The following is a 55,338-nucleotide window of genomic DNA, read 5'->3' as shown; positions in this document are numbered from 1 at the left end:
GAAAAACGAAGTTACTGAGTTCTATGATCAGATGACCAGCGCCGCCGCCGGTATCTGAGTTTTCCCCCCTCGCTTTTTAAAAAAGGCAGACCCCTTCCCGGGTCTGCCTTTTTTATTGCCACCCATCCCCCTCTTTCGGCATATAATTGAGACAAGAGGAGGACACCATGCATCCTTGGAGACAACAGCATCTGCCCCAGCAGCTCCTCGCCCTTGTGGCGCTGCTCCTGGTCGTTGCCGCCTGCGGCCGGCCCACCTACACTTTCCATGAGGATCTCCGCATCAACGAGGCCTTGGAATCGTATCACCCCTTGCCGGGCTACACCTACTACTACAGCGGCCCGGAGGCTTTCCCCTTGGCCATCCTGGGGATCAGGCCGGAATACCGCCTGAAGAAAGAGTTTTGGATACCGGTGGAGCTGACGGAAAAGAAGCTGCAAGGCTGGATGGAGATCATCGACAACCCCCATCGCAACCTGCAGACCAGATATCACGGCAAGGTGATCCGCACCCCGGAAGGGGAGGAGATCGGCATCTGGTATTCGCCCCAGGAATGGAGCACGGTACGGCTGGGGGCAGATCGGGAGGTCACCATCTACACCCCGTTCAACACCCTGTACAATAAAGTCACCGGCAACGAGGGCGGTTTTCCTTGAGCAACTGGCGGGAATAGGCAACCATGACCAACAGCGGAATTCAATTAACGGAAGAGGATATCACCGGGATCAAGGCGGATGCCATCGTGAACGCGGCCAACAATTCCCTGCTGGGAGGAGGCGGAGTGGACGGCGCCATCCACCGGGCTGCCGGGCCGGAACTGCTGGCGGAATGCAAGGGCCTTGGCGGCTGTCCGACGGGGGAGGCTCGGATCACCAAGGGCTACACCCTGCCAGCCGACTGGGTCATCCACACGGTGGGGCCGGTCTGGCACGGCGGCAGCCAAGGAGAACCCGAGCTGCTGGCCCGCTGTTACAGAAGCTGTTTTGCCCTTGCCCGCGAATATGGCCTGCGGACCATCGCCTTTCCCGCGATCAGCACCGGGGTCTACGGCTATCCCAAGGAAGAGGCGGCCCGCATTGCCGTGCGGGAGGCACGGCGAGCCCTGGCAGAAAACGCAGATCTCGCCAGCATCCTCTTTATTTGCTTTAACAGCGCCACACGACTGGCGTACGAGAAGGCCCTGGCAGAATCCTAATCTCCCGCCTTCACAACAATCTCCAAGACCTCCCCGCCAAACTCCACCAGATCTCCGGGCACCAGCTGACGGCCTCGCCGGGTTTCCACCTCGCCGTTGACCTTTGCCTCGCCCTCCTGGATCCGGAGCTTGGCCTCGCCGCCGGTCTCAACCACGCCGGCCAGTTTGAGAAACTGCCCCAGCCGGATAACCTCGTCGCGCACTGCCACCTGCTGTCTGCCCATGCTGTGTGTTCCTTATTTTAAAACGGCGGCGCGATGGTCACCAGAATCCGCAGATCGGTATGCGCTCGGACGCCGTGGGGTTCGCTGATATCGCAGAGCAGCAAATCGCCTGCCTGCGCCGGGATGGCCTGCTCATCCTTGCCGAGAAATTCCCCTGTTCCCTCCAGCACCTGAATGGAGAGCTGGCCTTCCGTATCATGGGAATGCACCGGAAAAACCTGCCCGGCGCTGAGATTAAAATTCAGAATCCGAAACCAGGGAGAATCGTGAATCAAGACCTTTTTCATGCTCCGGCTGTCAAAAATCCTGGTCTCGGCAAGGCTCTTTTTCTCCATCATCGCAGCACCTCCTGTGGGCAGATTGAATGTACTCTTTGCTCCCCAGCATACAAGACCCGCGCTTTTTTTCCTTGACCTGAATCAAAAACCTCACGATGCATCACAAAAAAAAACCGCCATGCGAATCTCGGATGGCGGCGAGCAAACACAGAAATCTTGGCGGCTGATTACTTGCCAGCAACACCCTTCTTTTTGGCCGGAACTGGAGAGGCTGCCTCTTTCATCCGCAACTCCCAATCCTCTTCCGTAGCAGACGAGCCGGGCACCAGCCGCAATTCCTGACTCCGGGATTTGATTTCCCCGTTGAGCACAGCGCCGGACTCCACCGCCAGATCCATGGTCTCGACCTTGCCCTCGATAAAGCCGCTTTTCACCACATACAGCTTCTGGACATTGACCGTGCCCTCAACCCGTCCCGAACAAACAAAGGTGCTGACCACGATGTCCCCGGAGATGGTCCCGGTTTCCCCAAGGATAAGATACTCCCCGCGGATGGTTCCTTCGGCCTTGCCGTCGAGCCGCAGCTTACCCTTGAACGAGATATCACCGGTCAGCTGCATATCCGCGCCGATTACGCTGGTGATCATCTCCGACTTTGTCTCTCCGATGCCCTGCCTGTTAAAAAAACCCATGCCTATCACCTGCTGCGGATTTTTCAGGAGCCTTTAACAGCAACGGAAAGCGTAAACGGCGCTGCTGCTGTTTTGCCATCAAGTGGAAGCCATATTTCCAACGGCTTAAAAAATTTCACTCCGGACGAGAGTTCCGGGCTGCATCCCTATTGTTGGGCCGACACTGCAGCGGCGCGGGGATTTACCTGGATAAATTTGACCGGGTCGATCAACTTGTCCCGGTATTTGATTTCATAATGCAGATGAGCCCCCGTGCTCCTCCCCGAGTTGCCCACCAACCCGATGACCTGTCCCCTGGCCACGGTTTCCCCCGGCTTGACAAAATCCTTCTGCAGGTGGAGATAGCTGGTCTGGAATCTGTTGCCGTGATCTATGGCGACAAAATTGCCATGGCCGTTGTCATAGCCCTTGGCAACGACAACGCCATCCGCCGGGGCAATGATTTTGGTGCCGGGATTGTTTTTGATATCGACCCCACTGTGGAAGGCGGGTTCCCCATTGATTGGATCAAGCCGCCCACCAAACCGGGAGGTAATGGTTCCCCGGACAGGCGCGCCCAGGGGCACGGACTGGATAGTCTCCAGGTAGTGGTCCACCTTCAGGGTGAGGCCTTCGTAAGAATCCTGCGGCAACCGGGTAAAAGGTCCGCCCGCGCCTTTCTTGCTCTCACGGACCTCAAGATTCACCCCCACCGAGGCGAGGATCGATTCGATAACCTGACTCTTGTGTTGCAGGTCGGTCAGGGCGTTGTTCAGCAGGGCTTGCTGCTCCTGCTCCTGCTTGGCGGTTCGCGCCTGTAGGTTTGTGTTCGAGGCGACGGTGACCGCCAGATCCTTTTGCATTGTCGCAATCCGCTCGCGCAGGACGAGGTTCTCTCCGGAAGAAAACCAGCCAACCCCGCTGCCAAGGACGAGAAAACAACAGACCCCGGACACAAGCTTCAGGGTCTGTCTGGATACAGCAAACGAACGGATTTGCCCCCGTTCGCTGGTCACAATAAAATGTATCTGTTTATCCATGCGGCAGAAGCCCCTTTCGTTTGCGGTCCGGCGGTAAAACTTTACCCGCGCCCGCCTAAAACCCACCCAGGCGCGGAAAACTATCTCCTCGGAAAAGGAGGGAAATTCGTTGAGACTTCCAAAAAGAGTAACAGGAATGCCACAGGCAAACCAGATTTTTTTTGCCCTTTTCAAGGGGGATACCCACAACCCTTTATGCCCCAGGCTTTTACCGGGCTATTTTTTTGCCTCTTGTCTCTTCCCAAGAAAAACGCTATGCATATTTGGGTGCAGGCATTGCTTTCATCCTTACCCCCTATTCCCCTTGCAAAAACCCATGCCCAAACAAAAACGCCCCCTACGGCAATCAGACCCCGCCCCCAACCCCCCAAGGGGCAAAACGGGAAAAAAGTCCATCCGCAAATTGACGGCCAGCGATGATCTGGGCGTCCTCTTTTCCCGTGACCAGGAAGACGCCCTCCCGGACAGCTTTGCCGACGCGCTGGCACACACCATTCCCGCCACAACCCTGGCCGAGATTCTTACGGAAAAAGAAGAGCTGCCAACCCCTGCCCAGTCGCTGCAGGCCGCGATCAGAAACTCTCCCCCTCCCCAGGACCGCATCGATCTCCATGGCTGCACCGCAGCCGAGGCGGAGACAAAAACGGAGAATTTTCTCTCCCGGGCCTTCCGCAATCACCTGAAAACCGTCACGATCATAACCGGCAAGGGCCTCCATTCTCCGGAAGGCTCGGTACTCAAAGATGTCATTGAAGCCCGGCTCAAGATCATGAAAAGCGAGGGCACGATCCTCGCCTATCTCTGGGAAAAAAAGGACCGGGAAAAAAGCGGGGCTCTGCTCGTCTACCTGCCCTAATACCCCCAACCAAAAGGACCCTTGCCATGCCCCTCCATCAGGTCTCTGTTTTCACCCCCTTTTCCTTTGTCATCGGCCAGAGAATTCACATTGCCGGGGGTCCGCGCAGCGGAGACTGGCAGGTGATCGGCCTGAGCGAACGCAAGGTCCAGCTCCGATGCCCGGTTTCCGGCCGGGAAGTGGAGTGGGACCGGTTCTGTTATCTTGCCGAGGCCCGCGAACAGGAATGGCCCCTGCCGCGCTGAGATTTTCTAAGCCAGAGACCCTTGACTTGGATGCAGCTCGAATTATATTCCCTGACAACCTCCGGGCCTTGGGCCCGGCTGAACATACCCACAATGCGCAACGAAGATCGCCACATGGGAAATACCGTAAAAACAGGGATGCTGATGGCTGCCTTGACCGCCCTCTTCATGGTGGCCGGCCAGGCCATGGGCGGCCAGAGCGGGATGACCGTGGCCCTGCTCCTGGCACTGGCCATGAATTTTTTCGCCTACTGGTTCAGCGACAAGCTGGCCCTGAAAATGGGCGGGGCCCGGGAGGTGGAGCAGAGCGAGGCGCCGGTCCTGCATGCCCTGGTCGCCGGGCTTGCCGCGCGGGCCGGACTCCCCAAGCCCCGCGTCTATATCATTGACAGCGACACCCCCAACGCCTTTGCCACGGGGAGAAACCCCGCCCATGCGGCGGTGGCCGTTACGCGAGGGCTGATGGCTATTCTCAGTCGCGATGAGTTGGAAGGCGTTCTGGCCCATGAACTGGCCCATATCAAGAACCGGGACATCCTGATCAGCTCCATGGCCGCGGTCATGGCCGGGGCCATCAGCTCCCTGGCCACCATGACCCAATGGGCCATGCTCTTCGGCATGGGCCGCAGCTCGGATGACGAGGAGAGCGGCGGCGGAATGATCGGTGCCATCCTGATGATGATCATCGCCCCCATTGCTGCGGCCCTGATCCAGATGGCCATCTCCCGCAGCCGCGAATACCTGGCCGACGCCACCGGCGCCCAAATCTGCGGCCACCCGGCCTCCCTGGCCAGCGCCCTTAAGCGCCTGGAAGACGCGAACCATCACCACCCCCTGGAGGTCAACCCGGCCACGGCCCAGATGTACATCGTCAACCCGCTCTCCGCCGGAGCCATGGCCAACCTGTTCAGCACCCACCCGCCCATGCAGGAAAGGATCCGGCGGCTTCTCGCCGCCGGTTGAGCCATGCCCCGCACCTCCGCCATCACCACCATCCTCTTCGACTATGGCGGAGTCCTGGCCGAAGAGGGTTTCACCCTGGGGCTTGGGGTCATCGCCAGGGAAAACGGTCTTGACCCGGCTTCTTTTTTCCATACCGCCGCCGAAGCCATCTACGGTTGCGGCTATGTAACGGGCAAATCCACGGAGCACGCGTACTGGCAGCTGCTCCGCAGCCAAACCGGCATCAAGGGCGAAGACCGGGCGCTGACCGAGACCATCCTCAGCCGCTTTACCCTGCGCCCCAGAATGCTTGGCGCGGTCCGTGCTCTCAGGGAGCAGGGGGTGAACCCGGTCATTCTCAGCGACCAGACCGACTGGCTCGACCGCCTCAATAAGCGGCAGCCCTTTTTTCAGGAATTCAGCCGGGTCTTCAACAGCTATTATCTCGGGAAAAGCAAACGCGAACCAAGCCTGTTCACCGACATCCTCGCAACCCTCAAGATCGAAGCCCGAGACACCCTCTTTGTGGATGACAACCCGGGCCATATTGAACGGGCGGCAGCCCTTGGCCTTAAAACCCATCTGTTCCAGAGTGAGGAACTGTTTTTTACAGACCTTGCCCGGCGCGGCCTTGCCTGAAGCCAACCGGAGCAACATCTGACCTGAGGAGAAGGGCGCCGTGCTGGATCATAAAAAACTCGCCGTCATCCATATTGTCAAAAAGGAACTGGGGGTCAGCGACCAGAAATACCGCGACACCCTGGAAAAGGTGGCAGGGGTCCGCTCGGCCAAGGATCTGGACGACGTAGGCTTTCAAAGGCTCATGCGCTATTTCGCCCGAAGCGGGCATTATCGCGCCAGCCGGGAAGGCATCACCTTCCGGCAAAGGATGTACATCAAACATCTTGTGGAGGATCTTGCCTGGGATGCGACGCATTACGCCAATTTTCTAAAGAAATACTACAAAGCCGCAGAGACAGGGACTCTTTCCAAAAAAGAGGCCAGCAAGGTGATCGAATCCCTAAAGCATATCCTGGCGGGACGATGAAAATGGGAAGAAAAGGAGAACAATGACGGCATTCAAGGATGAATGGGACCTGGGTATGGCGCTTGAGGTTCTGCACAGCGAAAATGTGGACGGCAAGGTCTGGGCCGAGGCGGTGAAATGGCTGTTTCTTTTTGGCCCGCCGGCGATCCGGGAGATGATCAGCCAGGCCTCCAGCATGGCGACCGGCGAGTTTTTCCCGGAACTTACCCCCATCGGGTACACCGATCAGGGAGAGCCCCTGTACGACATCAAGAAACTTGCGAAAACCTTAGGGATGAGCGAGGAGGAAGCCTTGGCCAAGATGGCGGAACTGGAAACGGAGCATGAGGTCCAGAGCCTGTATGACGCGCCGAAGGCGCATAAGATCCAGTAAACGCAATCAGAGCGTAATCCCGCCCCGCCGTCTATCCCTGGCGAGCACCCGATCCAGGGAGAACATGCCACCGCCCCGCAAAACAAGGGCCAGGGCAATCCCCAGCACCAGAATATGGTACTCATACCCCTCCCCCTGCTGCTGCCCGAACCAGTTCATGAAAAAACCATGCTGCAGATGATTCATCTTCAGACAGATGGCGATGGCCGTGCCGATGGCCAGGGCCCAGACCCTGGTAAAAAGGCCGAGCACCAGCAACAGCGAACCGCATACCTCGGAGACCATCAAGAGAATAATGGCCCAGAAGGGAAAGCCCAGGGCGGAAAACGCCGTGACCGTTGCGCCATAGCCAGGCCCGCCGAACCAGCCGAAAACCTTTTGCGCGCCGTGGGGAAAGATCACCACCCCCAAGGCCAGGCGGATCATGAATTGAGCAGGGCTGTTGTCTGTCGTTGCCAGGGTTTTCACCATCGGGAAACCTCTTCTAAAAACCAGTTGCAAGGGTAATACTCCATCTGCCTTCGGGAGAACATTTCCCGCTCACGATTCCAGACAATGGCGCAATTTTCCCTTATATCAATTCAAGAACGGAATTTCCAGTTGAAAAACAATTACTCGTCTCGACAAACAAGGTTTTTCACACAATGGGCATGGCGTTTTGTTTTTTTTTCAGGTACTAATTAACGATGTGTCCAAGAGGACCGCAAACGCAACAGATGGCAGGATCGCCAGCGCCATGCCACCCACTTTCCGGGGCGTGGATATGGCCGCGTTTCCGCAAAAGGAAAAATTTTGCCGGCCAGCCCGTTGCCGTATTCCAAATGATGATGCTGTTAAACACGAGGAGAGACCATTGAACGCCCAATTCCGTTATTCTTTCTTGCTCTTGACCATGCTTCTTTTTCTCGTAGCCGGTTGCGGCACGAAAGAAACGAAAGATGCCCTGGAAAAAGCCCCCTCAGGGGCGGGAACCAGAATCACCGGGGCGGAACTGATTGAAATCCTCTCCGACAACACCATTTCCATTTATGAATATGGCGAGACCGCGGTCATCGAGATGTACGGCAATGGCAAAATGTACGCCGTAAAAAGCAAGACGGAGAAAAACGAGGGGGTATGGTCAACGGAAAATGACAGACTCTGCCTGCAATTCAGACGCTGGGGCTTTGGCGAACAGATATGTTACACGGTGTTTCGCAAGGGCGAAGAGTATAACCTCTACACATCCACCGGCATAAAATCGAGTTATTTCACCGTTACCAAGGGTGTCAAACGCGGGCAAGCAGGCAAAAACACGACAAGCGCCCAAAAACAACCGGCCAAACAGGCTAGCGCCACAGCCTCTCCCGATGTGGTGATCGAAGAACCGGCGGCCGCGCCGCCGGTATCAACCCCCACAATCCAAGAGACCAACCAAGCCGCCAACCCGCAGGCAGCCAGCCGGGATCTGGGCATGATCTACCGCGGTATGAGCCAGAACTGCCCGGGCTGCAACCTGCCGGGCGCCAATCTGGCCGAAGCCAGCCTGATGCGGGCCAACCTGGCCGGAGCCAACCTGAGCAATGCCAACATGGTCAAGGCCAACCTCAAATGGGCAAACCTCAAAGGCGCCAATCTGACGGCTGCGGACCTCTCCGGGGCCAACCTGGCCGGAGCCGACTTGGCCGGGGCCAATCTTGAGCGGGCCGACCTGACCGGAGCCAACCTCGAACAGGCCAATCTCCGGGGGGCCATAATCACCGGCGCCATCGGTCTCGATCTGAAAAAGGCCATCCGGTAAGCCGTCGCCGCTTACAAGGAGCCGTAACGAAGCAAGGTAAATGCCGATCACCAGGAAAGCAGAAATATTCCGTAACAGCTCCTAAAAACCCGCCCAGCGTTTGTCGGAGCCGAGCCTGACACAGGTTCGGCTCCGACCCTTCACTTTACCCGACGCACCGCCCTGGTCATGGCTGGCCACTGCCGTGGCGCCAGACAGAGAAAGGGGTAGAGTAACCAGCGCATCTTGCCCAGGCGGGCAACGGTCACATCTTTGCACCGGCAGCAATCACAGGAGGCGGCAAGATCTTTTTCCTCGCCGAGCCATTGATGCTGGTACAGCAAAAACACATGGGAATTGGCCTTGGCGCAGTCCTCGCACAGCCATTGAACGGTTCCGTTTATCTGCCACTTCTGCATCGACGATTCCCTTTTTTGATTCTTGGTCGCTTACGCTCATTTTCGCTCAACACCGACACCACAACTATCGGTATTCTCTCTTTTTTTCTTTAACCGTTATTCAAAGATAGCAGTATTAACCACGACGCAAAATCATTTAAAGATCGTGCCCGGCACAACGGGAGCCGGGTCAACCATCCTTGTCCAGATAGGTCCGTGCCCCCACGTAGCACCCGCCAAAATAGCCGTTGCGCAGCGAACTCTGCCGAATGGCATCGCCTTTTTTGGGCGCATGGATGAATTTCCCATTTCCGGTATAGATCCCCACATGGGACACCGCCGAATCCCCGTTGGTGGCAAAAAACACCAGATCCCCCGGCGCCAGATCTTCCCGGCGCACCGGGCTTCCCGTCTGGAACTGCGCCAGGGAATTACGCGGCAGATTGAGACCGTTGAGCTTGTAGATGGTCATGGCCAATCCGCTGCAATCAAACCCCGTTTCCGCCGACTCCCCGCCCCATTCATAGGGGATACCGAGAAAACCCTCCGCGGTGCTCACCAGCATCTTCCGCAAGGCCCCGTCTTGATGGTGCCGGAACCGGGATGCGGCAAATTCTCCCGGCGCAACCAGATAAAATGCCTCAATCACCCCGGCTTTCCGCAGCTGCACGGCCCGGGCCTCCGCTTCTTTCCGCGACGGATAATTCCCGAAGCGCACCTTATACAACCCGCTGGCATGGCGATAATAATAGGCGTCAAGCCCCAGGGCATCAAGTTTCTGCATGAGGCGAACCGCATTGTCCAGTTTGGCAAAGGCCCCGACCTGGATGGTATGTCCCAGCAGGGCCAATTCTTTGCCCGAGGCTGTCTTCGGCAGGCCCGCATCTTCCTGCCGGAGCCCGCCACAGCCGGAAATCCCCCCCAGAACAAACACGAGCAGAATCCACCCCGCCAGGGGAAGAGCATGGGCCACAACCCCTTGCCCTGCCATACTCACGATTTGCCCCCGATCTTATCCCTGCCGTAATCAGCCAGCGCGGCGGCAAGCTCCTTGTGCACCGAAACGACCAATTCCTTGGGGGCAAGGGCCTTTGCCCCGCTTCCCCAGGAGAGGATCCAACGCCTGACCTCATAGAGATGGAGGGCCGGGAAACCGAGCACCACGCTGCCGTCTTTTTTCCGAACCACGGTCTGCTGGGGATGCCATTCCCGCTCCAAAACATAGGGGCCATGCTCCCTGGAAAACCAAATCTTCACCAAGACTTCGCGCTCCCCGCTGAAAATACCGAACTGGCTCCCGCCATAGCGCGCATGGTCAAAATCCTCGGGCACGGAAAATCTTTTCTCAAGCAGCAGGACCGTTTCGATTCTGGACATGGCGAAGGTCACAATCGCATCCCGCCGATGGCAATGGCCGATGAGGTACCACTCCCCCTGGTAACGCACGAGATGGTAGGGATCAACCCGCCGCTCCGTGCTCTCCTGCCCCCCGGGTTTGCGGTAGGAAATGGCCAGCGTCTGGTTTTTGCTCAGGCCCGCCGACACGGCTTCCCACACCTCCGGCTCCAGCTTGGTTTGCCGCTCCGGGATCACCGAGAGCTTGTCTTCCACCCAGGCCGGGTGGATGGAAACCTTCTCCGGCAGGGACTCCTCTATTTTCCGAAACACCTTCTGGAGCTTGCGGTAGATGGGCGTATCTTCATGCATCCGTAGGGCTTTTTCCGCAATGCAGATGGCGAACAGATCGCTCTCGTTGAGGGAAATGGCGGGCAGGGCGTAATTTTCCTCGGTGTAATAATAGCCTCGGACCGTGGCGTCGTAGGCAATGGGGGCATCGCGCTGACTCCGCAAATAGTCGATATCCCGCAGGATACTCTTGGGGCTCACCTCGTATTCGGCGGCCATGGAGCTGCAGTTCGCCATGATTCCGGTGCGCATCCCCTCGCGGATCTTGCGGTCTATGAACAGCAATCGTAAAAGCTGGGTCTTGTCTTTTGCCATATCTTTATTTTAAAAAAAGTTTCACGGGTGGGACATCATTTGTCCTACCCGCCATGATAGGCTCACTTCAGAAGAAAACACAACCCAACATTTCATCTGGAGGAAAACAATGTCTTACAAAAATCATGGCTTCACCCACGGATTTCTCATCGCCCTCAACCGGTGTGTCGCAACCTCTTTCTTCACTGTGCCGCAGGGGAGAGGGCAAGGCGAAAAAAAATCCCCGCTCTGCGAAATAGCCCCCAGAATGCCGAGGAACCTTGCCCAGGAAAAATATCTCGCCATCCCCACCTTTATCCGGCAAGGCAAAATCCTGGGCCTGTAAAAAGGGGGCCGAGACCATCCGGCCTCCTCATTTTGCCTTGGGCGTGGACGCAACCTTCTTGCTCCCCGCTGGGCCTTGGCGTATATTGATGGGAGTGGAGCCATTCATCTGCCCTGAAATCATAACGCCAATGCCGTCAGGTCGAGCGCCATCATGATCAAGAAGGTCCCCCTCGAAGAAGTCCAGCCCGGTATGCATATCGAGCGTTTTGATTGCAGCTGGCTGCACCACCCCTTTATCTTCAACAGCAAAATGGTCAAGAGCCACGGCGAGATAGAACGCCTCAAAACCTGGGGCGTCACCCACGTCTACATCGAAATCGGCCACAACCCTGATCCCGCCCCAGTCAGACTGGAAAGGCCCCCGCCGCCCGTGGAATTCGAGCGCATTGTCACCCCGCAAACAGCGCGGGTTGACCGCGAGCTCAAGCATATCCCGATCCGCCATGAGCTTGTCCGGGCCGAAAAAGTACGGCAGCGGGCCAGCCAGGCCGCGCAAAACATCCTTGCCGCCGTGCAGACCGGGAAAAAGGTCCAGACCAGGGAGGCCAAAGCGGCGGTGGGTGAGCTGGACAACTCCATCTGCCACAACAAGGACGCGCTCTTTCTGCTCATGCGGTTGCGCAAGAAGGATGAATACACCTTCGACCATTCGGTCAGCGTGGGCGTGTTGCTCCTGGCTTTCTGCCGAGCCATGGGCTTTGACCAGGAGACCACTCGGGCCATCGGTCTTGGCGGACTATTGCACGACGTGGGTAAGATGGCCGTGCCCCTCGCCATCCTCAATAAACCCAGCGCCCTCAACGATGAGGAATTTAAGAAAATCCAGCAGCACGTCATCCATTGCCAAGAAATTCTGGCCACCAGCCACAACATTCCCGTGCCTGCGGCCCAGATAGCCATGGAGCACCATGAACGGTTCGACGGCACCGGCTATCCCCACGGCCTTGCCGCTGACGCTATCAGCCTGGGCGGACAGATGGCCTCCATTGCCGATGTCTTCGACGCCCTGACCTCGGACCGCTGTTACCGCAACGGCATCGACCAGGTCGAGGTGCTGCGCAAACTCTATGGCTGGAGCCGCAGCCATTTCAACGAAGGGTTGGTGCACCGCTTTATCCGCTGCATCGGCGTCTATCCGGCCGGCACCCTGGTTCAGCTGGAAAGCGGCATGCTCGGAGTGGTGGTGGAATCGACCGACAACCTGCTGCGCCCCGTGGTTCGCCTCATTTATGACACCAAGCACGACTGGGCGGTCAGCCAGAAAGACATCGATCTCTCCAAACCCAATGGCAAGGGCGGCGGCGACCGCATCATCAGCTATGAATCCGCCAAACGCTGGCGGATCAACCCTCTCAAGGTTCTCGGCATCACCTGATCCCCCGGTCCAATACCGACCTTCCCCCACTGCGGTTTACCGACTTCCCCCCATATATTTCCCTTTCCCGCTCGGGTACAGTGCCAGTATTAAGCCCCACGCGCCCTGGCGGGCGTTCCTGGCATTGGCAAAGAAAGGGGAACCCATATGGTCTGTAATTTTATAAAACAGTGCGGTTTTTTCGCTGTGCACGACGAGGGGAAAGAGATACGCGAATATTTGGCAGGACTTTATTGCGCTGGAGACTTTCGCGCTTGCGCGCGTTACCGGGCCGCGCTGGAGATGGGACAAGAACTGGTTCCCGACGATCTGTTCCCAAACGAAGATGATTTCCTCAGCCTGTTTGCCAGGTCCGTGAACCAGCGGGAAAGCGCGATCAGCAAGGCCTGTCGCATTCGCTGCCCTGGCCGGCAACCCGGTTCCCCGCCAAAAAAGACTGCAGCATCAGCCGATCCCCTTCCGTCAACCCGTCAAACTCGCAGCCAACACTGACATTGCTCACCATCGGGAGATCCAGCACCCAGCGCACCGTGAGCGGCATGGCCCTGTCGCAGAAAACCTCCTCCCCGTTGCTGAGCCGGGCAAGAACGAGCTGGCGCCCAAGCTCCAAGGAATTCCACTCCTCCCGTTTCACGGTAAAGTGCACTCCCCCCAGACTCAAATCAAGAACCAAGGCGGAAAAGGAAAACTGCCCGAAATCAGGAAAAACGAAGACCCCACAAATATTTTCTCCCGGAGAAAAATACACCCGCGATTCTCTTCTTTTCTCATGAAACCCGCCAGTCATCATCTTCCCCCTTGTGGCCCAGGCAGGCCTGCCAATCTGCGACCGTGATTGCCGAATCATCCCCTTGCTTCCATTTTTATATCTGGGGATATTTCTTTTAGCAAGCCCTACCTCAACCCCCTGGTCTTAGGAATTGACAAAGAGAGAGCCCACGGCTATCTGTTAACAACAGCCATTCCATGAACATTGACCAAGGAAATCCCCATGCCCATCACCATTGAAAAGCTCTCCCCCAAAAAACGCGCGGCCCTGCGCCTGGACCAATGGCCGATCTGGCAGTGCGAGCCCTCGGCCTTTCCCTGGCATTACGACCAGGAAGAATCCTGCTATATCCTGGAAGGCGAGATCACCGTAACCACTGCGGACCAGACCGCGCACATCGTTCCCGGCGATTACGTGACCTTTCCCAAGGGCTTGGATTGCCAGTGGCAGGTGCATACCGCGGTGCGCAAGCACTACCTGTTCCGCTGAAACGGACTTCCCCCGTGACCGATCCTGCCGCCATCGCCCGCCAGTTCGCCTTTCCCGGCGAGGTACTCTCCGTGGACGAGTACGGCTCCGGCAATGTGAACGACACCTATCTGGTCCGGGTTGCAGGCGGTCAGAGCACCTTGGACTTTATCCTGCAACGCCTCAATCCCGCAGTGTTCCCGCAACCAGAACAGATCATGCACAACCTGCGGGCTCTTGACAACCATGTCCGCCCCAAACTGCTGGCGCACCCCGAGCATCGCTGGGAACTGCCGAGCATCATCCCCAGCCTAAGCGGCGCTGATTATTGCCGAGATGAGGACGGGGCCTTATGGCGGACCCAAACCTTTATCGCCGACACCCAGACCTTCGACACTATCAAAAGTGAGTCCCAGGCCGAAGAAGCGGGCCGGGCACTGGGCTTTTTCCATGCCCTGATCCACGACCTGCCCGCGCATCTGCTGCACGACACCCTGCCGGGCTTCCATGTCACCCCCGGATATCTGGCGGCATACGAGGCTCTGGCCGCCTCCCCTCCCCGGCCGGACCAATCGGAGCAAGCGCTTTTCTGCCACCGCTTTATTGCCGAAAGAAAAGAAGCGTCCGAGGTGCTCGAAGCCGCACGCCTGCGGGGAGAGCTGCACCCCTGCCCGATCCACGGCGATCCCAAGCTGGCCAACATCCTCTTTAGCCGCGATACCGGTGAGGCCATCAGCCTCATCGATCTGGACACCGTCAAACCCGGCCTGCTCCACTACGACATCGGCGATTGCCTCCGCTCCTGCTGCAATGGGGCTGGCGAAGAGGCTCCCCTGGCCGAGGTCTCGTTCAACCTCGCCTACTGCGGTGCCATCCTGCGGGGATACCTGCCCCAGGTCGCCCCGTTTTTTTCCGTTGCCGATTATCGCTACATCTACGACGCCGTCCGGCTCATCGCCTTCGAGTTGGGGTTGCGCTTCTTTTCCGACCATCTGGCCGGGGATGTGTATTTCCGGATCAGAAGGCCGGGCCAGAACCTGCACCGGGCCATGGTTCAGTTCGCCCTCTGCCAGAGCATCGAGGCGCAGGAGGCGGAGATCAAAAATATCGTCCGGGATTGCCAAAAACCATGACCGCCTTCCGCCTGCAACCCTTTCCCGGCCAGGATTCCGGCGGCGTAAGCATCGAGGGCAGTATCGAGCGTACGCCCAAGACCATTGTGCTATCCTTTCTCCTGCAAGGGAATCTGGACGATCTTGTCCTCCCGGCCGCTACTGAGTGGGCACGGGGCGACAACCTGTGGCAATCAACCTGCCTGGAGATGTTCTGGGCTGAAGAAGGAGAAAAAAACTACTGGGAATTGAACCTTGCCCCGACCGGGGCCTGGAATGTTTACGCCTTTACTGATTACCGGACTGGAATGCGCCAGGAAGAGCGGATTGCCGAACCACATATCGAAACAACCCGCACACCGGTCAGTTTCTCTCTAACCGCCGAGCTTACGGTTGGCAACCTCCATGAAGACAAGGCCCCCCTCCGGGTTGGGGTCAGCGGAGTTCTCCAGCACCGGGATTCCCGGCTGAGCTACTGGGCCATCGCCCACCCGAAAGAGAGGCCCGACTTCCACGCGCCCCAGAGCTTTCTTCTCCGGGTGTGATCCCAGCTTGGTGCAGGATGGCGGTGAGTCGGCCCACCGCTAGTCAACGAATCAACAACGTCCCCTTTGATCTCAATCGAATGCAGCGACAAGCTATCGGTCTACACACTTGTTCGCCTCGACTTTCTCACAAGTATCAATAGGCATTAGTGAACTTTTAATCTCCGAAATTTTCTCTGGCGACAAAGAGAAAGTTTCAGGATCGTAGACGGATGTTTTGAAAAAGCGTGAGAGCAGATACATATCGCGCTTTCCTGCCACGGCAATGTACAATTCATAGTAAGCTTCACCGATTTTCATGCCAACGGAAGGAGATTGGACATAGCCACAACCACGAAGCATCGTAGAGGCTGAAAACTCGCCAATTCGCTCATCTCCCATATTTTTGTAGAAAGACTTCTCACAAAATTTTGATTTCCCTTTGGCTATGTAGTCAAGGAAGGTTTTGGGGGTGGAGTTTGGATAAGTAGCAAACCCTTTATAGGCTTCGATAGAAACCATTTCTTGCCATGTTGACGGCGTGTCCGCAACCCTTGCAAACAATGCCGAAAAAGAAGAACCGTCTGGCGCCGTGCTCGATTTAATTGGCGACGACAAATATCCGACAGGGAGCTTGTTTATGAGGTAATACCCAAAAATTTTGGTAGTAATAGTTGGTTGCCAACTACCCACATCATCAGCTTCTTCGGCCTTGGCGGGCGTACACCCTTGACAGAAAATGATTAGTAAAATAGTCAGATATTTAAGAAGCCTCATTACATATGACCCCATTAGAGTGTTAAGAAAAAGGAGGCAGATTTATTTTTGGGTGGCCCGTTCCTGGCTGGAAAGAAGAATCATCAAACATTCGGTCAATTCTTCTCGAATTAAAAAACCACGATAGGGAAATGCCTGTGTCAGGTCAAGCAGAAAAGGTGCTAAGCGTAGTGGTGTTTTGCGGATGATGTTCTATTGAGGTGCAAGCTGAATTCCAGGGACACCGTACTTAATTGTCGAGAATTCCGGTGACATCCATGCCCCCCCTGCCATTCTTATTTCTGGAAATAATTGACGCCAGGAATATTCTCGAAATGTATATCTTGGGTCCAAATTGTTGCATTGCTGTCCATGGCGGTGGCAAAGATGATACTATCAGCCATTGGCAGCTTGTATTGCAGGCTTATTCTGGATGCGGCAATTGCCAATCTTGTTGTAAGCGCAACAACAGAACCTTTTTGCATTACCGCGACAGCTTGCAATGCTTCATTCTCTCCGGATTCTCGCAGAACCACCTTCGATACTTCGTAAATAGTGATGGATGGGACAACAAGTGACTCAATATCCTGCAGGGGAATTTGAAAATGTTTTGCTGAAGGCTCGTCGGCGAAATATGCCAGCCAACCTGAAGAATCAACAATGTTCATATCCTGTCATTCTCTCGCTCAAAATCAGTGTTGATGCCTTTAAGGAATCCTCGAAGATCTGCGATGTCCCGCTCAGGAATAAGTTCAATTCTCCCTGCATATTCGACAACCTGCATTTTTTGCCCAGGGCGAAGATGCAATGCTTCCCGTACCTCGCGGGGAATAACTACTTGGAACTTTGGTGAGACTGTCACTGTTTGCATGATACACCCCTATCGATAGATTTATGGTATTACAATACAAGTATCGATACAAATCTGCAACTCTTTGGGGCAACAGCCAGGCGCCAGCCCTGTACCAGCTTACGCCTTAATACATCTCATATTTGGCCAAAACCCCGTCCAGCCCGCCGTTGCTCAGCGGCTTCTTCCAGGCGGGCTTGAGGCCGATCTTCTTCACCAGTTCCCGGTCGCCGAAATAGAGATAGGCCGTGGAGCCGGTGCATTTATGCTTGAGAAAACTGCCCAGCTCCCCCACCAGGGCCGCGGCCTCTTCCTGGGCGCCCAAGCGAACCCCGTAGGGCGGGTTGGAGACGATGACCGCGTTGCTGATCGGCTCAAGTTCCTGGAAGCGGCTGGCGTACACCTCCACGTTCTTGCCAGAGGGCAACTGGCCCAGGTTGATCCGCGCCGCCTTCACCGCCAGTTTTGCGGCGTCGCTGCCCATAATCAGCCCCTCGGGCAGGTCGCGGATCTGCGCATCCGCCTCGCTCCTCACCCGTTGCCAGGTCTCGGGCTCAAAGTCGGGAAAGCGCATGAAGCCGAAGCTCTCCCGCAGATACGAGGCGGGAATCCGGCAATACCGCATCAACGCCTCGCAGAGCAAAGTGCCCGAACCGCACATCGGGTCGATCAGGGTGCGCTCGCCGTCCCACTCCGTCAGGTCGATGATCGACGCAGCCAGGGATTCCTGGATGGGCGCTTCCACCGACTCCTGGCGGTAGCCCCGCCGGTGCAGGGAGGCGCCCGAGGCGTCGAGGCTGATCACCGCCGTGTTTTTGTGGATATGGAGGTTGAAAACCAGATCGGGGTTGCGCTTGTCCACGTTGGGCCGGGCGCCGAATTTCTCCTGGAACTGATCGACGATGGCGTCCTTGAGACAGAGCGAGGCGTACTGGGAATGGGTGATCTTGCTGTCGCTCACCGTGGCGGTGATGACAAAGGTCTGCTCGCGGTCGAACAGCTCGACCCAGGGGATGGTCAGCGCGGTTTTGTAGAGATACTTGGTGCTGTGGCAGTCAAAATGGAGGAGCGGGGCCAGCACCCGGGTGCAGAGCCGGGTCTGGTAGACGATCCGGTACAGGGCCTCGGGGGTGGCGGTGAAATAGACGCCCCGGTACACCGGGTTGATCTGGGTTGCGCCTAAGGCCGCCAGCTCGCGCTCGGCAAGGGGCTCGACATTCTCCGCGACCTGGGCGAAGTAACTGTTGTTTTTCTGATAAACAAAGGGTTCCAACACCATAACCTCGCGCAGCAGGAATTTATTTGCAGCAGGCGAAAATCCCGCCTCCCCATGGACATGCGATGATACACCGAAAAACGCGGAAATGCCAGGGGCAAGGCAAAACCCTGCCCCATTTCCAGCCCTCGCTCAACCGCCTGTTTTCTTCTCTTGCAATCCAGGAAAAGACCGGGTAACTCTGGCTGCGGAAAGTCAATTGCTTACAATGCGTTTTTGGGAGAAAAGACCATGGAATTCGAATCATTTGAACAGGCCTTGCACATCTGCATGACCGCCACCCCGGGCAGCGACGAGCAGGAGGCCGCCCTGATCTACTGCCTGGATAACGCCCCGCCCGAGCTCAAGGACAAGATCGCCGAGGGGTTGGCGAGTTTCCACAAGCCGCAGGGCTGCGGATGCGGCTGCAATCACGACCACAATCACGACTGAGTTTGCGCTGAATCAATTCCCTCCCCCCTGCGGGGAGGGTCAGGGAGGGGGGAACTCCCGATAATCCGGCACGTTCGGCTTCTCACCCACCCCCAGACCCCCTCCCGTCAAGGGAGGGGGACAAGCAGTGCCCTGTGGTCGCTTACTGTTTTTTCTGGAAAAGCGGGAGAAATTCCCCGTAGCCTTCCTTTGCCAGCTCGGCCACGGGAACAAACCGCAGGGCTGCCGAATTGAGGCAGTAGCGCAATCCCGTGGGCGGCGGGCCATCGGCAAAGACATGCCCCAGATGCGAGTTGGCTTCCCGGCTGCGCACCTCGGTCCGGGTGGTGAAGAGCTTCCGGTCTTCATGCTCGACGATTCTTCCCGGAGAGAGCGGCTTGGTGAAGCTCGGCCAGCCCGTGCCCGAGTCAAACTTGTCCAGGGAGCTGAACAGGGGCTCGCCGGAAACAATATCCACGTAGATGCCGGGCCGCTTGTTATCCCAGAATTCGTTGTGAAAGGCCGGTTCAGTGCCCTCCTCCTGGGTCACCTTGTACTGCAAGGGGGTGAGCCGCTTGCGCAATTCCGCCTCGCTCCATTTCTTGGCAGCTCTCCCCTCATCCCCCCAGATCTTCTCCAGAAATTGATCCCTGCCGGAACCGCCACGGTAGATACGGTAGCGGATGGGGTTCTTCTTATAATAATCCTGGTGGTACTCTTCCGCCGGATAAAAAGTGGTGGCCGCCAGGATCGGGGTCACGATGGGCTTGGCAAAGACCTTGCGTGCGGCCAGCTCGCTTTTGGATTTCTCGGCCAGCTGCCTCTGCTCTTCGTCCAAATAAAAGATGCCCGAGGTGTAGGCGTGGCCCCGGTCGACAAACTGGCCGGCGCTGTCGGTGGGATCGATCTGACGCCAGAAAACATCCAGCAGCTTCGTATAGCTGACCTTGGCCGGATCATAGACGATCTCAATCGCTTCCAGATGCCCACCGGCCCCATAGTTCTCATAGGTGGGGTTTGCCGTCCGCCCTCCGATGTAGCCGGAGGTGACCGAAAATACCCCGTCCAGCTGCTCAAAGGGTTTTTCCATGCACCAGAAGCAACCCCCGGCAAAGATCGCCTTTTTGGTTTTTTCCGCCGCTCCTGCCCCCGGTGCGCTCAACAGGCTCACCAGAGCAAGGCCCAACAGAAGAAGGGACGCGTTCTCCACTATCTGCCAGATCATCTTCATGCGATCACCTTTCTGATATTTTTTTACGCTTTATCAGACAATAAGCACGCACAGAAAAAAAAACGATCAGAAAAAAGCCGGCTGCAAGACCTCCTCGACCAGGAAGCCATCCAGCTCCTCCTGGTCGTAAAAGGCGCGTTCAAAAAACAGCCCCTGGCTCGGGGCGGTGTATTCTTTCAGCACCACCGGCTTCTCCAAAAACTGCCCCACCTCGGCCACGGTAAGCTGCCCCTTGCCCACCTCGACCAGCACCCCGACAATGCGACGCACCATCTTCCAGAGAAAATGCGAGCCCACGATGCGAAAGAGGATGAGATCCTCGGTTTCCGCGATCTGGGCCTTGCTGACCATGACCAGCGGGGATTTCTTCTTGATCACCTGCAGGTCGGTGAAGGAGGTGAAGTCGTGCATCCCCACCATAAGGGTCGCTGCCTCCTGCATGAAGCCGGCGTGTAGGGGCTCAGCAATCTGCCAGACATAATCCCGGCCCAGGGCGGTCTTGCGCTTGGCAATCTGGTAGAGATAGCTGCGGCCGATACAGTTGTGCCGGGCATGGAAGCGCGCCCCTGCCCTTTTGCATTCCAAAATGGCGATATCCTTGGGCAGGAGTTCGTTCAAGCGTTCCCCGATCTCCTTGGGGCTGTGCTCGGTATGCGCCTCCAGATGGGCGACAAACCGCAGTCCGTGCACCCCGGTATCGGTGCGGCCGCTGCCCTGCACATCCATCTCTCCTTCAAAAAGTTCGGCCGCCGCCTTGAGCAGGCTGCCCTGAATGCTTTTGGCGTCATTCTGCTTCTGCCAGCCGCTGTATCGGCCGCCGTCAAACTCCAGGGCCAGCTTGAATCGTTTTGGGTGTTCGTTCATGGTGATGGTCCTTTAAAAAGTAGCCCGGAGATTTCGGGAAAAATAACGCTCATTTTGCTGTTATTCGCTCTTTCTTCTTTTGCGTGCCCAAAAGAAGAAACAAGAAAAAGGCACCCCAGCCAGTCCTGGCCCTGCGGGCTTCCCTTACTTCTCGCCGGGAGCGGGACGCGGAAAAACTCGGGCTTCGCCCTCAGACAGTTCCCGCGTCTTTTTCCGCCCCCGTCTGCGAGGCGCGGCAGGACAAATGGGGGAAAGGAAAATCCCATTGGCACGCAGCCGAGCACCGGAGAGGCTGCCGAAAAGGGGATTTGCACTGTTTGAGCGCAGCGAGTTTGCAAAGCCCCGGCAGCATCGAGGAGCACAGGGCATCCCGCCTTCGGCGGGACAAGGGACACAGGGGGCCTTTTTTTTGGTTCGTTTCTTTGGGCAAGCAAAGAAATGAACATACGAACTCGCCGCCTTCTCACTTCTCATTTTTCAGATTCCTGCCAACCCACCGCCTGCCGCCGCGTTGCGCTGAACCCGATAAAGGCAAAGCTGCCCGCCACAAAACAGAGGACAAACAGGCCGCTTCCCATGAAGGATGCGCCATAGCCCCACTCCCGGTTCAGGCTCCCGGACACCACTGCGGCAAGAAAGGTGGCCAGGGTGCGCACCCCGTAGAGCAGGCCGGAGTTGCCGCCCAGCCGCCCGGAAGGAAAAAGCAGCGCCACCAACACCCCCAACTCCAGCAAGGCCACCGTATCGCCCAGGTTGTGGAGCAAGCGGATGACCACCAGGCTCCGGATGCCGACAGCCAGCGGGGTCAGCACCTGAAACAGCGCAGAAAAGGCCATGCCCCCGAGAAAGAAGAGGAACACCGATCTCCGTTTGTCGTGAAACCTGCCGACCAAGGGGACGGCCAGGGCCATCCACAACCCCATGCAGGCAAAGACCAGGCCTATCTGCCGGGGAAGCAGCCCGAACTTTTCTTTCAGCAGCAGGGAAAAAGAGGTCTGCTCCACCCCGAAATGGGTGCCCAGCACAAAAAGGCAGGCGAGCAGCAGCAGGGGCTTGAACCGGAGAATATCCCCGCTGTATTCCTTAAAAGAAAAGACAATGGGCTCATAATCGACCAAAAACAGCGAGAGACAAAAAATGGCCCCGGCCCCAGCCATGGCCAGGGAGAATAACAGGGTGGGCGAGGACATTTGCACCACCAAGCCGCCCACCAGGGGACCAAGGCCGAAGCCCAGATAGGTGCTCAACTGGTAGGTCGCCACCCTCCGGCTCCGCTGGATCTGGCCGAAATGCTTGAGGTAGAGGGATTCGCTCACCACCACCAGGGCCGCGCTCCCCAACCCCCCGACACACACCGCCGCCAGAACCCAACCAAAGGAGCGGGCAATCAGGAGGGCAGCAAAATATCCCCCATAGAGCAGCGCGCCGCAGAGCATGGTCCGTTTGGGCGAAAAGATATCGGAAAACAGTCCCAGCGGCAGCATCAGCGCCATGGAGGAGAGGGAAAAAAGGCCGATGGCCATGCCGATCTGCAAGTCGCTCAAGCCATAGCCCTTGAGAAGCAGGGGCAGATAGGCCAGCACCAGCCAGTGCGTGAAGTAGATGAAAAACCGGATGGTGATGGAGAGCAGTATCTGGCGACGCATAGGGAGTCCCTGGTTAAACGGAGTCGATCCTCCCTTCTAGCACGCTTACGCCAAAGAGGCAATGCGGAGTTGGGCCGGGAACTACCCAGGCGAGAGACCCTGCGGGGATCGCTCCGGTTCAGCGGCATCCCGCTGCCGCTGAACCGGAGGTCAGCTTGCTGTTTTTTTCTCCCGGTCAGGAGCCATAACCGTTATGCCACGATCAGATACGGTCGAAGCGGTCCAGGTTCATGACCTTGTTCCAGGCTGCGACGAAGTCGCGCACGAACTTTTCCTTCGCATCGTCCTGGGCATAGACCTCGGCCAGGGCGCGCAACTGCGCGTTGGAGCCGAAAACCAGGTCCACGCGGGTACCGGTCCACTTGAGTTGGCCGCTGACGCGATCACGCCCCTCGAACACCTCTTCGTCTGCAGGGGTTGGCTTCCAGGTCGTGCCCATGTCGAGCAGATTCACGAAAAAGTCATTGGTGAGCGTCTCCGGCCGCTTGGTGAAGACGCCGTGTTGGGACTGTCCGAAGTTGGCATTTAAGACCCGCATGCCGCCAACGAGGACCGTCATCTCAGGAGCGGTGAGCGTCAGCAGTTGCGCCCGATCAACCAGCATCTCCTCTGCCCTTACGGCGTATTTGGTTTTCTGGTAGTTGCGGAACCCGTCTGCTTTCGGCTCGAGTACACCGAATGACTGCACATCGGTTTGCCCCTGCAACGCATCCGTGCGTCCCGGCGTGAAGGGAACGGTGACCTCGTAACCGCCATTTTTTGCAGCCTGCTCGACACCTGCGCACCCGCCCAGGACGATCAAGTCGGCAAGCGACACCCTCTTCTTGCCCGACTGCGCGCTGTTGAACCTCTTTTGGATGCCCACAAGGGTCTGCAGCACAGTGGCAAGTTGGGCCGGCTGGTTGACCTCCCAATCCTTCTGCGGGGCAAGACGAATACGCGCCCCGTTTGCACCGCCGCGCTTATCAGAATCTCGGAACGTGGAGGCCGACGCCCAGGCGGTAAAGACCAGTTGGGAGATCGACAGGCCCGAGGCAAGGATTTTGGCCTTGAGGTCCGCGATGTCCTTGGCGTCGATCAACCCATGATCGACTGCGGGCACCGGGTCTTGCCAGATCAGGTCCTCCGCCGGGACCTCCGGGCCGAGATAGCGCGAACGCGGGCCCATGTCGCGGTGGGTCAGTTTGAACCACGCCCGGGCAAAGGCATCCGCAAACTCCTTGGGGTCGTCCAGATAGCGCCGTGCGATGGGCGCGTAGATCGGATCGAACTTCAACGAAAGATCCGCCGTGGTCATCATCGGCCGGTGCTTCTTCGAGGGGTCGTGCGCGTCAGCCACCATGTCCTCTTCGTCCACGTCCTTGGCCAGCCACTGATGCGCGCCGGCCGGGCTCTTGACCAGTTCATACTCGTATTTGAGCAGCACCTTGAGATAGCCCATGTCCCAGGTGGTCGGGTTCGGCTTCCAGGCACCCTCGATGCCGCTGCTGATGGTATCGCCGCCCTTGCCGCTACCGAAGCTGCTCTTCCAGCCGAGACCCTGCTCTTCGATGGGAGCGCCTTCAGGTTCCGGGCCCACATGCGACGCAGGGCCGGCGCCGTGACACTTGCCGAAGGTGTGGCCGCCGGCGACCAGCGCCACGGTCTCTTCGTCGTTCATGGCCATGCGCGCGAAGGTTGTGCGGACGTCACGGCCGGAGGCAACCGGATCCGGTTTGCCGTCCGGACCTTCCGGGTTCACATAGATGAGGCCCATCTGCACGGCCGCCAAGGGATTTTCCAGATCCCGGTCACCGCTGTAACGGCTCTTGGGCTTGTCGCTCGTAGCCAGCCATTCCTCTTCACCACCCCAGTAGACATCCTCTTCCGGCTCCCAGATGTCCTTGCGGCCGCCGCCGAAGCCGAAGGTCTTAAAGCCCATCGACTCTAGGGCGCAGTTGCCGGCGAGGATCATCAGGTCGGCCCAGGAGATCTTGTTGCCGTATTTCTGCTTGATCGGCCAGAGCAGACGGCGCGCCTTGTCGAGGTTCACATTGTCCGGCCAGCTGTTGAGGGGGGCAAGGCGCTGATTACCGGACCCCCCGCCCCCGCGGCCGTCGCCCATGCGGTAGGTGCCTGCGCTGTGCCACGCCATCCGGATGAAGAGCCCCCCGTAGTGACCCCAGTCGGCCGGCCACCACTCCTGCGAGTCGGTCATCAGGGCGTACAGGTCTTTCTTCAGGGCGGCCAGATCGAGTTTCTTGAATTCTTCCGCGTAGTTGAAATCCTCGCCCAGGGGATTGGACTTGGCGGAATGCTGGTGCAGAATATGAAGGTTCAACTGGTTCGGCCACCAGTCCCGGGTGGACATACCGCCGCCGGCTACTTGTTTGCTGGTTCTGCCTGTTACCGGACACTTGCTGTTTTCGCTCATCTTCGTTCTCCTTTGAGGTTGAAGGTTGCAAAGCTAACAAAGTGAGTGTTAGGGCTATTTTACGGCATGACCCGCACGTCAAGGTTCCTGCGCGGATAATCCCCTTTTTCGATGCTGTCATAAAGGTCGTGTGGCGGCAGGTGGCAGGGAGACCGAACGGTGCGCGGCTTTGCGCCATCTTTTTATTAATATAGCAAAATAACAGCAGGACCACAAATACGCCGTCCCATACATATTCATAGCGGTTTTTCTCCGAACCGGACCCGACATCGGGTCGACATTGCCCTGGCTACGCCCCATGTCGGCTGGAAAAAGCGATGATTCTCCCGTACGGTGAAATTGAAAATTGGGTCGTACTTTATTTTGCAACACAGCCAAAAAGTCTATTCTCACAAGGAGGGAATATGCTGAAACGAACCCTGCTCGCAACATGTGTCGGAATATTGCTGGTCAGCCAGAACGCCATGGCAGACAGTGCCGCCCAAACCGGAGCCTTCGGCGGCGCGGCCGGAGGTGCCATTCTCGGCCAGGCCATCGGCCGCAACACCAAGGGAACCCTGCTGGGCACCGCCATCGGCGGGGTGCTCGGCTACATGGTCGGTAACGAAATGGACAAGGGACCGGGACAGCCGAGCCAGCGATATTACCCGCCGCCCAGAGTTGTCCAGCAGTATGAGGAGCAAGCCCCCGCCGATTGCCGGGAGGTGGAGGTGCTGGCCACGGTGGACGGCCGACCGGAACGGGTCTATAGCACCGCCTGTTACGAAAACGGGGCCTGGGTTCTCCAGGACGACAGCCGCCGGGTGGTGAGCCAGACGGTGATCATTGACCGCGACCGCTATTATCCGCCAGCCAGGGGCTACTACCGGGACAGGGGAAGGTCCCATTGGGAGGAAACCAGATACCGTCCCCCGTATCATGGCTATGCTGAACGGGGCCGGAACTGCAACAACACCCGGATCATCTTCCGCTGAGCACGAGGAGAAAAAATCCCCGGACCAATGCCGTCCCAAAAGGATTATTGACGGTCAAGCCTACAACCACAACAGCAGCAGGCAGAGGGTCAGAGCGGTATAGAGGAGATAAATGCCGATCCAACCCTGGTGAAGAAAGGCGCGGACCGCAAAGGCGGTTCGGGATAAGGCCCGGCAGGTCGGATGGATCAGACGGTCCAGAATCAGATCCGGGGTGTGGGCGACAAGACTGGCCACGGCAGGGAAAAACCCAATGGCCCGGCCGCCGGCGATGTCGCTCCACAACCCCCAACGGAAAAGGCTGACCAGCATCTCCGCAAAGGAAACAGCCGTATATTGCATGCGGGGGGTCCCCTCCCGGTAGCCGCAGCCCCAGGTAGCTGGTCGCTTTTCGCGGCAGGGCTCAGGGAAAGACCTCTGCCGGAAGAAGAATCCGGCAGAGATAGCCAACAGCAGGAAGGCGCAGAGACTGAGCCAATACACCGGCGCCAGAGAGCCGATCAACATGCTCTCCGGACTCCCGGCCGGAGAGAGGGTTGCAACCGTTGTGCCCAGCCAGGCACCAACAGCCCGCTGCAACAGAGGGACAATCGTCCAGGGCGCCAGGCCGATGATCAGGCAGCAGAACAACAGGATGCCCATGGGCAGGAGCATGCTGCCCGGCGCCTCGCCAGGCACCACCGGCAATTGACGTCGCGCAGTGCCCAAAAAGGTGACGCCAAAGACCTTGATAAAGCAGGCCACGGCCAGCGCGCCGGTCATGGCCAGGGCCGGAGCGGCCAGAATCGTCAGGGAAAGCGGAAAGGGGACGCCTTGGGCCTGGCTGTGCAGCAGGCCCAAGTAGATGAGCCATTCGCTGACAAAGCCGTTGAGCGGCGGCAGCCCGCAAATAGCCACGGCCCCGCCGAGGAAGAAAAAGGCGGTGCGCGGCATCGAGCGCAGCAACCCACCGTAACGGTCTAGTTCTCTGGTGCCGGTGGCCTGGATCACTGCCCCGGCCCCGAGAAAGAGCAGGGATTTGAAAAGGCCGTGGTTGACCACATGGAGCAGAGCCCCGGCCAGGCCGAGGACGACCAGGGCTGGGTTGTGGAAGGTTTTTCCCAGCAGGGCGCAGCCCAGGCCGATCAGGATGATGCCGATATTCTCCACACTGTGATAGGCGAGCAGCCGCTTGATGTCATGCTGGGCCAGGGCAAAGACCACGCCCATGATGGCCGAAACCACCCCGAGGACGAGAATACTCCCGCCCCACCAGGCCGGCTGGCCGGTATAGAAACTTGCCACCCGGACCAATCCGTAAATCCCCATCTTGATCACCACCCCGCTCATGAGGGCGGAAACATGGCTGGGCGCGGCGGCATGCGCCCCAGGCAGCCAGATATGCAGGGGCATGATCCCGGCCTTGAGACCGAAACCGAACAGGGCCAGAAGGAAAATCGCCCCGGCCTGAAAAGTGGCGCCGTCAAGGGTGGCGGCCAGGGGAAAATCGAAATTGCCGGTGGGACCGGCCAGAAGAATGAACATGGCAAAAAGTGCCAGGGTGCCGGTGTGGGTGGCGGCAAGATAGACATAGGCAGCCCGACGGGCCTCTTCTTCTTTCTGCTCGGTAAGGATCAGCAAAAAGCTGCCGATGGCCATGACCTCCCAGGCTATGAGGAAGAGAATACCGTTGCGGCTGACCGGCAAAAGAACAATGGCCGCGCCCAACATGCCGTAAAAGAGCCGGAGCCTGCCCGCCGCCACGCCGTGCCGGACCTGGGGAAAGTAGCCGAGCCCGTAAACACCGCCCAGGCCGAGGATGAGCAGGGCAGGCAGCAGGAAGAGCGCGGCCAGGCCGTCCAGTTCAATGAGAAAATTGCCGCCGGGGATGGCCCATGGTACCGCCAGCACGGGCGCGGGAGTTTGCCAGGCCCCGGCCAGCGAGGCACCAAGGCCGAGAGCCGCGCCGGTCAGCAGAAGGACAACGGAGAGGATTTCCCCGCTCTTTGCCCACCGACCCCAAGCCAGGGCGGGTAGCCCGGAGCAGAAGATCAGGCTTACGGCGGCAAGGTAGAGCTCAGCCAATGTCCCATCCTCCCTCTCTTTGATTCATGCGTTATAGAGCCACGACAGACAAAGAACCTGCGAAATCTTCCCCCTATCTCCTGCCAAGCAAGCGCAACAACCCATCCAGAATGGTGTAGGGATGCGGCGGACAACCCGGGATATAGAGATCCACCGGCAACAGGGGATCAAGCCCCGGGCTCACCTCGCTGCTATGCAGAAATGGCCCGCCATTGATGCCACAGGCCCCGACCGCGATGACGATCTTCGGCGCCGGCATCGCCTCATAGGTGGCCAGCACCGCGCTGCGCATGTTTTCCGTGACCGGCCCGGTCAGCAGAAGGCCATCCGCGTGGCGGGGGGAGGCGACAAACTGGATACCAAAACGGCCCAGGTCGAAAACCAGGGTGCCGAGCACGTTGCAATCCGCCTCGCAACCGTTGCAACCGCCGGCGGAAACCTGGCGCAATTTGAGGGAGCGGCCAAAGAGCTTCAGCCGCGCAGGCTCAAGCGGTTGCGCCAGGGAATATTCCCCGCCGCTGTACAGCAGATCCTGCCGCTGCCGAACGGCAAGGCGGTAGTCGTTGCCAAAGGTGATCCGGCCCTGGGGACAGGCCGGACAATCGGCGCAGAACAGGCAGCGTCCCAGATCAAGAACCAGCCTGCCGTCCACCTGCTTGCAGGCTCCGTAGGGACACAGCGCCTCGCAGGCTTTGCCGCAGTCGGCCGGACAATCCCCGCCGAACTTGGGCAGCCCCCGAAAGCGCGGGGGCAGGATAGGCTCCTCCCTCGGGAATTTTCCCGTTCTGAATCCCTGACGCCACCGTTCTCGTATCATCTGCAGCATATTCTTTTGCCCTCAAATTCTCTCACACGCATGATCCATTCGCGCTCTGGATTCGAACCGCTATAGGTCAAACCCGCAGTAGGAGAGGTTAAAACTCTTGTTGCACAGGGGGAAATCCGAAATCTGCTCATCGCGCATCGCCATACCCAACCCGCTCCAGTTATGGAAGGAGGGGTCAACAATCTTGTAGCGCCGCAAACGGCCATCGTTGTCGGTGAGACCGACGTGGAGCACCTCACCCCGCCAGCCTTCCACCAGGGCAATTGCCAGGGCATTGCCCTTGAGCGGCCCGACCACCGCCCTGATGGGACCTTCCGGCAGATCGCCCATGATCCGCCGGAGCAGCTCGATGGAGACGCTGATCTCCCGGCTGCGCACCTTGGCCCTGGCCATGGCATCGCCGGTTTCCTCGGTGATCAGATCATCAAACAAATGGCGATAGACCCCGGTCGGATGGAAAAAGCGGCTATCGCGGGGCACTGCGCAGGCTTTGGCCGCCACCCCGACCAGACCAAGATCCTCGGCCACCGAGCGGGACAGGCGACCTCTCCCTTCAAACCGGCTCAAAACCGAGGGCGCATCAAAAAAGAGCTCCAGGGCGCCCAGGGTGTTGCCCTCGATACCCTTGAGCCGGGCCAGCATTTCTTCGGCCAGGGGCGGAGCAAGATCAAAGAGCACCCCACCCGGCCGCACCAGCCCTCGGCCGAAACGGCTGCCGCACAGGGCGGCGGTGAGGTTGAGGTAGTCGCCGCGCAACCGGCCGCAATAGGAGAAGGTGGGCAGAAAGCCGACATCGCCGGCCAGGGCGCCGATATCCCCCACATGGTTGGCCAGCCGCTCCAGTTCCAGGGCCACGGCGCGGATGGCCTGGGCCTGGGCCGGAACCTCGCAGCCGCTTAAGGCCTCAAGCACCTGGCAGTGGGCCAACCCATGGCCGATGGAGGTATCGCCGGCAATGGTTTCCATCTGCGCCATGGTGGACGGATGGGGGCCGTTCAACACCATCCGTTCAATATCCCGATGCTGGTAGCCAAGGGAGATTTCAAGATGCATTACCTTCTCGCCGTAGCACTGGAAACGGAAATGACCCGGCTCGATGATGCCGGCATGGACCGGACCAACCGCCACCTCATGCACCCCTTCCCCGTCCACCCGGTAAAACTCCATTTCACCGCTGCGGGGGTGCTGATCCGCCGGACGATTCCAGGCATCGCGCCCGGCCCGCCAAGCGCTGTGAAAACGGAGCGGTTTGAGCCAGGGATGCCCTTCCGGCACCACCCCGTACTGCTCGGCAATCTCCCTTTCAAAGAGATGCATCTGCGGGCAATTCGGGGTCAGGGAGGGAAACCGCTCGGTGATGCGGGTCCGGTACACGGCGACACAGGCGTTGCGATCCCGGGCGATAAGGGCGAAAAGCTCCAGTTCCCTGCCCTCTTCCGCAACGGGCACGCCAAAACAGGCCACCACCCTGCCCTGTTTCCGTACCTCGGCCAACAGGCAGTCGCTGAAATCGGCAAAATCGAGGGTCTCCACCAACTCAAGGCCAATGGCCTCGCCGTTTTTCAAAAGTTGCGGATTCAGATTCTTCATGGCTTCACCTCCAGCAGTGCCGCCGCTTCGGCAAAGAGCTTCCTGGCTGGCTCGGGCAGGTAGAGCCCCAGGAGAAGAATGATGAGGAGCAGGACCAGCGGGGTACCGGTGGTCATGATGGTCTCACGGTAATTGGTATCTCCTTTCCGTTCCAAAGGCGTGCCGAAAACGATCGAGAGCACCGTGCTGCCCATGCCGATAAAAATGACGGCCAGAAAGAAGAGGAACAACCCGCCGGTCAGATAATAACCGCCGGTGAAGATGCCCCGGAGGATGGTGAACTCACTGATAAACGGGGCAAAAGGCGGCGAGCCGGTAATCGCCAAAAAGCCGAGAAGAAAAAGGCTGGCGGAAACCGGCACCAGGGTGATGGCGCCCTGGACCTCGCCCACCCGCTTGCTGGCGAATCGGCGATGGATGTTGCCTGCGGCCAAAAAGAGCACGCCCTTGGTCAGGGCATTGTTCATCAGATGCAGCATGGCGCCGAAGGTGGCCACCCCGCCGACGGCAACGCCGATAGCGAGAATACCCATGTGCTCGACACTGGAATAGGCGAGAAGCCGCTTGAAATCAGGCTGCCTGATAACAAATACCGCGGCAAAGCCGAGGGAGATAAGGCCCATGGCCAGGAAGGCCTCGCGGGCCATGGCCCCGTCGCCTGCGGCATCCATGATCTGCAGGGTGCGCAGCAAGGCCAAAAAGGCCACGCTGGTGAGTCCGCCGGCCAAAAGCGCGCCGACCAGGCCGGGCGCTTCGCCATAGGCGTCCGGTTTCCAGGTGTGCAGGGGGGCAAAGCCGGCCTTGGTGCCGAAACCGACGAGCAGAAAGACAAAACCGGCCCTGAGCCACGGCCTGGAGTAGTTTGCGGCGCCATGCAGGATGTCGTCAAACTGCAGACTGACATGTACGCCTCCGGCCAGGGCTGCGTAGGCGACAAAAAGGATACCGAGCATAGCCAGGGCAATGCCCACGGAGCAAAGAATCAGGTATTTCCAGGTCGCCTCAATGGAGAGGCGGTTGCGATTGTAATAGATCAGCGGGGCGCTGGCCACGGTGGTCGCCTCCACCGCCACCCAGAGAAGACCGAGATGCCGGGCAACCGCCGCCAGGCTCATGGCGGAAAGAAAAAGGAGCAGACAGCTGACAAAGATCCTGTTGCCCCAGGCGATACGGTAGCGCAGGTAACCCAAGGCATAAATCGAACACCCGCAGAAAAGCAGGCTGACGATGAGCAGAATGAGGCGGCTGAACGGATCGACAGCGATCCAGTTCCCGGCCATGGACAAGGAGGCGCCCTGCCCGCCCTGAATGACGAAGAAGGTCAACACCAGATGCGCCAGGCCGCAGACCGGCAGCAACAGCGGGCGGAAGCGGTCCGAAGGGAGCAAGAAGGCGGCAAGGCCGCAACAGAGGGGCAGAAGGAGAAGCGCGACTATCATGTTATTCCCTCAAGGAAGAAAGCTGACCGGTGTTCATGGTGGAAAATTCCCGGTTGATCTGGTGCATGACAATCCCCATGACAAAAACCGCGACCAGCAGATCGAGGAGCACTCCGGCCTCCACCATGAGGGGCATGGCCTCGGCCAGGAGCATGCCGAAGATGAAAACCCCGTTTTCAAAAATCAGGTAGCCGAGGGCCTGGGTGATGGCCTTGCGCCGGGTGATGAGCATGAGAAACCCGGTGGCCAGGGTGGCCAGGCCAACAGGGATAAAAAGCGAGCCGCGATGCGCCTCGATGAGCGGCAGCCGGTCGCTGAAGATAAACGCGCCGGCCGTGGCCAGGGTGCCGAGGAGCAGGGTCGGAACATAGCCGATCAACGGCTCCATTTCCCTTTTGATATGCACCTGGCGGATGGCTCTTAAAAGCAGAAAAGGAATGGCAAGCCCCTTGAGCAGAAAAGCCCCGCCGGCCAAAATCAGGGAATGGCCGGAAAACCCATGGAGAAAAAGAGGCAGCAGCGAGAGGATACCGCCTTGGATGGCCACGGTCCGGATGCAGGCATTCAAGCGACTGCTCCCCAGAAGAAAGAAGTTAAACAGAATGACCAACAACAGCAGAAGATTGGCCGGATTGTAGTTATCCATTATTCCCTTACCTCAAGAGCAGAATCAGCGAGAAAAAAGAAAGCAGCATGGTGCCGACCAGCAGTTGGGGCACCCGCAACAGCCGCAGCCGCGCCATGGTGGATTCGACCACCCCGATGACCACGGCCAGAAGCAGCATCCCGCCGACGAACAGCAGGGTATCGAACAACACATTCCCGGTTGAGCCGGGAAACACGAGGCGGACAACCAGCGCGCCCAGGACAAAGAGCTTCATGGCGGCGCCATAAAGAATCATCCCGAAATCCGGGCCGCTGTGATCGAGCACCATCACCTCATGGATCATGGTCAGTTCCAGATGGGTATTGGGGTCGTCGAAGGGGATGCGGCAATTTTCCACCAGGACCACGACAAACAGGCAGGCCAGGACCAGAATCAGGGAGGGTCCGGCGCTCTGCCAACCCGCATTCAGGGCTTGGCCGAACATGGCGTCCAGGGAAAGGGAGCCGGAAAGCCGGGCCAAAACGATGAAGCAGAAGAAAACCGTCGGCTCGGCCAGACAGGAAAAAGTGACCTCGCGAGCCGCGCCCATGCCCTCAAAGGAGGAGCCGGTGTCCAGGGCGGCGCTGGCCGTGAAAAAACGGGACAGCCCAAAAAGATAGACAAAGAAGATCAGGTCGCCGGCAAAGGAAAGGGGCGCGCCGATGGCGCCAAAGGGAACCAGGAGCGCGGCAAGTACCGGCACGGCAAGGCCGAGCACCGGCCCCGCCCGAAAAACCCAGGTGGTGGTTCGGCTGATGACCAGGCCCTTGCCGAACAGTTTCCAGATATCGTAATAGGACTGCAAAAACGGGGGGCCAGTCCGCCCGGCAAAAAGGGCCTTGGTCTTGCCGATCACCCCGGGCAACAGGGGGGAAAGGCCGAAGAGCAGGAGAAGGTGCAGGAACAGTTCGAGCATCACGGTTCTCTCTTTAGAAGTGCGGAATGCAAAATTAACAATGACGCGATGATACCATGAGTTGGAGCGGCGCAAGCCGCTCCTCTGTTTTTCCCATTGTCACGCCGCCGAGCACCGGAGAGGCTGCCGAAAAAGGAGTTTGCACTGTTTGAGGCGCAGCCGAGTTTGCAAACTCCCGGCAGCATCGAGGAGCACAGGGCATCCCGCCTGCGGCGGGACAAGTGGCGGGGTGCCCTTTCTTTGGTTCGTTTCTTTGGGCAAGCAAAGAAATGAACAGGCCCGGCGTTGCCGGAATACATGGCTGATGTTCGATGGCAATCAGATTCTCTTTTCATTGTTGCCCCACCCAAAAGAGAAGCAGGATCGTGGCGCTGAAGATATAGAGCAGATACACATGCAGCTGACCTGCCTGCAGGCCGCGAAAGCCGCTGCAAACATCAGCGGCCCGCCGGAAGAAAGGCTTGAACAATCGGGCCAGCACCGGGTCCGCCGCGGCAAAGGAAAAGCGCGTCACCTCCGGAAAAAATCCGATGGTCCGGCCATCTTCGGTGGATGGCTTAAGACAGCTGCAGAACAGGGCGCTTTGGGGAAGCTCGGTATAGCTCTCCGCGCTGTAGGACATCCGGCTCGTGGGAAAGGCAAAGCCGCAGCCCCAGGTGGCGGAGGTTGGCACAAGGTCGCGCCCCTGCCGCCAGCGGAGGAAGACGTACGCCGCCAGAATACAGCCGAGCAGCAAAACCGCCATGATCCCCAGCCACCAGGGATCAAAAGCCGTGTCGACCAGCAGAGTAGCCGCAGCCGGATCAAGCAGGGTTGCGGCCCGGCTCGCCACCTGGAGCAGCAGAACCGGCATGATGCCGCCAGCCAGACAGAGCAGGGCCAAACCGGCCATGCTGCTCCACATGGGCCAACCTGCCTCATGCGCCCGGGCGGCCGCCTGGCTGCGCGGCTCCCCGGCCAGGGCGATGCCGATGATCCTGGTCATGACGATAAGCACCATCCCGCCCACCAGGGCAAGAAGACCGATGAGCACCAGGGGGAAAAAGCCGGCCAGACCGGAGAGCATGGTGCCGCTCTCAAGCAGGGCGCGGTAGATGAACCATTCGCCGATCAGGCCGTTGAAGGGCGGCAGTGCGCTGATGGCCAGGCCGCCGCAGACAATGAGCAGGCCGGTTACGGGCATGCGGCGCATGAGGCCGCCCATCCGGTTGAGATCCCGACTGCCGCTGCCGTGCATGAGCGAGCCGGCGCCCAGAAAGAGCAGGCTTTTGAACAGGGCGTGGTTCAGCAAATGGATCAGCCCCCCGGCCAGGGCAAAGGCCGCGGCCACATGATGCCCATTGGCCCGGCTCTGCATCCAAAAACCCAGGGCCAGCAGGATGAGGCCGATGTTTTCCACGGTGGAATAGGCCAGGCTCCTTTTCACATCCCGTTGCAGGGCAGCCATGGCGATGCCGAACAGGGCGCCGACAATGCCGATGGCCATCAACAGGGAGCCCCACCAGGCAGGGCCGGCAGGCAAAAAACCGGACAGCCGCAGCAGCCCGTAGATAGCGGTCTTCACCATGACCCCGCTCATGAGGGCGGAAACATGGCTGGGCGCGGCCGGATGCGCATCGGGCAGCCAGACGTGAAAGGGGAAGATGCCGGCCTTGCTGCCGAAACCGATGAGCAGCAGAAGAAAGAGCGCCGAGGCAACCGGCGTCGAAAGCTGGCCGAGCACCTGAAAGGAGCTAAACTCCAGGCTGCCGGAAAGCGCCCCGGCGGAGAGAAAAAAGGCAAAAAGAAAGGCGGCGCCGAGATGGGTGGCGAGCAGATAGGTCCACCCTGCCTCCACCGCTTCTGCCAGATCGTACTCACTGATCACCAGAAAAAAAGAGGTCAGCGACATGCACTCCCAGGCAAAGAGGAACAACAGCCCGTTGGCCGCGGTCACCACCAGGGTCATGGAGAGGATGAGCAGGTTGTACCAGGTCCAGTGCAGCCCCGGCCGAAGCCGTTCTTTGCCGCCCTTCATATATTCGGCCCCATAGAGGGCGCCGGCCAGGCCAACGACAAAAAGGATGAGCAGAAAGAAGGCGGAGAGCCCGTCCAGTCGCAGGGAAAACGCCCCGCCCGGCATGGACCAGGGGAGAAAAAATACCTCCGTCCCTCCTCCAAGCAGACTCTGCCCTGCCGCTACCAAGCCGAAAAGGCACCCGAGGATGGCGCTGCCGCTGCCGAGAAGAGTGGCCGTTCTGGCGGCACCGCGCCCCGGCAGGACTGCCAGCAACGCACCAAGGGTAAAGAGAAAAAAAGCGACAAAAAGGAGATTCATGCGGCAGGTCCCTGGTGAAAAATCATGGCTTCCTGCGCACCGATGAATTCGAGCAGTTTTTTGCGGGTCAGCTGCTCCCGAATACCGTGCAGAAAGGGAGTGGACATGGAAAGCCGCCACAGTTTACGTTCGAGGATGGCCATTTCGGTATTGTTGGCGGGCAGCACCAGAAAAAGCAGCTCGGTCTTGCGGCTGTCCAGCGCTTTGAAATCCACCGGGTATTCGAGAAAGGCGAGGATCACCATGCTCTTTTCCAGGTAAACCGGCAGGGCCGGATCGGGCCACATCCAGGCGATGCCGTCCATGGAGGAGGAGGCCACCGATTCCCGGGAGAGCAGGGAGATCTTGATCGCCTTGGCATCAAAATTCGCGGAATAGGGCTGGGCTGCGAGCAGCTCGTCAATGATCTCATCACGGTTGCTGCCGTGGATGCGATAGAGGACCGCCCCGTTTTCCAGGGCATCGACCAGGGAGAGACGGTAATCCGTCTTCCGGCGGGGCGCAGCAACGCCAGGCCTCTGGCTATCGATCCAGTCCACCACCTCGTCGGCCTTGAAGCGCCATTGCCCGCCGATCTTGACGGCAAAGGGAATCTGGTTGTCGCCCACCATGCGGTAGATGGTCTTCTCAGAAACCCCCAGCTTTTCCGCCACGCCCTTTATGGAGATAAATGTTTTATCCATTTCTGTCCAATATTGTCCAAAGATGACTAAGCCTTGGTATCCTTTAAGCTGTTGCCAGGGGGTTGTCAATATTTTTCAGAAAAACGGGAGGGGGATGGGGAAAAATTGAGGAAGAGTACGGGAACCGGCATTGTCAGGTGAGAAAATTGCAGACTCCCAAAAAGAGTCCCCTCTCCCCTTACGGGAGAGGGATAGGGTGAGGGGGAAGGTGCTGATTGAGATGCCGTTGCCAACTTCACCCACCCCCCAACCCCCTCCCGTCAAGGGAGGGGAGCCTAATGGGAAAAGCCAACCGGATATTCCCGTGCGGGGACGAGAGGATTCAGGCCAGTCCGCGCTGGTAGTTGAAGGGGGTGGTCTCCGGCAGGGGCTGATCGGTCCCAAGGGCGGCCAGCACCTGTTGTCCCTTGACGGACATGGCCCCGCAATGGCTCAGGTCAACAATGATCCGGGCGCAGCCCAGGCGTTTCAGTTCGGCAAGATGGCCCAACAGGGAGAAATCCTGCTCCGCCAGAACCTCGGTGAGGTCGTGGTGCTGGAAAACGCGGTACCCCTCGCCCCCTTCCGCCCGCAGCACCGCGCCGGGCCGCACCCCCCGGACCGGGATGCGGGAAAGCATCACCACCAGCGGGCTGTAGACCGTAATCGCCAGGGGAGGCAGCTGTTCACCCCGGCGGAAGAGTTCCTGCAGGTTTTTACGGTCGTCTTCCAGATCGGCGGTGAGTTCGGCCAGACCCAGCTCCTGCCAGGCAAGGGCGGCCTGGCTGTTCAGGGTGTAGCAGCGGAAGCCGCCCAACAGGGTTAAATCGGAGAGGCCGGCAAACAGGGGGAGATGCCCCAGGTTGTTGATCCGGAAGCGGCGAAAGCCCTGCCCGGCCAGCATCCCCACTGCCCGGCGGTATTCGTCCCACTCCGGGCCGAAGAGCATGGGGGGAATCTCCCAGATGACCCGCCCCTGCCAATCACCACGCCGGTGGTCCACCTTTTTCAAACCCGCCAGGGTCTCCGGGGTCAGCGGCAGCTCAAGCTCGGCAACCCCCGGCTCATCGAGGATACGCAGATCCTGGGGTTCCCGGCCGCGCACGGTCAGGGTTTGCGCAGAGGGTGCACTGGAAGCGGCTCCAGGCAGGAGACTGGCCAGGCCCTGCTGCCGGGCCTGGGCCAGGCTCTCTTTTTGGGCCGAACTCTTTTCCGGTACAGCCACCTGATCAAGTGTGGCCCTGCATCCCTCCGGGCTCATGGTAAAGGCAGCCTTGCCCCCCACCTTGAAAACCTTATCGCCCACCTGAAAAAAACCGCCCTTGTCGGGAATCCGCACCCGGACAAAATCCCCTGCCTTGACGACTTTCAGTTTTTTCTGCTCGATCCACAACTCCCGCACCGTAAAGCCGGTGCCGGCCTGGTCGTTCTGGGGCTGGACGCGGATTCGGTCGCCCACATGCAGCCGGTCGCTGGTTGTAAAACCGATCATGCCGCCACGCAGCGAAGTCACCTGGCCGAGATGCTTACCGAGAGTCCCTTGCTTGGCGGAATCGGCAATCGCCGCCGGGATAGAACCGGTAAGAAACCCCTTGGTCGCCTGGCGGCCAAAGGAGAGGGCCAGCTGCTCCTCGGCCTCCTGCATCGCCTGCTTGCGCCCGCTTTCCGGGGCATCCAGCACCAGCCGGTAGGCCGCCACCACCCGGGCCACATACTCGGCGCTCTTCATCCTCCCTTCGATCTTGAGGCTGATGACCCCGGCCTTGAGTAGCTGGGGCAACGAAGAAAGGGCGCAAAAATCGCTGGTGGAAAAATGGTAGCCCGGCTGTTCCCGGTTGAGATAACGGCGGCGGCAGGGCTGGGCGCAGCGGCCCCGGTTGCCGCTCATTGAGCTGACCGCAGAAGAAAACAGGCACTGGCCGGAAACGGAAAAACAGAGCGCGCCGTGGACAAAATGCTCCAGTTCGATGGTGCTCTGCTGGCGGATGGCAGCGATCTCGGCCAAGGAGAGTTCCCGGGCCAGGACCGCCCGGGTGAACCCCATCTGCTCCAGCATCTTGACCCCGGCTGCGTTGTGCACGGCCAGCTGGGTTGAGGCGTGCAGCGGCAACTGGGGGAAATGATTCTTGGCCAGCCGCCAGACCCCGAGATCCTGGATGATCAGGCCATCGATCCCGATCCCGGTCAGGTCGGCCAAAATCCCCACCAGCTGGGGCAGTTCTTTTTCCTTAATCAGGGTATTGAGGGCGATGTAGAGGCGACGGTGCTGGTGGTGGGCATGGGTGGTCATCTTCTCCACCTCGGCCAAGGTGAAATTCTTGGCCTTGGCCCGGGCAGAAAAATCCTTGAGGCCGCAGTACACGGCATCGGCCCCATTCTCCAGGGCGGCGAAAAATGACTCCAGGCTTCCCACCGGGGCCAGAAGCTCCGTTTTTCTGCTTGTTTTCTGCGGCGTCATCTTTCCTTTCCGATTAGCAAAAGCGCAACCGCGCTGTCTGCCTTATTTTTCATAGGGCGCCAGACTACCACGCCCGTCAAAGCAGGGGCAATGGAAATCGCTGGCTGCCCGACACGGCCACCCGACATCCCCACCCCAGCAACCGATGTCGCCAGACATGACCCCATGTCCTCTAGGAAAACCAACGGATTGCGAATAGGATACCATCAACAGGAGAAGGACTCTACGGGAGCCCCCCTGGAAACCAAAAAACAATCTTTAGGAGGAATGACCATGAAAAAAACAATGATTGCCCTTGCCATGATGTGCGCGGCCGGACTGAGCGTGACCATGACCGACCTGCATGCCGCAGCCACCACCCCTGCCGCCGGAAAGATCACGGCCCCGGCCCAGGATTTGGTGATCAAGGGCAAGAAACCCGCCCTGTTCAGCCATGCCAAACACACCGCCCTTGGCCTTGACTGCACCACCTGCCATCACGATGCCAAGCACCAGCCCTTAAACGAGGCGGCCATCGCCGGCCTGGGAAAAACAGAGGGACTGCAATGTGCAAGCTGCCACAACGAGAAGTTTGCCAATGCCAAACTCCAGAAACCCATGGATGTGTTCCATGCCCGGTGCAAGACCTGCCACACCACCGGGGTAAACGGCAAGAAGGGCCCCACCACCTGCACCGCCTGCCATAAAGCAGCGGCTGCTCCTGAGCAGAAGGCAGCTCCGGCCGAGGCTGCCGCTCCGGCCAAGAAAAAAGGCAAGGCCGTGGAAGGCTGCTAACAAAGGGAAAATGATGAGGAGCCGCTACCTTCTGCGCTGACGGACCTTATCAAGACATTGCGGACAGATGCCGTGGGAAAACCTGGCATCTGTCCGTTGGGAGATATACGATTCGATCTCCTTCCAGGATTCCTGCACCCCGGAATCAGCGCCCGTCGCCCTGATTTTTTTACATTCCATACAGATAGGCAGCAGCCCCTGAATGGTCTGCTGAATCTCGCTGATCATTCTGGCGTGCAGCGAAAGGCCAAAAAACACGAAGACAGCGCCCAGGAGAAAGATAATACTGACCGAAAGCATACCGAGGCTCGCCTTGCCGAGAATCACGCTCAAGGCGACCACGATGTAGCCCGCCAGAAAAACAAACATCAGCAGCCGGTTTACCTTGAGAAACCGGAGCACATACCGCTGGCTCCGCTCGGCAATGAGCGGGGTTGCCTTGAACAGCTTCCGCAACTGGAAGATGCTGACCCCGATGATCGCAGCACCGCCGACGATAAAGAGCACCGCGATGCGGGTATGCCAGTCCAGGGTCTGCCACTCCATGTTTTTCCTCCGAATCCAGTTCTCTTTGTCCCACGATCCGCCCTCATTCCGGCCCGCTTCGGCCCCGGATCAATGCGCCCCACGATACAAGCATTTTTTCCCGGTTCCATCAACAGGTTATTTCGTGACATCGTACACACAATTTCACGACATCTCGGGAAGATGCCGGCTCGGAGGCCGCCCAGCCTGGGAAACAACAACAAAGCCGGGGCAGAAAACGCCGCCCGCAAAAAAATCAGCCGATCAGCGTGCCCCGTTGCCGGAGAAACGCCAGCAGCAGTTGCTCCAGTCCATACTGTTGCTGGAGCAGGCGGCCAGCGGCCTGGTCGAGCTTCTGCATCCGAGCTGGCCCAGCACCCTGCCTGATCTGTTGGCAGTTATAGTTCAGGCAAAACATGGGCTTGAACAGGAGCAGACAGCCCCTCTCCCCGAGAAAACAGCATTCCGCATCCTCCCGCAGGATAGCAACGGGAACCCCGGCCAGGAGATTGATCAGCAACTGGGGGACATCGTTTTCCCCGGCCATGAAGCTGCTGCAACATCCGCCTCCGGCCTTGGCACCGCAGACAACGCAGAGGGCGCCCAGGTCAAGATCGGCCATGACCCGGGCCAACTCTTGCTGACCGAGCACCGCCTGGGCCAGCAACCGGGCAAACGGTTCGTCTCCGGCCAGGATCGGGGCAAGCTCGGGAGAGAGCCCTTGGGCCACACCGAGCCTGGCCTGGATGCTGCCGCCGTAAAAATCCTGCAGGGAAAAACGAGACTGCGCGCCCATCATGGTCTCCTCGAATGACTCGGCCATGCAGTCACGCTTTTTCTGGTTTTTTCAGGACAGGTATGGTTAGGTGGGGCAACGAAAAATGACCTTAACAATCGACCAAGCCGCCATATGACACCCTCTCACAAGACCTCCCAGCTCTGCCCCAACTGCCGCCGCCTCATCAGCCGGGATGAACCGAGCTGCCCCTATTGCGGCCTCAGGTCCCCGGGCTCCTGGTGGAAAAACAATGCGGCTCTCCGCCTGTTCCATGATCAGGATTTCTTTCTCACGGGCCTAAGCGGGGTCAACATCGCCCTCTTTGTCCTCTCGCTGGTGCTGAACCCCGGCGGCACGTCCCTGGGCATGAATCCCTTTGGCTTTCTTTCCCCGGACAACCGGAGCCTCCTGCTGCTGGGAGCGACCGGCACCATGCCCATCGAGGCGCTGCACCGCTGGTGGTCGCTGGTTTCCGCCAGCTACCTGCACGGCAGCCTGCTCCATCTCGTCTTCAACCTCATCGCCCTGCGGCAGATCGGCCCCCTGGTTATCCAAGAATACGGCCTGGCCCGGATGTTTTCCATCTACACCCTGGGCGGCATCGGCGGTTTTCTGCTTTCCTACCTGGCCGGGGTGCCTTTTACCATCGGCGCTTCGGCTGCGGTCTGCGCCCTGATCGGCGCGGCTCTGTATTACGGGAAAAGCCGGGGCGGCAGTTATGGCCAGCAGGTATACCAGCAGATCGGCGGCTGGGCCATGAGTATCTTCGTCTTTGGCCTGCTGGTGCCGGGGATCAACAACTGGGCCCACGGCGGCGGCATGGCGGCGGGTGCTCTCTGCGGGCTGCTCCTCGGGTATCAGGAAAACCGCCGCGAAATGCTCAGCCACCGGCTGCTTGGCGCGGCCTGCGCGATCGGCACTCTCCTGATTCTGCTCTGGGCTGTGGCAACCTCGGTGAGCTACCGCTTTTTCTGATTCGTCCAGTAGGGGTTTATCAGGTCTTCAAAGATGGCGAGCGCCGCCTCGGAGCCATGCCCGGCCGCAGTGACGATCTGCTTGAAACCGCCCTCCACATCGCCTGCCGAGTAAACCCCCGGCACCGTGGTCCGGTGGCGCTCATCCTTTTTGATATAGCCGTCCGGGGTCAACTCGGCCCCGAGGCTTCGAGCCAGTTCCACGGCCGGGGTATAACCGATGGCGATGAAAACGCCATCCACCGGCAGGGTGGACTCCTCCCCGGTTCGGTTGTTTTTAAGGCGCACCGCTTCCACCCGTGTACCGCCTAAAATCTCAACAACCTCACTGTTGAAGAGCACCGGAATGCCGGACTGCCGCAGGCTGACCACCAGCCGTTCCTGGGCGCGCAAGCTCTCCCGCCGATGTACCATGGTCACCCCAACCCCAATATTGTGCAGATGCAGGGCCTCGGTCACGGCGCTGTCGCCGCCGCCCACCAGGAGCACCTTTTTTCCCGTGAAAAGCGGGCCGTCGCAGTTCGCGCAATAGCTGATCCCGCGCCCGGCCAGCCGCTCTTCCCCCGGTGCGCCAAGCCGCTTGTTGCCGGCACCGGTGGCCAACAGCACTGCCCGCGCCTTGTAGCGGCGCCTGGTGGTGGTGACGGTGAACACCTCGCCCGGGGTAATCTCCTGCACCTCCTCGCCGGGAAAAATCTTCACATATTCCAGGGCATGGGTCACCATGATATCCACCAGGGTTTTGCCGCCCACCTGGGTGAAGCCCGGATAATTCTCCACCATGGGGGTGGTGGCGACCTGCCCGCCCAACACGCCTTTTTCCACCACCACCGCCTGCAAGCCGCTCCTGGCCGCGTAGATACCCGCGGTCAGGCCGGCAGGCCCGCCGCCGACAATGACCAGATCACAGACGATCTCCTCGGCATCGCTGTCCGGGATAAAAACCCGTTGCGGCTCCAAGGCAGCCAGGGAGGCGACAAAAAGCTCCTCCGGCTGGGCGCCCAAGCCGATCTGCTTTTCGTTGGCAAAGGTTTGGGGCACGCTCTGGGCTGCGTACTGGTCGGCCAGGTCCGGATTGGCCTGGATATCGATGATTTCCAGGGAGATAAGATCGGGCCGCGCCGCGGCAGCCCGGATGCCGTTGACCGCCGCTTGCGGGCAATAGGGGCAAGATGGGCTGACAAACACCTTGATTGCCCGAGGTGAGTCCAGCTTGGCAAGAACCTTCATGGCCTCCTTGCCCAAGCCCGGCTCCTGGTAGCCGATAATCCTGAGCGCTTCCATGAAGGTTTGCACCTCATGGCCCAAAGGCGCGCCAAGCCAACGAATCTTCAAGGCTTCCGGGGCAAAAACCAGGGTAGGCGACCGGGTGATCCCCCACTCCTTGGCCAGATCATGCCCCAGGGTATACTCCCGCAGAGACACCTTGTCGGTTATCTCGCGAATGGCGCGGATGACCTGCCTGGCCCCCTCGGCAAAGGAGTCATTTTTCCCCGGCTCGCAAAAAAGAACCAGGGGAACGGACCGGGGCATCTCCGCAAAAAATCGTTGCAACTGGGCCTGCGCATCTTCTTCCTTCAGCCGACTCTTCTGCTCCGCCATCCTTTCCTCCCCACCGCCAAATCTTTTTCCCACCACGCTATTCCGGACCTTTATTATACCCTCCGGCTTGCCCGTATCGCATCCAGAAGTTGCCCCACGGAAGGTCGATCCGCCGGCCCTTCTCCCACATGATGCAGGCGGATGATGCCGCTCGGGTCGATGAGCACGTCACCGCCACGCTGGGAGATATCGCCATGGGATTGCTGCAACTTTTGCCCGGCAATCATTGCCTTCCCATAGGCCAGCCAGGTTCTCACCCCCCAGATATCCCAGAAGGAAGCGGCAAGCATCCCGTAGCCGCGGTAGAGCTCCCGTTTTTCATCGACCAACAACGGCCAGACCAGACCGGACTCCTCCACATACTGCCGGGCAAGAAAGCCCGCTTCAAAGGTAACCACCGCGATGGCAACACCGAGTCCCGCCAGCTCTGCTTCGTGCTCCCGCAACTGCGAGAGATGGGCACGGCAGGGCAGTCAGCCGAGGTGGCGGTGAAAAACCAGCAACAGCCAAGAGCCTTTATAGTCAGCCAGATGGTGCATCTTCCCTTGACTGTCGGGAAGCGCAAACGGCACTGCGGGTTTTCCAGTCAAATCCATGGGATATCCCCCCTCAAGAATCACTCACGCCGCCAATAAAAAAAGGCAAGTCTCCCTGCCTTCTTTACAAATATTTTAGAACGCAACCTGCGTTCTATATCAGCCGCTTCAGCCGCTTTTCCCGGGTTTTTTCTTTTCTTCTTCTTTCTTCTTCTTGGCTTTTGCCGCTTCTTCTTCCGGAGTGCCTTTCTTTTCCGTCACTCCTTTTTCTTCTCCAGCCTTCGCCTTTTCCTCAGTGCTCACGGCACTGCCCTTGCTGCCGCTTCAGCCGCTGGCTGCGGTAGCCTTGGTCGCCGAAGCGGCAAGACCGACCCCGGCCAGCAGGCTGGCAATGCCAAAGCCTGCCAGAAATTTCTTCAAATCCTTTGTTTCCATAACTCCCTCCTTGCAATTGCTTGCGTATTGGGAAAACGAGGCAACCGGCGTCTTCCGGCCCTCCCTTGATCGAAAAAGCATAGGCAAACCCGATCCAGCCATGGGAATATCATCAGAAAACCCCAAGCAAAAGTCAACGAAAAAACCGGCCCGTAATAGCGGCAAACTAGAGCTGCAGATCGACAATCACGGGCAAATGATCGCTGGCAACCTTTGACACCCGAAGCCGGCAGCGTTTGCCGCCCAGCACGGTGATCGGCCCCCGGCAAAACACCTTGTCCAAGCCGGTGGTGGGGGAAAAAGAGGGATAGGTCAGGATGGCATTTTGATAGCCGACCAGATGATTGGTGGCGCAGACAAAGCCCAATGCCTCGGTGAACAGCGGGGCGAGCCGCGTCCACCAGTCATTGAAATCTCCGGCCACCACACAGGGCTGCCCCGGTTCGATTCGGGTAAACTCGGGGGTCCGCACCAATCGGCCCACCTGCTGGGGCCGCTCTTTGAAGGAAAGCCCCAGGTGCAGGTTAAAGACCGGTAGCAGCCTGGACGTATTGCCGTCGGGCAGTTCCAGCTCGGTGAACAGGCAGCCCCTGGCCTTACGCCTATCATGGGTCAAGTCAATATTGCGTTGACCGGCGATGGGATAGCGGCTCAGGGTGGCGTTGCCGTACATCCCCTTGCGCAGCTGAACATTCAACCCCACGGCATAGTAGGGATAATTGCAGAGCTCGGCCAATTCCTGGGCCAGATTCAGTTCCCGCGAACGGGGCACCCCCACGTCCACCTCCTGCAACAAAACGATATCGGCATCGTAATGGTCCAGGATCGCGGCGATACGTTCCGGGCGAAACCGCCGGTCAACCCCGATGGCCCGGTGGATATTATAAGAGAGAATCCGAAAATCCATGGCTAGTGCTCCAAAAAACAGTAAGGGTCGCGTTGGGTAAAGACATCGAGCCCGAAGCCGTGACTCACGGCAAGGCAGCCTCCGCAGGCAGGTCGCAGGCGGCACTCCCGGCAGGCTTGGCAGCCGGCCCTGTACTGCCGAGCCCCCGGGGAATCATAAATCTCCGCCAGGGATTGGTCGAAGATATTGCCAATCAGCGAAGGAAATTTCCTACAGGCATGGACCTCGCCATCGGGCAGCAAGGAAACAAAGTTAAAGGCCGCGCCGCACCCGAATCCGGCGCACCCTCCCAGCAGGGGTTCGCCTTTTTCCGCGCGGAGCACATTGAAAAAGTTATCCTTGAGGCCCATGGTTGGATTCTTCCGTGCCGCAGCGAGATAACTTTCCAAAAATCCCCGATACTCCGCAATTGGCACCGATTCCAGCAGGGAGCCCTCACCAACCATGGCCAGCCGGTTAAAAACAAAGAGATCAACCTTGTTGCGGAGCAGCTCCGCCAGGGGCAGCACCTGCGCCATATTGCCCCTGGTCAGGGTGAGCATCACCATGGAGTAGATATCCAGTTCATGCAAGAGATCAAGAAACTCCATGACCCTGGCAAAATAGCCCTTGCCCCGAATAAAGTCGTTATGCTCGGCCAGCCCCTCAAGGCTTACCTGATAGAAGACAGGCTTGGCGATGGCCAGCAGGGGCAGGAGGTGCTCTTTGGCGGTGGCATTGCCGAGAATGGCCACGGTGAACCCCCGAGCCACCGCCGCCTGGTACAGCGCAAGAAAATGTGGATAGAGCAAGGGGTTGCCGCCGGAAAAACTCACCTGCCCCCGCACGTGACTGCTTTGGCAGAAAGCCAGCAGGTCATCGAGTACAGCAAGGCCACGGGCCAGGGGCAAGGGGGCACGATCGCTCCGGTCGTAGCAATGCTTGCAATGCAGATCGCAGACTTGGGTGAGGTGCCATTGCAGGGTGAAAACCTCGGCCGCCAAAAACCGGGGCTCCACCGCCTCGGTGAGGGGAAAACTCGCTTCGTCCCTGCGGATGCGCGAGGCTGGGGCGAGAAGAATCCCCTTGTCCGCGGCCCGGTCGAGGGCGGCAAGAATGACCCCGATCGGCAATTCCCCGAGGGCGGCGGCCTGGCAGGGGTCAATCCCTTCCGCGACCAGTTTCAGGGCCAGCAGCTCCTCTTGCTCTGCCGCCTGCGCTTGGGCCTGTCCCGTTTTCTGGTCCATCCAGACCAGAATCACCTCCGGCTGCGGCACAGGCGCCAGCGCGGCATTGACCCCGTTTTCCCCCAACAGCTGCGGCAAACCACCCCAGGAAGACTCAAACAATTGCAGCGAGGGGTTTACCATGAGATGCTCCACCGCGGTGGGCAGGGCTGGACCCTCCTGACGCCTCCGGTACAGGGCCAGCTCCAACCGGGCCAGGTCAGAGAGATACTCCGGCGCTCCTTCTGGCGCGACAGCAGAAGCGGTAAGCAGATGCGCCAAAGCGGCAAGATTAGCGGCCGGGATCAGGAGGGCAAGAAACTCCTGCCACTGCGCACCACCCAACAACCTTCGGCAGACAGGAAAAATTTCTGTATGGTTGCAGACAATGGAGTCGGACATGAAAATTTCCCGCGGTTGTTGGAAACCAGACTTTTCGCCATCAGTGTACCACAGCCAGGATAAAAACCAATCCTTGATGGTCTCGCAAAAAGGGAAAGGACCCCGCTCCGCAAGCCAACACCACCGGCTACCGGGAAAAAGCGATTGACAGAAGCAGGCGGGCTGTGCCACTATGGCTTTACAGCTGAACGCTGTCTTGGAAAAAGGCAAACCCGGAGTAATCCGGGGACGCAAAGCCAACGGGTCCGCCAGCGCGGATGGCCGGGTTGCCGATAGGGGAACAATGGATTTCTTACAACCCATCTCCGGCAACAGAGATGGGTTTTTTTATGCCCCCCGGAGCAAAAAAGACAGCACCGTCGTAAAACATCCAGGTTGGGGGGGGGACCTTAACCCTGGGTGGTTTCGCTCCGTAGCGGGCGGATCACCTTACACCCACGCGCCGCACTGCCCATTGACCGTATCTTGATTCTCTGCCTTGTTACAAAGCGCGTGATGCCCCATGGAGGGAGCCCGGCAACAGCCGGGTTCCCTCCGCTTTTTTCCTCAATACCCCCGCAATCGCCCCCGTAATCGATCGATGAGTTCCAGATCCGGCAGAAATGATTTCTCCGGCAGGAGCGGCATGGGCAACCGGTGGCTTTCGGCAAACGGGGTACCCGCCAGTTTCAGGTTATAGGCCTGCACCAGCAATGACTCAAGGTTCACCGTATCTTCCACGTTGTAGGCGAGCAGGGTTTCCAGCACCCGGGGCTCCTTGGTCCGGCAGTATTCCCGCCAGAGCAGCACGGCAAAATACCCGTCCACCCCGGCCAGGTTCCCGCGATCAAGGCCCATCTGCTTCTCGCAGCCCTTGAGGCCGCCGACAAAGCCGAGTCCCTGCAGCAGGGGGCGCAGATCGAGGTGGGCCTGGGTCAACTTAAAGCCGAAATGTCGCTCGAGCATGGGGACATCAAAGGCCTTGCCGTTGTAAGTAACCAGCATTTGATAGCGCCCGATGTCCTCGGCAAAATCGGCGAGATTTTCCCCCTGCACATAGGTAAAGACCTCTTTCCCATCGTAGAGGCTGATGGTGGTGATGCAGTGGTCGGTGAAGCTCAAACCCGTGGTCTCGATGTCGAGATAGGCCACGGAATCCCGGTACAGCGGGAAGACCCGCCAACGTTGGGCCGCGGGCAGCTGCCGGAGAAATTCGTGGGGCGCCTGTTGCCCGGCCTGGGCACGGCTGCGGGCCAGATGGGTCTGAATGAGCTGTACCTTCTGAGCGGAAAGGAACTCCGGATACGGAGCTTTGAAGTCATCCCAGGTTTCCACTCCGGCCTGCCAAAGCCGCCGCTCCGTGGTCTTGCCGATTCCGGGAATATGGACAAAGGTATTGAAGAGCATCGGCTTCCCTATCCCTTCCGGCCCAGGGAGGCGAGATAGAGCACCGACTCCTCCTGGCCGTCCACCCCGAGCAGACCGTTCACCTCCTCATCGAAAAAAGCGGCGACCGGACAGCCGCCCAGGCCGAGAAAGCCCGCGGCCAGCAGCAGGTTCTGGCAGATATGCCCGGCGTCGAGCAGGATGTAACGCAACCCCCGATGCCCGTATTTGGCCATATTCCGGCGGAAGATGGCGGTCCAGATGAAATTGACCGGGGCCTGGGCCAGAAAGCCCTGTCCCAGGCAGGCTTCAGCCAGCGGTTGCCCGGGCGGCGATGAGGTCAGCCGTTCCAGCCGGAAGCCCTGCACATCAAAATGGTAGATACCGGGCGCAAGCCCCTCCACCTGTTGGATGGCCAGATAGGTCTCCATGGGGTACAGGGCTCCGGCGGAAGGCGCGGTGCGAAAAAGATAGGAACCGGCCTGGCCGGTTATGCCTTGGCTGGCCCAGAGCAGCAGGGCCAGCTCCTCCAGGGAGATGGATTCGGCGGCAAAGCTGCGCAGCGAGCGGCGTTGTTGGAGAAGCGAGAGAAAATCAGCGCCCTGCTCCGGCCAGGTCCTGGGCAGCTCCACCACCTCCGCCTCCGGGTAGGTCTTCCAGCGTTCTGTTCTCTGGATTGTGGGAGGCGTTTGCCCGTCCTTCGCTTCCCTGGCGCATTTTGTCGCCTGCAAATATCTGTGACCCAAGGATTCTTTCAATTCTGGCATACGCGCTTTCCCCATACGGCACAGCGGGCCGCAGGGCAAAAAATCTTGCCGGGCCCAACAATCGCCGGTAAACTTTAAAATCTGTGATTGTTCAATCGGTCGCCATTCCGGAAAAAGCCGGAGACAAACAAGCGCGCGGGATTTTGAGCCAGAAGAGACCCCCGCCGACACAGGGAGATCCCCATGGAAAGCTGGCTGCTCCCCGCCTCTGCCGCCCTGATCATCTACGGCCTCTGGGGATTTTTCCCCAAACTGGCCGTGACCTATATCAGTCCGACCAGCGCCCTGATCTACGAGGTAGCGGGCGCCATGCTGGTCGGCCTGGCCAGCCTCTTCTGGGTGGGATTCCAGCCGGAAACTCACCCAAAGGGCATCCTCTTTGCCGTGCTCACCGGGGTGGCGGGAATGCTCGGCACCCTGTGCTTCTTTGCCGCCGCCAGCCGGGGCAAGCTCTCGGTGGTGGTGAGCATGACCGCCCTGTACCCGCTGATCACCATCCTGCTTGCCGCGATCTTCCTGCGCGAACCCGTCACCGCCAAACAGATTCTGGGCATGCTCTGCGCCGTGGCCGCTATCCTGCTGCTCACCGGCTGAGGCTGAAAAAAGAGCACGGAGGAGAGCAGAGAAACGAGCCGGTCACTCCGCTTCCCAGAAAACCACCCGGTTGCGACCCTGTTTTTTCGCCCGGTACAACGCCTGGTCGGCCCGTCTGATCAACTGTTCCTTGTCCGTGCCGTGGTCGGGATAAACGGCAAGCCCCAAGGACAAGGTGACCCGCACCGGGCCGTTTTCGTTATGAAGCACCATTTTTTCGATCTCCTGCCTGATCCGTTCGGCCATCTGGAGACCTCCCTGCTCGCCGGAGCCTTCCAGCACAAGGGCAAACTCCTCGCCGCCGTACCGGGCCGCCAGATCCACGCTGCGCGCCGCCCTCCGCAGGATAGCGGCCACCTCCTTGAGAACCTTGTCACCAAAGGGATGGCCATGGCTGTCATTGATCTTCTTGAAATGATCGATATCGCAGATGAGCAGGCTCAAGGCCCCTGCCCGCCGCTCCTCTCGGGTCAGCATCACATCGAAGCCATGCTGGAAGGTGCGGTGGTTGATCAAACCGGTGAGCCCGTCGATGGTGGCCAGCCGGTTGATCTCCTCATGGGCCTGCCCCAAGTCGATCTTGACCGCGACCTGGGCGGCGATGAGTTCGAGAATCTCCTGCCGGGCCTTGGTGAAGACCTCCTCTTTTTTCACCGCCACGGTGAGCGCCCCGGTTGCCTCCCCTTTTTCCTTTTGCAGGGGGAGGATGAGCAGCGAATTGTAGCCGGTGAGCAGATGGTCGTGGCCAAAGACCTGGGTCGGCCCGTGGCACTGGGCCTTGGCCGGCAGAGGCCGGTTGATCTTGAGCACCTGGCCCACCAGCCCCTCTTCCCTGGAAAATTCACGGCCGATGAGTTGCTCCGCCCCTTCGCCCTCGGCCAGGGCCACGCAATGCCCGTTGCCACAGATCAGGCTGATGGAGATAAAATCGGCGCCCACCAGGGTCCGCACCGCCTTGATGGTGGCCTGCAAAACCTGTTCAAGCCCCAAGGCCCCGTTCAGCTCCCGCATGGCGAGACAGACCCGCTGGATGGCGCTGCGCTCATGGGCCATGGCCTGAAACTGCCTGCCCATGGCCACGTCAAGAGCGAGCTTCCGGGCGGCCAGGGTCATGGTCGCTTTTTCCTGCTCTGTCCAGGGTTGCTGACCGGGGCGATCCACGCAGAGAAGCGGGGCGATCTTCTTGTCGTCAAACCCGAGCCACTCTTCCGCGTCATCGGGAAGGCGGACCGCGAGGATTCCCCCCACCTCAATCTGCTTGAGATAATAGGGCACCCCCAAGGATGGGGTGGCCGGAGCGAGGCTCACCAGCTCCTCCACCCCCAGCAACGCCCCGGTGATGCCGACTCCGACCTGAAATGGCCCGGGGTGTATATCTTTTCTGGTGGTGGCAATGCTGCGCAGCCGGTATTCATGCCCCTCCGGGTCCGGCCACAGCAGGGCCACCGTTGACAGGGCCAAGGTCTGACGGATGAATTCGAGTTGCAGGTCAAAGCCCGCGGTGATGTTTGCCACCGCAGGCTGGCTGCCCGCCTCCGGATCGTCAATGAGGTCGTAATCCGGCAAGACACTGAGAATATCGGGGATGTCGGCAAACAGGCCAAGATCCCGGGCATATTGTCGGCTGGCGGTGTCCCTTTTTGCCCGGATCAGGGCCTTTCGCATCCGTTGGCGGTAGGCTTTGCTGCTCATGAACATACTGAGCCCCAACCCGGCGGCGACATAAGCAGCCAGATTGCCTGCCAGCCCGGCCGTTTCCTGAAAGCCCAACCCCCACAGCCCGGCTTCCATGGCGAGCACGGCCAGGATGGGGAGGAGCAGGGCCTGCATGGGGAAACTGATGGCCAGCCAGCCGATGAGCCCGACCGGGAGCAGGATCAGCTGGGGAGCTTCTTGCCCGAAATAGCGGAAAAGAATCCAAACAACCACGACCCAGAGCAGAGGCCCGGCCGTGCCGAAAAGAGAAGAATCCGCCGGAGAATCGTCCCCTCCCTGCCACATCTCCAGCAGGGCAAAGATCAGGACCAACCCGGCAAGGATCATGGCAGCAACGGCAAAGTCACCGCCGGGCTCATACAACCCCACGGCCACCGCCACCCCCCCCAGCAGTCCGACCACGAAACCAGCCCGCCGGAACGTGCTCCTGCTGCTCCGGTGCGCTTGGCGTCGGTCTCTTGCCATATCCCCCCCCTTAAAGGACCGGTTAAAAAATTATCTGAACATCTTACATCTCAGCTTCGGGCCATCTTTGATTGCAGCTCAATTACAAAATCCTCGTCGTAGCGCTGCTACGCCTGCGGCTTTGTTCAATCGCTGCAACCAAATCCGACCCAAATCTGAGCGTAATTTTGTCCATATAATTTTTTAACAGGCCCCAGAATTTCTCAGCCGCGAATCCCGGATCGTCTCGGTCCGTGGGATTTGCCGACTCTTTTTAGAAATTGCTTGATCGCCTGGAAATAAAGCTTGCCGGTCAGCGCCAGAATATTGTTGTGATCGGCGCCGGGAATCATCTGAAATTCCTTGCTCCGCGCCCCACAGACACTCTGCAGCTCTTCGGCCAAAACGATGGGAATGATCTGGTCATGTTGGGCATGAAGAATATAGGTGGGCTTTTGCACCCGACCGATCTTTTCCAGATTGCCGAAGCCGTCCGCCTCAGCAATACCCAACGCCTGGGCATCAAGACCGAGGAGACATAAAAGCGGCAGGGTCTGGGCAATGCCGCTCTCGACAATGAGCCCGGCAACCGCCTCTTCCGAGGCCGCCAGCTCGATGGCCGACACACTGCCCAGCGAACGGCCCATCACCACCAGATGGCCGGTGCGGTCCTGTCCGGCCAGCCAGTCCTGAACCCAGTGCAAAACTCGATGCGCGTCCTGGATCATCGCGCTCACTGTGGGGGTGCCGGTACTTTGCCCGTAGCCGCGATAGTCAACGGCCAGGAAATTGATGCCCTGCGCATTGTATTGCGGGCCGGCATCGTCATAATCAGCGACCACCTCGCCATTGCCGTGGAAAAAAAGGAGATTGACCGCCGCCGGGTCAGCGGTCAGGAAAAATCTCCCCCCGAGCACCACCCCTGGTTCCACCTCTATCCCGTGATCCTGGGCCCCGACCGGCGGCGCAGTGGTATCTTGTCTGGGATAAAACAGCGCGGCCACTACCTCGGGGTGATCAAGTTTTTCGTATGTTCGTGTCTGCTCCATCTTCTCCCCTTTGCCTGCGCCGGAAATCGTTGCCAACCTCCGTTGATCCCCAGCCAGGACACTTTTTCAACTATACCCATTCAGAATGGCAATATCTACCCAATTTTCTTCGCTTTTTCTTTGCACAGTTTCGATGTTTCAGGTATGACTGTCCTGAAGGCTTCAAAGGGTGTTCGTTTGCCAAAAAAATACTTTCAACCCTCTTCTTTCCAGCCAGCCTATGTATTTTAGTTTTCTGCAACTCAACTATCTGCTGATGTACTTCATCTATGGCCTTGCCTTTTTCAGCATGGGGTTGGCCATGGCCCTTGAAGGCAGCCGTTCGCCCGATATTGCCGAAGCCACACTCCTCAAACCCCTTGCCATGTTCGGCATCCTCAACGCCATCAGCCAATGGCTGGAGATCGTTATTCTGCCGGGCATCTGGATGGAGATCGCCACACCAAGGCCGCTCCTGCTGGTCAAACTCTTTTTCCTGGCCCTTTCCTTTGCCGCCCTGACCGCTTTCGGGGTCCAAGCCTATCGCCCGGCCCGACGCCAGATTGCGGCGAGCCTGTACGTCAGCCTGGGTTTCCTCCTGGTCTACATCGCCGCCATAGGCCTCGACCACATCATCCCCTGGGAAACGAAACCGAACTGTCTGCGCTGCGCCGATGCCCAGGCCCGTTATCTTCTCGCCCTGCCCGGCGCCATGCTCGCCGCCCTGGCCTTGAAAAATCATGCCCTCAAGAACAAAGAGACCAATGCCCCCCTGGCTAAATCATTCCGTTTTGCCGCCTGGGGCTTTGCCCTCTACGGCCTGACCCAGATCTTTCCCCCCCGGGCCGAAATCTATCCGGCGCCGTTCATTAACGCCGAACTGTTCCAGCAAGTAACCGGCATACCGATCCAGCTTGTCAGCACGCTCCTGGCCCTGTTCACCATGGGCAGCCTTATCCACGCCTCACACATCGCCGAAAAAGGCCGCCGACAGGAACTGCACCAGGCCCAGCAGGAAAAACTCGCCGCCCTGGAACAGGTCCAAGCCGAACTGCTGAAACGGAGGGAACTCCGCAAAGATCTTTTCCGCCATATCGTCCTGGCCCAGGAAGAAGAACGCGGCCGCATCTCCAGGGAACTCCATGACGATACCGCCCAGATTCTCACCGCCGCCAGCCTGAACATGGCGGCCTTGAAAACAGTGGTCGGCACGAACCCCAAGGCCGTCACCCTGCTTGAACGTTCCCAGGGTCTCTGCCAAGAGATGTCACAGGCCCTGTACCGAATGGTCCACGACCTGCGCCCCGCCCAGCTGGATGATTTCGGCCTAGTCCCGGCGCTGCGCCACCTGACCGAGGAAAAATGGTTCAGCCGCAAAATCGCCATTACCTTTGAGGCGACCGGCGACCCGAGAAGGGTTGACCCGGTGATCGAAACCGTCCTTTTCCGGGTGGCCCAGGAGGCACTCACCAATATTCTCCGTCATGCCCATACCGATACGGCGAGCCTGCGGATTCTCTTTGAAAAAGAGCAGATCACCCTCACCATCGAGGACCAGGGGGCGGGGTTTACCCCTACCCAGAAAGGACAGGGCTTCGGCCTGGCTGGGATTACCGAACGGGTCGAACTGATCAACGGCAGGGTGGAGATCGATTCCGCTCCCGGCAAGGGAACCACCATCACCGTGATTGCCCCGGCCAAACTCGGCCAGGTTATCCCGCCGCTCGCCAAGTCGGAGACAGGGGGCAGACTGACCCCGCCGCTGCCTCCTCCGGTCTGAATCTTCCCTTCCCTCCCGGCAGTAAAACCGCTCGATCGCCTGGTGGGGCAGCTGCCCCCTCCGATTCTTTATTGTGAAAATGTTGCAGGAGTGAACCAATGGCCTTGATCACCATAGACCGGACAAGATGCAAAAAAGACGGGATCTGCGCGGCGGAATGCCCCTTCAGCCTCATTGGGCTTACAGGCGAGGACGGCTTTCCGGAGATCCGCCCGGCGGCCGCCCGCCTCTGCATCCAGTGCGGACACTGCGTGGCGGTCTGCCCCCATGGCGCCTTAAGCCTTGCGGCCATGAACCCCGACGGCTTCCGACCCATCGGTAACGGCTCCCCGCCGACCCTCAAGAAAACCGGGCAGCTTCTCACCAGCCGCCGCTCCATCCGCACCTACGAGCAGCAGACGGTTCCCCATGCCCATATCGAACAACTGCTCGACCTCTGCCGCTGGGCCCCGTCCGCCAAAAACGCCCAGCCGGTGCATTGGCTGGTTCTGGAAACCCCCGAAGCGGTCCACCAGCTGGCCGGGCTGGTCGTGGACTGGCTGCGGACCGGCACCACCTATCC

At 59.2% G+C, this 55,338-nt stretch carries 59 protein-coding genes and 1 riboswitch (2 of these 60 only partly in view); of the genes, 21 read left to right on the top strand and 38 right to left on the bottom strand.

All coding sequences use genetic code 11. The features are described 5' to 3' along the window. The 3 genes from ACZ46D_RS00570 to ACZ46D_RS00560 all read left to right on the top strand — a co-directional run. A protein-coding gene (locus tag ACZ46D_RS00570; protein ID WP_464928095.1) for an aldolase catalytic domain-containing protein crosses the window boundary here: on the top strand, positions 1–58 show its 3' portion. 893 nt of this gene lie to the left of the window's left edge; the window shows 58 of its 951 coding nt (coding positions 894–951); the start codon falls outside the window, past its left edge; its stop codon occupies positions 56–58. Positions 59–167: 109 nt separating this feature from the next. After that, on the top strand, positions 168–656 hold the full coding sequence (locus ACZ46D_RS00565) for a hypothetical protein (protein WP_464928094.1): 489 nt from the start codon (positions 168–170) through the stop codon (positions 654–656). Between the two features lie 23 nt (positions 657–679). After that, the gene (locus tag ACZ46D_RS00560; protein WP_464928093.1) at positions 680–1,195 is read left to right on the top strand and encodes an O-acetyl-ADP-ribose deacetylase; all 516 of its coding nucleotides are present in this window, start codon (positions 680–682) and stop codon (positions 1,193–1,195) included. On the opposite strand, the gene ACZ46D_RS00555 is transcribed toward ACZ46D_RS00560, so the two are convergent. The 4 genes from ACZ46D_RS00555 to ACZ46D_RS00540 form a co-directional block, all read right to left on the bottom strand. Next, a complete protein-coding gene (locus ACZ46D_RS00555; protein WP_464928092.1) occupies positions 1,192–1,419 on the bottom strand; it encodes an RNA-binding S4 domain-containing protein in 228 nt (75 codons plus the stop codon). The two genes, ACZ46D_RS00560 and ACZ46D_RS00555, sit on opposite strands and share 4 nt — an antisense overlap. Positions 1,420–1,436: 17 nt before the next feature. Next, positions 1,437–1,754 (bottom strand): cupin domain-containing protein, encoded by a 318-nt coding sequence (locus ACZ46D_RS00550; RefSeq protein ID WP_464929240.1) that lies wholly within the window; start codon positions 1,752–1,754, stop codon positions 1,437–1,439. A gap of 170 nt (positions 1,755–1,924) precedes the next feature. Continuing rightward, positions 1,925–2,389: a bactofilin family protein gene (locus tag ACZ46D_RS00545; protein ID WP_464928091.1), complete on the bottom strand. Its 465-nt coding sequence runs from the start codon at positions 2,387–2,389 to the stop codon at positions 1,925–1,927. Between the two features lie 146 nt (positions 2,390–2,535). Further along, entirely contained in the window at positions 2,536–3,408 is an 873-nt protein-coding gene (locus ACZ46D_RS00540; protein WP_464928090.1) for a M23 family metallopeptidase, read from the bottom strand. A 316-nt stretch (positions 3,409–3,724) separates the two neighbouring features. Between ACZ46D_RS00540 and ACZ46D_RS00535 the strand changes: the two genes are divergently transcribed. The 6 genes from ACZ46D_RS00535 (at position 3,725) to ACZ46D_RS00510 (ending at position 6,872) form a co-directional block, all read left to right on the top strand. After that, positions 3,725–4,264, top strand: coding sequence for a Smr/MutS family protein (locus ACZ46D_RS00535; RefSeq protein ID WP_464928089.1), 540 nt, complete (start codon positions 3,725–3,727; stop codon positions 4,262–4,264). A gap of 26 nt (positions 4,265–4,290) precedes the next feature. After that, positions 4,291–4,509, top strand: a complete 219-nt coding sequence (locus ACZ46D_RS00530) for a hypothetical protein (protein WP_464928088.1) — start codon at positions 4,291–4,293, stop codon at positions 4,507–4,509. 114 nt (positions 4,510–4,623) lie between these two features. Beyond that, positions 4,624–5,472, top strand: coding sequence for a zinc metalloprotease HtpX (gene htpX / locus ACZ46D_RS00525; protein WP_464928087.1), 849 nt, complete (start codon positions 4,624–4,626; stop codon positions 5,470–5,472). Between the two features lie 3 nt (positions 5,473–5,475). Continuing rightward, complete coding sequence (locus ACZ46D_RS00520; protein WP_464928086.1) at positions 5,476–6,090, top strand: HAD family hydrolase; 615 nt, start codon at positions 5,476–5,478, stop codon at positions 6,088–6,090. A gap of 40 nt (positions 6,091–6,130) precedes the next feature. After that, complete coding sequence (locus ACZ46D_RS00515) at positions 6,131–6,499, top strand: phage protein GemA/Gp16 family protein (RefSeq protein ID WP_464928085.1); 369 nt, start codon at positions 6,131–6,133, stop codon at positions 6,497–6,499. A gap of 22 nt (positions 6,500–6,521) precedes the next feature. Then, positions 6,522–6,872: a hypothetical protein gene (locus ACZ46D_RS00510; protein ID WP_464928084.1), complete on the top strand. Its 351-nt coding sequence runs from the start codon at positions 6,522–6,524 to the stop codon at positions 6,870–6,872. 6 nt (positions 6,873–6,878) lie between these two features. Here the strand turns inward: ACZ46D_RS00510 and ACZ46D_RS00505 are convergent, their stop codons facing one another. After that, on the bottom strand, positions 6,879–7,343 hold the full coding sequence (locus ACZ46D_RS00505) for a DoxX family protein (protein ID WP_464928083.1): 465 nt from the start codon (positions 7,341–7,343) through the stop codon (positions 6,879–6,881). Positions 7,344–7,725: 382 nt separating this feature from the next. Between ACZ46D_RS00505 and ACZ46D_RS00500 the strand changes: the two genes are divergently transcribed. Further along, positions 7,726–8,652 carry a pentapeptide repeat-containing protein gene (locus ACZ46D_RS00500; protein WP_464928082.1) on the top strand — a complete coding sequence of 309 codons (927 nt, stop codon included), beginning with the start codon at positions 7,726–7,728 and terminating at the stop codon, positions 8,650–8,652. Between the two features lie 140 nt (positions 8,653–8,792). Here ACZ46D_RS00500 and ACZ46D_RS00495 read toward each other — a convergent pair whose 3' ends face one another. From ACZ46D_RS00495 to ACZ46D_RS00480, 4 genes are all read right to left on the bottom strand, one after another. Beyond that, on the bottom strand, positions 8,793–9,050 hold the full coding sequence (locus ACZ46D_RS00495) for a hypothetical protein (RefSeq protein ID WP_464928081.1): 258 nt from the start codon (positions 9,048–9,050) through the stop codon (positions 8,793–8,795). Between the two features lie 169 nt (positions 9,051–9,219). Further along, positions 9,220–10,020, bottom strand: a complete 801-nt coding sequence (locus tag ACZ46D_RS00490; protein WP_464929239.1) for an NlpC/P60 family protein — start codon at positions 10,018–10,020, stop codon at positions 9,220–9,222. A gap of 2 nt (positions 10,021–10,022) precedes the next feature. After that, positions 10,023–11,030 (bottom strand): helix-turn-helix transcriptional regulator, encoded by a 1,008-nt coding sequence (locus tag ACZ46D_RS00485; RefSeq protein WP_464928080.1) that lies wholly within the window; start codon positions 11,028–11,030, stop codon positions 10,023–10,025. 67 nt (positions 11,031–11,097) lie between these two features. Further along, a complete protein-coding gene (locus ACZ46D_RS00480) occupies positions 11,098–11,373 on the bottom strand; it encodes a hypothetical protein (protein ID WP_464928079.1) in 276 nt (91 codons plus the stop codon). A 135-nt stretch (positions 11,374–11,508) separates the two neighbouring features. Here ACZ46D_RS00480 and ACZ46D_RS00475 point away from each other — a divergent pair, with 135 nt between their 5' ends. Beyond that, entirely contained in the window at positions 11,509–12,732 is a 1,224-nt protein-coding gene (locus ACZ46D_RS00475) for an HD-GYP domain-containing protein (protein WP_464928078.1), read from the top strand. Positions 12,733–13,108: 376 nt separating this feature from the next. Here ACZ46D_RS00475 and ACZ46D_RS00470 read toward each other — a convergent pair whose 3' ends face one another. Further along, positions 13,109–13,522 (bottom strand): PilZ domain-containing protein, encoded by a 414-nt coding sequence (locus ACZ46D_RS00470; RefSeq protein WP_464928077.1) that lies wholly within the window; start codon positions 13,520–13,522, stop codon positions 13,109–13,111. A 201-nt stretch (positions 13,523–13,723) separates the two neighbouring features. On the opposite strand from ACZ46D_RS00470, the gene ACZ46D_RS00465 reads away from it, so the two are divergent. Genes ACZ46D_RS00465 through ACZ46D_RS00455 form a run of 3 tightly spaced genes read left to right on the top strand, consistent with a single transcriptional unit; the run spans position 13,724 to position 15,626 of the window. Then, positions 13,724–13,990 carry a cupin domain-containing protein gene (locus tag ACZ46D_RS00465; RefSeq protein ID WP_464928076.1) on the top strand — a complete coding sequence of 89 codons (267 nt, stop codon included), beginning with the start codon at positions 13,724–13,726 and terminating at the stop codon, positions 13,988–13,990. Positions 13,991–14,004: 14 nt separating this feature from the next. Beyond that, positions 14,005–15,102 (top strand): phosphotransferase enzyme family protein, encoded by a 1,098-nt coding sequence (locus ACZ46D_RS00460; RefSeq protein ID WP_464928075.1) that lies wholly within the window; start codon positions 14,005–14,007, stop codon positions 15,100–15,102. Next, positions 15,099–15,626, top strand: coding sequence for a DOMON-like domain-containing protein (locus ACZ46D_RS00455; RefSeq protein WP_464928074.1), 528 nt, complete (start codon positions 15,099–15,101; stop codon positions 15,624–15,626). Before ACZ46D_RS00460 ends, ACZ46D_RS00455 begins: the two co-directional genes overlap by 4 nt. Before the next feature lie 93 nt (positions 15,627–15,719). Here the strand turns inward: ACZ46D_RS00455 and ACZ46D_RS00450 are convergent, their stop codons facing one another. From ACZ46D_RS00450 to ACZ46D_RS00435, 4 genes are all read right to left on the bottom strand, one after another. Next, complete coding sequence (locus ACZ46D_RS00450; protein WP_464928073.1) at positions 15,720–16,382, bottom strand: hypothetical protein; 663 nt, start codon at positions 16,380–16,382, stop codon at positions 15,720–15,722. A gap of 275 nt (positions 16,383–16,657) precedes the next feature. Further along, on the bottom strand, positions 16,658–17,029 hold the full coding sequence (locus tag ACZ46D_RS00445) for a PIN domain-containing protein (protein WP_464928072.1): 372 nt from the start codon (positions 17,027–17,029) through the stop codon (positions 16,658–16,660). After that, on the bottom strand, positions 17,026–17,232 hold the full coding sequence (locus ACZ46D_RS00440) for an AbrB/MazE/SpoVT family DNA-binding domain-containing protein (RefSeq protein WP_464928071.1): 207 nt from the start codon (positions 17,230–17,232) through the stop codon (positions 17,026–17,028). Before ACZ46D_RS00440 ends, ACZ46D_RS00445 begins: the two co-directional genes overlap by 4 nt. A 106-nt stretch (positions 17,233–17,338) precedes the next feature. Further along, entirely contained in the window at positions 17,339–18,490 is a 1,152-nt protein-coding gene (locus tag ACZ46D_RS00435; protein ID WP_464928070.1) for a THUMP domain-containing class I SAM-dependent RNA methyltransferase, read from the bottom strand. 228 nt (positions 18,491–18,718) lie between these two features. Here ACZ46D_RS00435 and ACZ46D_RS00430 point away from each other — a divergent pair, with 228 nt between their 5' ends. After that, positions 18,719–18,919, top strand: a complete 201-nt coding sequence (locus ACZ46D_RS00430; RefSeq protein ID WP_464928069.1) for a hypothetical protein — start codon at positions 18,719–18,721, stop codon at positions 18,917–18,919. 142 nt (positions 18,920–19,061) lie between these two features. On the opposite strand, the gene msrB is transcribed toward ACZ46D_RS00430, so the two are convergent. The 4 genes from msrB to katG form a co-directional block, all read right to left on the bottom strand. Next, the gene (gene msrB, locus ACZ46D_RS00425; RefSeq protein ID WP_464928068.1) at positions 19,062–20,129 is read right to left on the bottom strand and encodes a peptide-methionine (R)-S-oxide reductase MsrB; all 1,068 of its coding nucleotides are present in this window, start codon (positions 20,127–20,129) and stop codon (positions 19,062–19,064) included. Positions 20,130–20,195: 66 nt separating this feature from the next. Further along, positions 20,196–20,993 carry a tRNA pseudouridine(38-40) synthase TruA gene (truA, locus tag ACZ46D_RS00420; protein ID WP_464928067.1) on the bottom strand — a complete coding sequence of 266 codons (798 nt, stop codon included), beginning with the start codon at positions 20,991–20,993 and terminating at the stop codon, positions 20,196–20,198. A gap of 470 nt (positions 20,994–21,463) precedes the next feature. Next, entirely contained in the window at positions 21,464–22,639 is a 1,176-nt protein-coding gene (locus ACZ46D_RS00415; RefSeq protein ID WP_464928066.1) for an MFS transporter, read from the bottom strand. Between the two features lie 202 nt (positions 22,640–22,841). Then, positions 22,842–25,052, bottom strand: a complete 2,211-nt coding sequence (katG, locus tag ACZ46D_RS00410; protein WP_464928065.1) for a catalase/peroxidase HPI — start codon at positions 25,050–25,052, stop codon at positions 22,842–22,844. A gap of 404 nt (positions 25,053–25,456) precedes the next feature. Between katG and ACZ46D_RS00405 the strand changes: the two genes are divergently transcribed. Beyond that, complete coding sequence (locus tag ACZ46D_RS00405; RefSeq protein WP_464928064.1) at positions 25,457–26,026, top strand: glycine zipper 2TM domain-containing protein; 570 nt, start codon at positions 25,457–25,459, stop codon at positions 26,024–26,026. 60 nt (positions 26,027–26,086) lie between these two features. On the opposite strand, the gene ACZ46D_RS00400 is transcribed toward ACZ46D_RS00405, so the two are convergent. The 9 genes from ACZ46D_RS00400 to ACZ46D_RS00360 all read right to left on the bottom strand — a co-directional run bounded on the left by ACZ46D_RS00400 (position 26,087) and on the right by ACZ46D_RS00360 (position 38,944). Further along, entirely contained in the window at positions 26,087–28,090 is a 2,004-nt protein-coding gene (locus ACZ46D_RS00400; protein WP_464928063.1) for a proton-conducting transporter transmembrane domain-containing protein, read from the bottom strand. Between the two features lie 73 nt (positions 28,091–28,163). Continuing rightward, positions 28,164–28,916: an NADH-quinone oxidoreductase subunit B family protein gene (locus ACZ46D_RS00395; protein ID WP_464928062.1), complete on the bottom strand. Its 753-nt coding sequence runs from the start codon at positions 28,914–28,916 to the stop codon at positions 28,164–28,166. A 60-nt stretch (positions 28,917–28,976) separates the two neighbouring features. Continuing rightward, the gene (locus tag ACZ46D_RS00390) at positions 28,977–30,506 is read right to left on the bottom strand and encodes a hydrogenase large subunit (RefSeq protein WP_464928061.1); all 1,530 of its coding nucleotides are present in this window, start codon (positions 30,504–30,506) and stop codon (positions 28,977–28,979) included. Further along, positions 30,503–31,945 carry a proton-conducting transporter transmembrane domain-containing protein gene (locus ACZ46D_RS00385; RefSeq protein ID WP_464928060.1) on the bottom strand — a complete coding sequence of 481 codons (1,443 nt, stop codon included), beginning with the start codon at positions 31,943–31,945 and terminating at the stop codon, positions 30,503–30,505. The genes ACZ46D_RS00390 and ACZ46D_RS00385 overlap by 4 nt, the downstream gene beginning before the upstream one ends. A gap of 1 nt (position 31,946) precedes the next feature. Continuing rightward, positions 31,947–32,591, bottom strand: coding sequence for a hydrogenase (locus ACZ46D_RS00380; protein ID WP_464928059.1), 645 nt, complete (start codon positions 32,589–32,591; stop codon positions 31,947–31,949). A 7-nt stretch (positions 32,592–32,598) separates the two neighbouring features. Next, positions 32,599–33,507: a respiratory chain complex I subunit 1 family protein gene (locus tag ACZ46D_RS00375; RefSeq protein ID WP_464929238.1), complete on the bottom strand. Its 909-nt coding sequence runs from the start codon at positions 33,505–33,507 to the stop codon at positions 32,599–32,601. Positions 33,508–33,838: 331 nt separating this feature from the next. After that, entirely contained in the window at positions 33,839–35,824 is a 1,986-nt protein-coding gene (locus ACZ46D_RS00370) for a proton-conducting transporter transmembrane domain-containing protein (protein WP_464928058.1), read from the bottom strand. Then, the gene (locus ACZ46D_RS00365) at positions 35,821–36,507 is read right to left on the bottom strand and encodes a helix-turn-helix domain-containing protein (RefSeq protein ID WP_464928057.1); all 687 of its coding nucleotides are present in this window, start codon (positions 36,505–36,507) and stop codon (positions 35,821–35,823) included. Before ACZ46D_RS00365 ends, ACZ46D_RS00370 begins: the two co-directional genes overlap by 4 nt. Positions 36,508–36,829: 322 nt before the next feature. Then, complete coding sequence (locus tag ACZ46D_RS00360) at positions 36,830–38,944, bottom strand: peptidase U32 family protein (RefSeq protein ID WP_464928056.1); 2,115 nt, start codon at positions 38,942–38,944, stop codon at positions 36,830–36,832. Positions 38,945–39,217: 273 nt separating this feature from the next. Between ACZ46D_RS00360 and ACZ46D_RS00355 the strand changes: the two genes are divergently transcribed. Beyond that, positions 39,218–39,718, top strand: coding sequence for a cytochrome c3 family protein (locus tag ACZ46D_RS00355; protein WP_464928055.1), 501 nt, complete (start codon positions 39,218–39,220; stop codon positions 39,716–39,718). Positions 39,719–39,742: 24 nt separating this feature from the next. On the opposite strand, the gene ACZ46D_RS00350 is transcribed toward ACZ46D_RS00355, so the two are convergent. Both ACZ46D_RS00350 and ACZ46D_RS00345 read right to left on the bottom strand, forming a co-directional pair. Continuing rightward, on the bottom strand, positions 39,743–40,264 hold the full coding sequence (locus tag ACZ46D_RS00350; RefSeq protein ID WP_464928054.1) for a hypothetical protein: 522 nt from the start codon (positions 40,262–40,264) through the stop codon (positions 39,743–39,745). Between the two features lie 235 nt (positions 40,265–40,499). Then, entirely contained in the window at positions 40,500–41,066 is a 567-nt protein-coding gene (locus tag ACZ46D_RS00345; RefSeq protein ID WP_464928053.1) for a hypothetical protein, read from the bottom strand. An 87-nt stretch (positions 41,067–41,153) separates the two neighbouring features. On the opposite strand from ACZ46D_RS00345, the gene ACZ46D_RS00340 reads away from it, so the two are divergent. Beyond that, a complete protein-coding gene (locus ACZ46D_RS00340) occupies positions 41,154–41,996 on the top strand; it encodes a rhomboid family intramembrane serine protease (RefSeq protein ID WP_464928052.1) in 843 nt (280 codons plus the stop codon). On the opposite strand, the gene ACZ46D_RS00335 is transcribed toward ACZ46D_RS00340, so the two are convergent. The 7 genes from ACZ46D_RS00335 to ACZ46D_RS00305 form a co-directional block, all read right to left on the bottom strand. Next, entirely contained in the window at positions 41,981–43,597 is a 1,617-nt protein-coding gene (locus tag ACZ46D_RS00335; RefSeq protein ID WP_464928051.1) for an FAD-dependent oxidoreductase, read from the bottom strand. The genes ACZ46D_RS00340 and ACZ46D_RS00335 overlap by 16 nt on opposite strands. Positions 43,598–43,650: 53 nt before the next feature. Then, complete coding sequence (locus ACZ46D_RS00330; RefSeq protein WP_464928050.1) at positions 43,651–44,193, bottom strand: SelL-related redox protein; 543 nt, start codon at positions 44,191–44,193, stop codon at positions 43,651–43,653. Positions 44,194–44,301: 108 nt separating this feature from the next. Next, the gene (sbtA, locus tag ACZ46D_RS00325) at positions 44,302–44,568 is read right to left on the bottom strand and encodes an SbtA family thio(seleno)oxazole RiPP natural product precursor (protein WP_464928049.1); all 267 of its coding nucleotides are present in this window, start codon (positions 44,566–44,568) and stop codon (positions 44,302–44,304) included. Positions 44,569–44,734: 166 nt separating this feature from the next. Further along, positions 44,735–45,475, bottom strand: a complete 741-nt coding sequence (locus ACZ46D_RS00320; RefSeq protein WP_464928048.1) for an endonuclease/exonuclease/phosphatase family protein — start codon at positions 45,473–45,475, stop codon at positions 44,735–44,737. Positions 45,476–45,477: 2 nt separating this feature from the next. Further along, positions 45,478–47,082, bottom strand: a complete 1,605-nt coding sequence (gene sbtM, locus ACZ46D_RS00315) for a thio(seleno)oxazole modification radical SAM maturase SbtM (protein WP_464928047.1) — start codon at positions 47,080–47,082, stop codon at positions 45,478–45,480. Positions 47,083–47,277: 195 nt separating this feature from the next. Then, a riboswitch (cyclic di-GMP riboswitch) is annotated at positions 47,278–47,356 on the top strand. 272 nt (positions 47,357–47,628) lie between these two features. Beyond that, positions 47,629–48,468: a ribonuclease H-like domain-containing protein gene (locus ACZ46D_RS00310; RefSeq protein WP_464928046.1), complete on the bottom strand. Its 840-nt coding sequence runs from the start codon at positions 48,466–48,468 to the stop codon at positions 47,629–47,631. Between the two features lie 8 nt (positions 48,469–48,476). Next, positions 48,477–49,214, bottom strand: a complete 738-nt coding sequence (locus tag ACZ46D_RS00305) for a SagB/ThcOx family dehydrogenase (RefSeq protein WP_464928045.1) — start codon at positions 49,212–49,214, stop codon at positions 48,477–48,479. A gap of 183 nt (positions 49,215–49,397) precedes the next feature. Here ACZ46D_RS00305 and ACZ46D_RS00300 point away from each other — a divergent pair, with 183 nt between their 5' ends. After that, entirely contained in the window at positions 49,398–49,808 is a 411-nt protein-coding gene (locus tag ACZ46D_RS00300; protein ID WP_464928044.1) for an EamA family transporter, read from the top strand. Between the two features lie 42 nt (positions 49,809–49,850). Here the strand turns inward: ACZ46D_RS00300 and ACZ46D_RS00295 are convergent, their stop codons facing one another. After that, positions 49,851–51,989, bottom strand: a complete 2,139-nt coding sequence (locus ACZ46D_RS00295) for a sensor domain-containing diguanylate cyclase (protein WP_464928043.1) — start codon at positions 51,987–51,989, stop codon at positions 49,851–49,853. A gap of 203 nt (positions 51,990–52,192) precedes the next feature. Continuing rightward, complete coding sequence (locus ACZ46D_RS00290; RefSeq protein WP_464928042.1) at positions 52,193–53,017, bottom strand: alpha/beta hydrolase; 825 nt, start codon at positions 53,015–53,017, stop codon at positions 52,193–52,195. A 220-nt stretch (positions 53,018–53,237) separates the two neighbouring features. Here ACZ46D_RS00290 and ACZ46D_RS00285 point away from each other — a divergent pair, with 220 nt between their 5' ends. Beyond that, positions 53,238–54,776 (top strand): sensor histidine kinase, encoded by a 1,539-nt coding sequence (locus tag ACZ46D_RS00285; protein ID WP_464928041.1) that lies wholly within the window; start codon positions 53,238–53,240, stop codon positions 54,774–54,776. A gap of 98 nt (positions 54,777–54,874) precedes the next feature. Continuing rightward, positions 54,875–55,338 carry the 5' portion of a nitroreductase family protein gene (locus ACZ46D_RS00280; RefSeq protein WP_464928040.1) on the top strand. It continues 337 nt past the right edge of the window, so the window shows 464 of its 801 coding nt (coding positions 1–464); the start codon lies at positions 54,875–54,877; its stop codon lies beyond the right edge, outside the window.

This window comes from Thiovibrio sp. Mzg5, assembly GCF_055379285.1.
Note: the sequence above shows the minus strand (reverse complement) of the source record. Positions and strands in the feature narration are given on the sequence as shown.

Coding starts and splice junctions, on each gene's coding strand:
- ACZ46D_RS00565 (WP_464928094.1), top strand. CDS start 168: ATGCATCCTTGGAGACAACAGCATCTGCCCCAGCAGCTCCTCGCCCTT.
- ACZ46D_RS00560 (WP_464928093.1), top strand. CDS start 680: ATGACCAACAGCGGAATTCAATTAACGGAAGAGGATATCACCGGGATC.
- ACZ46D_RS00555 (WP_464928092.1), bottom strand. CDS start 1,419: ATGGGCAGACAGCAGGTGGCAGTGCGCGACGAGGTTATCCGGCTGGGG.
- ACZ46D_RS00550 (WP_464929240.1), bottom strand. CDS start 1,754: ATGGAGAAAAAGAGCCTTGCCGAGACCAGGATTTTTGACAGCCGGAGC.
- ACZ46D_RS00545 (WP_464928091.1), bottom strand. CDS start 2,389: ATGGGTTTTTTTAACAGGCAGGGCATCGGAGAGACAAAGTCGGAGATG.
- ACZ46D_RS00540 (WP_464928090.1), bottom strand. CDS start 3,408: ATGGATAAACAGATACATTTTATTGTGACCAGCGAACGGGGGCAAATC.
- ACZ46D_RS00535 (WP_464928089.1), top strand. CDS start 3,725: ATGCCCAAACAAAAACGCCCCCTACGGCAATCAGACCCCGCCCCCAAC.
- ACZ46D_RS00530 (WP_464928088.1), top strand. CDS start 4,291: ATGCCCCTCCATCAGGTCTCTGTTTTCACCCCCTTTTCCTTTGTCATC.
- htpX (WP_464928087.1), top strand. CDS start 4,624: ATGGGAAATACCGTAAAAACAGGGATGCTGATGGCTGCCTTGACCGCC.
- ACZ46D_RS00520 (WP_464928086.1), top strand. CDS start 5,476: ATGCCCCGCACCTCCGCCATCACCACCATCCTCTTCGACTATGGCGGA.
- ACZ46D_RS00510 (WP_464928084.1), top strand. CDS start 6,522: ATGACGGCATTCAAGGATGAATGGGACCTGGGTATGGCGCTTGAGGTT.
- ACZ46D_RS00505 (WP_464928083.1), bottom strand. CDS start 7,343: ATGGTGAAAACCCTGGCAACGACAGACAACAGCCCTGCTCAATTCATG.
- ACZ46D_RS00495 (WP_464928081.1), bottom strand. CDS start 9,050: ATGCAGAAGTGGCAGATAAACGGAACCGTTCAATGGCTGTGCGAGGAC.
- ACZ46D_RS00490 (WP_464929239.1), bottom strand. CDS start 10,020: ATGGCAGGGCAAGGGGTTGTGGCCCATGCTCTTCCCCTGGCGGGGTGG.
- ACZ46D_RS00485 (WP_464928080.1), bottom strand. CDS start 11,030: ATGGCAAAAGACAAGACCCAGCTTTTACGATTGCTGTTCATAGACCGC.
- ACZ46D_RS00480 (WP_464928079.1), bottom strand. CDS start 11,373: ATGGTCTCGGCCCCCTTTTTACAGGCCCAGGATTTTGCCTTGCCGGAT.
- ACZ46D_RS00475 (WP_464928078.1), top strand. CDS start 11,509: ATGATCAAGAAGGTCCCCCTCGAAGAAGTCCAGCCCGGTATGCATATC.
- ACZ46D_RS00470 (WP_464928077.1), bottom strand. CDS start 13,522: ATGATGACTGGCGGGTTTCATGAGAAAAGAAGAGAATCGCGGGTGTAT.
- ACZ46D_RS00465 (WP_464928076.1), top strand. CDS start 13,724: ATGCCCATCACCATTGAAAAGCTCTCCCCCAAAAAACGCGCGGCCCTG.
- ACZ46D_RS00455 (WP_464928074.1), top strand. CDS start 15,099: ATGACCGCCTTCCGCCTGCAACCCTTTCCCGGCCAGGATTCCGGCGGC.
- ACZ46D_RS00450 (WP_464928073.1), bottom strand. CDS start 16,382: ATGAGGCTTCTTAAATATCTGACTATTTTACTAATCATTTTCTGTCAA.
- ACZ46D_RS00445 (WP_464928072.1), bottom strand. CDS start 17,029: ATGAACATTGTTGATTCTTCAGGTTGGCTGGCATATTTCGCCGACGAG.
- ACZ46D_RS00440 (WP_464928071.1), bottom strand. CDS start 17,232: ATGCAAACAGTGACAGTCTCACCAAAGTTCCAAGTAGTTATTCCCCGC.
- ACZ46D_RS00435 (WP_464928070.1), bottom strand. CDS start 18,490: ATGGTGTTGGAACCCTTTGTTTATCAGAAAAACAACAGTTACTTCGCC.
- ACZ46D_RS00430 (WP_464928069.1), top strand. CDS start 18,719: ATGGAATTCGAATCATTTGAACAGGCCTTGCACATCTGCATGACCGCC.
- msrB (WP_464928068.1), bottom strand. CDS start 20,129: ATGAAGATGATCTGGCAGATAGTGGAGAACGCGTCCCTTCTTCTGTTG.
- truA (WP_464928067.1), bottom strand. CDS start 20,993: ATGAACGAACACCCAAAACGATTCAAGCTGGCCCTGGAGTTTGACGGC.
- ACZ46D_RS00415 (WP_464928066.1), bottom strand. CDS start 22,639: ATGCGTCGCCAGATACTGCTCTCCATCACCATCCGGTTTTTCATCTAC.
- katG (WP_464928065.1), bottom strand. CDS start 25,052: ATGAGCGAAAACAGCAAGTGTCCGGTAACAGGCAGAACCAGCAAACAA.
- ACZ46D_RS00405 (WP_464928064.1), top strand. CDS start 25,457: ATGCTGAAACGAACCCTGCTCGCAACATGTGTCGGAATATTGCTGGTC.
- ACZ46D_RS00395 (WP_464928062.1), bottom strand. CDS start 28,916: ATGCTGCAGATGATACGAGAACGGTGGCGTCAGGGATTCAGAACGGGA.
- ACZ46D_RS00390 (WP_464928061.1), bottom strand. CDS start 30,506: ATGAAGAATCTGAATCCGCAACTTTTGAAAAACGGCGAGGCCATTGGC.
- ACZ46D_RS00385 (WP_464928060.1), bottom strand. CDS start 31,945: ATGATAGTCGCGCTTCTCCTTCTGCCCCTCTGTTGCGGCCTTGCCGCC.
- ACZ46D_RS00380 (WP_464928059.1), bottom strand. CDS start 32,591: ATGGATAACTACAATCCGGCCAATCTTCTGCTGTTGTTGGTCATTCTG.
- ACZ46D_RS00375 (WP_464929238.1), bottom strand. CDS start 33,507: ATGCTCGAACTGTTCCTGCACCTTCTCCTGCTCTTCGGCCTTTCCCCC.
- ACZ46D_RS00370 (WP_464928058.1), bottom strand. CDS start 35,824: ATGAATCTCCTTTTTGTCGCTTTTTTTCTCTTTACCCTTGGTGCGTTG.
- ACZ46D_RS00365 (WP_464928057.1), bottom strand. CDS start 36,507: ATGGATAAAACATTTATCTCCATAAAGGGCGTGGCGGAAAAGCTGGGG.
- ACZ46D_RS00360 (WP_464928056.1), bottom strand. CDS start 38,944: ATGACGCCGCAGAAAACAAGCAGAAAAACGGAGCTTCTGGCCCCGGTG.
- ACZ46D_RS00355 (WP_464928055.1), top strand. CDS start 39,218: ATGAAAAAAACAATGATTGCCCTTGCCATGATGTGCGCGGCCGGACTG.
- ACZ46D_RS00350 (WP_464928054.1), bottom strand. CDS start 40,264: ATGGAGTGGCAGACCCTGGACTGGCATACCCGCATCGCGGTGCTCTTT.
- ACZ46D_RS00345 (WP_464928053.1), bottom strand. CDS start 41,066: ATGGCCGAGTCATTCGAGGAGACCATGATGGGCGCGCAGTCTCGTTTT.
- ACZ46D_RS00340 (WP_464928052.1), top strand. CDS start 41,154: ATGACACCCTCTCACAAGACCTCCCAGCTCTGCCCCAACTGCCGCCGC.
- ACZ46D_RS00335 (WP_464928051.1), bottom strand. CDS start 43,597: ATGGCGGAGCAGAAGAGTCGGCTGAAGGAAGAAGATGCGCAGGCCCAG.
- ACZ46D_RS00320 (WP_464928048.1), bottom strand. CDS start 45,475: ATGGATTTTCGGATTCTCTCTTATAATATCCACCGGGCCATCGGGGTT.
- sbtM (WP_464928047.1), bottom strand. CDS start 47,082: ATGTCCGACTCCATTGTCTGCAACCATACAGAAATTTTTCCTGTCTGC.
- ACZ46D_RS00310 (WP_464928046.1), bottom strand. CDS start 48,468: ATGCTCTTCAATACCTTTGTCCATATTCCCGGAATCGGCAAGACCACG.
- ACZ46D_RS00305 (WP_464928045.1), bottom strand. CDS start 49,214: ATGCCAGAATTGAAAGAATCCTTGGGTCACAGATATTTGCAGGCGACA.
- ACZ46D_RS00300 (WP_464928044.1), top strand. CDS start 49,398: ATGGAAAGCTGGCTGCTCCCCGCCTCTGCCGCCCTGATCATCTACGGC.
- ACZ46D_RS00295 (WP_464928043.1), bottom strand. CDS start 51,989: ATGGCAAGAGACCGACGCCAAGCGCACCGGAGCAGCAGGAGCACGTTC.
- ACZ46D_RS00290 (WP_464928042.1), bottom strand. CDS start 53,017: ATGGAGCAGACACGAACATACGAAAAACTTGATCACCCCGAGGTAGTG.
- ACZ46D_RS00285 (WP_464928041.1), top strand. CDS start 53,238: ATGTATTTTAGTTTTCTGCAACTCAACTATCTGCTGATGTACTTCATC.